Annotated in this window: 45 protein-coding genes, 1 tRNA gene and 1 pseudogene; 20 read left to right on the forward strand and 27 right to left on the reverse strand. The window is 75.8% G+C overall.

The genetic code is table 11. The features are described from left to right. A partial coding sequence (locus tag AB6N24_RS07160) for a bifunctional 3'-5' exonuclease/DNA polymerase (protein WP_412868727.1) occupies positions 1-1,314 on the reverse strand: 1,314 nt, incomplete at its 3' end. 258 nt (positions 1,315-1,572) lie between these two features. On the opposite strand from AB6N24_RS07160, the gene AB6N24_RS07165 reads away from it, so the two are divergent. Further along, complete coding sequence (locus tag AB6N24_RS07165; protein WP_412868728.1) at positions 1,573-2,910, forward strand: phytase; 1,338 nt, start codon at positions 1,573-1,575, stop codon at positions 2,908-2,910. Positions 2,911-2,954: 44 nt separating this feature from the next. On the opposite strand, the gene AB6N24_RS07170 is transcribed toward AB6N24_RS07165, so the two are convergent. Beyond that, a complete protein-coding gene (locus AB6N24_RS07170) occupies positions 2,955-3,836 on the reverse strand; it encodes a nucleotidyltransferase domain-containing protein (protein ID WP_412868729.1) in 882 nt (293 codons plus the stop codon). Between the two features lie 115 nt (positions 3,837-3,951). Further along, positions 3,952-5,454, reverse strand: coding sequence for a peptidoglycan-binding protein (locus tag AB6N24_RS07175; protein WP_412868730.1), 1,503 nt, complete (start codon positions 5,452-5,454; stop codon positions 3,952-3,954). A gap of 185 nt (positions 5,455-5,639) precedes the next feature. Here AB6N24_RS07175 and AB6N24_RS07180 point away from each other — a divergent pair, with 185 nt between their 5' ends. Together AB6N24_RS07180 and AB6N24_RS07185 are read left to right on the forward strand one after the other, a co-directional pair. Continuing rightward, on the forward strand, positions 5,640-5,999 hold the full coding sequence (locus tag AB6N24_RS07180) for a hypothetical protein (protein WP_412868731.1): 360 nt from the start codon (positions 5,640-5,642) through the stop codon (positions 5,997-5,999). A gap of 33 nt (positions 6,000-6,032) precedes the next feature. Then, a complete protein-coding gene (locus AB6N24_RS07185; protein ID WP_412868732.1) occupies positions 6,033-6,383 on the forward strand; it encodes a VOC family protein in 351 nt (116 codons plus the stop codon). Positions 6,384-6,393: 10 nt separating this feature from the next. Here AB6N24_RS07185 and AB6N24_RS07190 read toward each other — a convergent pair whose 3' ends face one another. The 5 genes from AB6N24_RS07190 to dcd all read right to left on the reverse strand — a co-directional run bounded on the left by AB6N24_RS07190 (position 6,394) and on the right by dcd (position 11,444). Further along, positions 6,394-6,993: an NADPH-dependent FMN reductase gene (locus AB6N24_RS07190; RefSeq protein WP_412868733.1), complete on the reverse strand. Its 600-nt coding sequence runs from the start codon at positions 6,991-6,993 to the stop codon at positions 6,394-6,396. A gap of 145 nt (positions 6,994-7,138) precedes the next feature. Next, positions 7,139-8,284, reverse strand: coding sequence for an epoxide hydrolase family protein (locus tag AB6N24_RS07195; protein WP_412868734.1), 1,146 nt, complete (start codon positions 8,282-8,284; stop codon positions 7,139-7,141). 381 nt (positions 8,285-8,665) lie between these two features. After that, on the reverse strand, positions 8,666-9,649 hold the full coding sequence (locus tag AB6N24_RS07200) for an aminoglycoside phosphotransferase family protein (RefSeq protein ID WP_412868735.1): 984 nt from the start codon (positions 9,647-9,649) through the stop codon (positions 8,666-8,668). Positions 9,650-9,736: 87 nt separating this feature from the next. Next, the gene (locus AB6N24_RS07205) at positions 9,737-10,867 is read right to left on the reverse strand and encodes a hypothetical protein (RefSeq protein ID WP_412868736.1); all 1,131 of its coding nucleotides are present in this window, start codon (positions 10,865-10,867) and stop codon (positions 9,737-9,739) included. A gap of 1 nt (position 10,868) precedes the next feature. Further along, the gene (gene dcd / locus AB6N24_RS07210) at positions 10,869-11,444 is read right to left on the reverse strand and encodes a dCTP deaminase (RefSeq protein WP_034624712.1); all 576 of its coding nucleotides are present in this window, start codon (positions 11,442-11,444) and stop codon (positions 10,869-10,871) included. A gap of 282 nt (positions 11,445-11,726) precedes the next feature. Here dcd and AB6N24_RS07215 point away from each other — a divergent pair, with 282 nt between their 5' ends. The 5 genes from AB6N24_RS07215 to AB6N24_RS07235 all read left to right on the forward strand — a co-directional run bounded on the left by AB6N24_RS07215 (position 11,727) and on the right by AB6N24_RS07235 (position 19,194). Then, positions 11,727-14,207, forward strand: a complete 2,481-nt coding sequence (locus AB6N24_RS07215; RefSeq protein WP_412868737.1) for a glycoside hydrolase family 94 protein — start codon at positions 11,727-11,729, stop codon at positions 14,205-14,207. A gap of 44 nt (positions 14,208-14,251) precedes the next feature. Further along, complete coding sequence (locus AB6N24_RS07220; RefSeq protein WP_412868738.1) at positions 14,252-16,651, forward strand: glycoside hydrolase family 94 protein; 2,400 nt, start codon at positions 14,252-14,254, stop codon at positions 16,649-16,651. Between the two features lie 89 nt (positions 16,652-16,740). Then, positions 16,741-17,910 (forward strand): aldose epimerase family protein, encoded by a 1,170-nt coding sequence (locus AB6N24_RS07225; protein ID WP_412868739.1) that lies wholly within the window; start codon positions 16,741-16,743, stop codon positions 17,908-17,910. 129 nt (positions 17,911-18,039) lie between these two features. After that, positions 18,040-18,113 (forward strand) — tRNA-Gly (locus AB6N24_RS07230). Positions 18,114-18,492: 379 nt separating this feature from the next. Continuing rightward, a complete protein-coding gene (locus AB6N24_RS07235; protein ID WP_412868768.1) occupies positions 18,493-19,194 on the forward strand; it encodes a DUF6011 domain-containing protein in 702 nt (233 codons plus the stop codon). Between the two features lie 198 nt (positions 19,195-19,392). Here the strand turns inward: AB6N24_RS07235 and AB6N24_RS07240 are convergent, their stop codons facing one another. Further along, entirely contained in the window at positions 19,393-20,559 is a 1,167-nt protein-coding gene (locus tag AB6N24_RS07240; protein ID WP_412868740.1) for a hypothetical protein, read from the reverse strand. A gap of 837 nt (positions 20,560-21,396) precedes the next feature. Here AB6N24_RS07240 and AB6N24_RS07245 point away from each other — a divergent pair. Together AB6N24_RS07245 and AB6N24_RS07250 are read left to right on the forward strand one after the other, a co-directional pair. After that, on the forward strand, positions 21,397-23,013 hold the full coding sequence (locus AB6N24_RS07245; RefSeq protein ID WP_412868741.1) for a TROVE domain-containing protein: 1,617 nt from the start codon (positions 21,397-21,399) through the stop codon (positions 23,011-23,013). Continuing rightward, the gene (locus AB6N24_RS07250; protein WP_412868742.1) at positions 23,003-23,302 is read left to right on the forward strand and encodes a hypothetical protein; all 300 of its coding nucleotides are present in this window, start codon (positions 23,003-23,005) and stop codon (positions 23,300-23,302) included. The genes AB6N24_RS07245 and AB6N24_RS07250 overlap by 11 nt, the downstream gene beginning before the upstream one ends. A 39-nt stretch (positions 23,303-23,341) precedes the next feature. On the opposite strand, the gene AB6N24_RS07255 is transcribed toward AB6N24_RS07250, so the two are convergent. Both AB6N24_RS07255 and AB6N24_RS07260 read right to left on the reverse strand, forming a co-directional pair. Further along, entirely contained in the window at positions 23,342-24,382 is a 1,041-nt protein-coding gene (locus AB6N24_RS07255) for an NAD(P)-dependent alcohol dehydrogenase (protein WP_412868743.1), read from the reverse strand. 112 nt (positions 24,383-24,494) lie between these two features. After that, positions 24,495-25,388 (reverse strand): helix-turn-helix transcriptional regulator, encoded by an 894-nt coding sequence (locus AB6N24_RS07260; protein WP_412868744.1) that lies wholly within the window; start codon positions 25,386-25,388, stop codon positions 24,495-24,497. A gap of 78 nt (positions 25,389-25,466) precedes the next feature. Between AB6N24_RS07260 and AB6N24_RS07265 the strand changes: the two genes are divergently transcribed. Further along, complete coding sequence (locus tag AB6N24_RS07265; RefSeq protein WP_412868745.1) at positions 25,467-26,753, forward strand: hypothetical protein; 1,287 nt, start codon at positions 25,467-25,469, stop codon at positions 26,751-26,753. A 28-nt stretch (positions 26,754-26,781) separates the two neighbouring features. Here AB6N24_RS07265 and AB6N24_RS07270 read toward each other — a convergent pair whose 3' ends face one another. From AB6N24_RS07270 to AB6N24_RS07285, 4 genes are all read right to left on the reverse strand, one after another. Then, positions 26,782-27,906 (reverse strand): trypsin-like serine peptidase, encoded by a 1,125-nt coding sequence (locus AB6N24_RS07270; protein WP_412868746.1) that lies wholly within the window; start codon positions 27,904-27,906, stop codon positions 26,782-26,784. Continuing rightward, complete coding sequence (locus AB6N24_RS07275; RefSeq protein ID WP_412868747.1) at positions 27,903-29,015, reverse strand: hypothetical protein; 1,113 nt, start codon at positions 29,013-29,015, stop codon at positions 27,903-27,905. The genes AB6N24_RS07270 and AB6N24_RS07275 overlap by 4 nt, the downstream gene beginning before the upstream one ends. Positions 29,016-29,113: 98 nt before the next feature. Further along, complete coding sequence (locus AB6N24_RS07280) at positions 29,114-30,286, reverse strand: aminotransferase class I/II-fold pyridoxal phosphate-dependent enzyme (protein WP_412868748.1); 1,173 nt, start codon at positions 30,284-30,286, stop codon at positions 29,114-29,116. Positions 30,287-30,597: 311 nt separating this feature from the next. Beyond that, entirely contained in the window at positions 30,598-31,050 is a 453-nt protein-coding gene (locus tag AB6N24_RS07285) for a hemerythrin domain-containing protein (RefSeq protein WP_412868749.1), read from the reverse strand. 341 nt (positions 31,051-31,391) lie between these two features. Here AB6N24_RS07285 and AB6N24_RS07290 point away from each other — a divergent pair, with 341 nt between their 5' ends. Beyond that, on the forward strand, positions 31,392-31,811 hold the full coding sequence (locus tag AB6N24_RS07290; protein WP_412868750.1) for a hypothetical protein: 420 nt from the start codon (positions 31,392-31,394) through the stop codon (positions 31,809-31,811). Between the two features lie 102 nt (positions 31,812-31,913). Here the strand turns inward: AB6N24_RS07290 and AB6N24_RS07295 are convergent, their stop codons facing one another. Together AB6N24_RS07295 and AB6N24_RS07300 are read right to left on the reverse strand one after the other, a co-directional pair. Further along, positions 31,914-32,948, reverse strand: coding sequence for a hypothetical protein (locus tag AB6N24_RS07295; RefSeq protein ID WP_412868751.1), 1,035 nt, complete (start codon positions 32,946-32,948; stop codon positions 31,914-31,916). Then, positions 32,945-33,526: a SigE family RNA polymerase sigma factor gene (locus tag AB6N24_RS07300; RefSeq protein WP_412868752.1), complete on the reverse strand. Its 582-nt coding sequence runs from the start codon at positions 33,524-33,526 to the stop codon at positions 32,945-32,947. Before AB6N24_RS07300 ends, AB6N24_RS07295 begins: the two co-directional genes overlap by 4 nt. 263 nt (positions 33,527-33,789) lie before the next feature. Here AB6N24_RS07300 and AB6N24_RS07305 point away from each other — a divergent pair, with 263 nt between their 5' ends. Then, positions 33,790-37,716, forward strand: coding sequence for a Pls/PosA family non-ribosomal peptide synthetase (locus tag AB6N24_RS07305; protein ID WP_412868753.1), 3,927 nt, complete (start codon positions 33,790-33,792; stop codon positions 37,714-37,716). Further along, complete coding sequence (locus AB6N24_RS07310) at positions 37,713-39,149, forward strand: M1 family metallopeptidase (protein ID WP_412868754.1); 1,437 nt, start codon at positions 37,713-37,715, stop codon at positions 39,147-39,149. The genes AB6N24_RS07305 and AB6N24_RS07310 overlap by 4 nt, the downstream gene beginning before the upstream one ends. On the opposite strand, the gene AB6N24_RS07315 is transcribed toward AB6N24_RS07310, so the two are convergent. Next, positions 39,110-39,838, reverse strand: a complete 729-nt coding sequence (locus AB6N24_RS07315; protein WP_412868755.1) for a 4'-phosphopantetheinyl transferase family protein — start codon at positions 39,836-39,838, stop codon at positions 39,110-39,112. The genes AB6N24_RS07310 and AB6N24_RS07315 overlap by 40 nt on opposite strands. A 184-nt stretch (positions 39,839-40,022) precedes the next feature. On the opposite strand from AB6N24_RS07315, the gene AB6N24_RS07320 reads away from it, so the two are divergent. Continuing rightward, positions 40,023-41,030, forward strand: coding sequence for an SDR family NAD(P)-dependent oxidoreductase (locus AB6N24_RS07320; protein ID WP_412868756.1), 1,008 nt, complete (start codon positions 40,023-40,025; stop codon positions 41,028-41,030). 34 nt (positions 41,031-41,064) lie between these two features. On the opposite strand, the gene AB6N24_RS07325 is transcribed toward AB6N24_RS07320, so the two are convergent. Further along, positions 41,065-42,663 carry a phytoene desaturase family protein gene (locus tag AB6N24_RS07325; RefSeq protein ID WP_412868757.1) on the reverse strand — a complete coding sequence of 533 codons (1,599 nt, stop codon included), beginning with the start codon at positions 42,661-42,663 and terminating at the stop codon, positions 41,065-41,067. 107 nt (positions 42,664-42,770) lie between these two features. On the opposite strand from AB6N24_RS07325, the gene AB6N24_RS07330 reads away from it, so the two are divergent. Together AB6N24_RS07330 and AB6N24_RS07335 are read left to right on the forward strand one after the other, a co-directional pair. After that, complete coding sequence (locus AB6N24_RS07330) at positions 42,771-43,328, forward strand: DUF4240 domain-containing protein (RefSeq protein ID WP_412868758.1); 558 nt, start codon at positions 42,771-42,773, stop codon at positions 43,326-43,328. Positions 43,329-43,395: 67 nt separating this feature from the next. Then, complete coding sequence (locus AB6N24_RS07335) at positions 43,396-43,629, forward strand: DUF6480 family protein (protein WP_258725508.1); 234 nt, start codon at positions 43,396-43,398, stop codon at positions 43,627-43,629. Between the two features lie 82 nt (positions 43,630-43,711). On the opposite strand, the gene AB6N24_RS07340 is transcribed toward AB6N24_RS07335, so the two are convergent. Then, complete coding sequence (locus AB6N24_RS07340; RefSeq protein WP_412868759.1) at positions 43,712-44,710, reverse strand: phosphotransferase enzyme family protein; 999 nt, start codon at positions 44,708-44,710, stop codon at positions 43,712-43,714. Positions 44,711-44,839: 129 nt separating this feature from the next. On the opposite strand from AB6N24_RS07340, the gene AB6N24_RS07345 reads away from it, so the two are divergent. Continuing rightward, positions 44,840-45,253: a hypothetical protein gene (locus AB6N24_RS07345; protein ID WP_412868760.1), complete on the forward strand. Its 414-nt coding sequence runs from the start codon at positions 44,840-44,842 to the stop codon at positions 45,251-45,253. A 148-nt stretch (positions 45,254-45,401) separates the two neighbouring features. Here the strand turns inward: AB6N24_RS07345 and AB6N24_RS07350 are convergent, their stop codons facing one another. From AB6N24_RS07350 to AB6N24_RS07365, 4 genes are all read right to left on the reverse strand, one after another. After that, a complete protein-coding gene (locus AB6N24_RS07350) occupies positions 45,402-46,079 on the reverse strand; it encodes a UdgX family uracil-DNA binding protein (RefSeq protein WP_412868761.1) in 678 nt (225 codons plus the stop codon). Continuing rightward, positions 46,076-46,375 carry a hypothetical protein gene (locus AB6N24_RS07355; protein ID WP_183296238.1) on the reverse strand — a complete coding sequence of 100 codons (300 nt, stop codon included), beginning with the start codon at positions 46,373-46,375 and terminating at the stop codon, positions 46,076-46,078. Before AB6N24_RS07355 ends, AB6N24_RS07350 begins: the two co-directional genes overlap by 4 nt. 98 nt (positions 46,376-46,473) lie before the next feature. Further along, positions 46,474-47,037 (reverse strand): dihydrofolate reductase family protein, encoded by a 564-nt coding sequence (locus tag AB6N24_RS07360; RefSeq protein ID WP_412868762.1) that lies wholly within the window; start codon positions 47,035-47,037, stop codon positions 46,474-46,476. Beyond that, complete coding sequence (locus tag AB6N24_RS07365; protein WP_412868763.1) at positions 47,034-47,582, reverse strand: TetR/AcrR family transcriptional regulator; 549 nt, start codon at positions 47,580-47,582, stop codon at positions 47,034-47,036. Before AB6N24_RS07365 ends, AB6N24_RS07360 begins: the two co-directional genes overlap by 4 nt. A gap of 259 nt (positions 47,583-47,841) precedes the next feature. On the opposite strand from AB6N24_RS07365, the gene AB6N24_RS07370 reads away from it, so the two are divergent. Both AB6N24_RS07370 and AB6N24_RS07375 read left to right on the forward strand, forming a co-directional pair. After that, positions 47,842-50,646 (forward strand): circularly permuted type 2 ATP-grasp protein, encoded by a 2,805-nt coding sequence (locus AB6N24_RS07370; protein ID WP_412868764.1) that lies wholly within the window; start codon positions 47,842-47,844, stop codon positions 50,644-50,646. Beyond that, a complete protein-coding gene (locus AB6N24_RS07375; protein ID WP_412868765.1) occupies positions 50,643-51,698 on the forward strand; it encodes a transglutaminase family protein in 1,056 nt (351 codons plus the stop codon). The genes AB6N24_RS07370 and AB6N24_RS07375 overlap by 4 nt, the downstream gene beginning before the upstream one ends. A gap of 191 nt (positions 51,699-51,889) precedes the next feature. Here AB6N24_RS07375 and AB6N24_RS07380 read toward each other — a convergent pair whose 3' ends face one another. The 3 genes and pseudogenes from AB6N24_RS07380 to AB6N24_RS07390 form a co-directional block, all read right to left on the reverse strand. After that, positions 51,890-52,840 carry a hypothetical protein gene (locus tag AB6N24_RS07380; protein WP_412868766.1) on the reverse strand — a complete coding sequence of 317 codons (951 nt, stop codon included), beginning with the start codon at positions 52,838-52,840 and terminating at the stop codon, positions 51,890-51,892. 293 nt (positions 52,841-53,133) lie between these two features. Continuing rightward, the gene (locus AB6N24_RS07385; protein ID WP_412868767.1) at positions 53,134-53,658 is read right to left on the reverse strand and encodes a DinB family protein; all 525 of its coding nucleotides are present in this window, start codon (positions 53,656-53,658) and stop codon (positions 53,134-53,136) included. 646 nt (positions 53,659-54,304) lie between these two features. After that, positions 54,305-54,955 (reverse strand): annotated as a pseudogene (locus AB6N24_RS07390) (transcriptional regulator); the annotation flags it as partial.

Below are 54,955 nucleotides of genomic sequence, written 5' to 3' on the forward strand. Positions count from 1 at the left end.
CTGCCGGGCGGCGTCGGGCCGCGGCGACGAGCGCCCGAGCCACGTCGAGACCACCTCGCCCCGCTCGCCGGCGCGCGCCGCCGCCTCGACGAGCCCGACAGCCCGGGGGTAGGCCCGCGTGAGCTGCGGCATCACGACCGCGCTCGCCCCGGTCGTCGCGCCGTAGATCGCGCCGAGCATCGCGTACTTCGCCTGCTGCCGGGTCTCGACGATGCCCGCGTCGACGATGCCCTGGTACAGATCCGCCTGGCGCCCGGCCGCGGCCATCGCCGCGTCGCCCGACATCGCCGCGAGCACGCGCGGCTCGAGCTGCGCGGCGTCCGCGACGACGAGCCGCCACCCCGGGTCGGCCCGGACCGCACCGCGGATCACCGCGGGCAGCTGCAGCGCACCGCCGCCGCTCGTCGCCCAGCGCCCGGTCACGACGCCGCCCGGCACGTAGTCGGGCCGGAACCGCCCGTCGTGCACCCACGCCTCCATCCACGCCCAGCCGTTCGCCGACAGCAGGCGCGCGAGCTTCTTGTACTCGAGCAGCGGGGCCGTCACCGGGTGGTCGAGCGCCCGGATTTCGTACGTGCGGGTCGAGGTCACGTCGAGCCCCGCGAGCCGCAGCCCGCGCAGCAGGTCCGGCTGCGAGTCGAGGTTGAGGGACGGCTGGCCCAGCAGCGCCCGGACCTCGTCCGCGAGCGCCTCGAGCCGCGCGGGCCGCCCACCGCCGCGCGGCCGCTCGCCGAGCAGCCGGGTCAGCAGCGCGTCGTGCTCGGCGACGTCCCACGGCATGCCGTCGTGCCGCATCTCCGCGGCGATGAGCGCGCCCGTCGACTCCGCGGCGAGCAGCAGGCGCAGCCGGCCCGGCTCGTCGGCGCCCGCGACCGCGGCGAGCTGGCGGCGCAGCTCGTCGAGCACGTCGAGCGGGGCCTCCTCGTGCTGACGTGGGTCGTCGAACAGGCTCACCTCGACCGCGCGCGGGGCGTCGGCGCTCGCCGGCGGCAGTCCGTCCCAGCGCCCGGGTGGGGCGAGCGCGAGCTCGGAGCCCGCGCTGAGCGCGCTGCCCCGCAGGATCGCGTGGCACAGACGCAGGTCGTGGCAGCGCTCGACGCGGACGCCGGCGTCGAGCAGCGGCGGGTAGCGGCGCGACGTGTCGTCCCACACCCAGCGCGGCGGCTCGGGGGCGCGCTCGCGGTCACGGGCGCCGGCGGGCAGCTCGGCCGTCGCGACCCGGGCCCGCGCCCCGGGCTCGCCGTCGGCCGTGACGTCCTGCAGCACGACGGAGTCCCGGCGCACCGGGTCGTCGGTCAGCAGCACGAAGGACACGGTCCATTCTCGCGGCCCCCGCCCACACCACTGCAGCGCCACCCGCCCGCGCCGGCGACGCCACCCGCCCGCACGGCCGCGCCACCCGCCCGTGCAGCCGGCACGACCCGCGCGGAACGCGGGACGTCCGGTGACGCGCGGCACCGTCGCCGGACGCCCGTCCACCGGCACCCCGGCGACGAGTCGTCCGCCCAGGTTCGCGTCCCGGACGGCCGCGGGCCACGCGCGCGCCACCGGCGTCGTCCAGCCTGGCGGACCATGCGCCTCCCCCTCGTGGCCCTCACCGCGGCCGCCCTCGTCCTGACGTCCGCCACCACGGCACCCGCCGCCCCCGACGCGAGCGGCAGCCGCCCGTCGGCACCGGGGTCCGACGAGCCCCGCGTCGTCCGGGCGACGACCGAGACCCCGGCCCTGTTCGACGACGAGGCCGGCGGCGAGGCCGACGCGGACGACCCGGCGATCTGGGTCGACCCGCGCGACGCGGCGGCGAGCCTCGTGATCGCGACCGCCAAGACGGGCGGCCTGCGCGTCTACGACCTCGCCGGCCGCGAGCTCCAGGCGGTCGCCGCACCGCCCGCGCCCGGACCCGACGCCGCGCCGGGGCGGTTCAACAACGTCGACGTCGTGCTCGGCGTGAAGCTCGACGGGCGCAAGGTCGACGTCGCGGTCGTCACCGACCGGGGCCGCGACCGCCTCCGGTTCTACGCGATCGACCCGAAGGCCGTCGCCGCGGGCCGGGAGCCGCTGCGCGACGTCACCGCGGCCGACGCGCCGCTGCTGTTCTCCGCCGACGAGGCCGCCGTCGACGAGCAGGCGACCGGCTACGGCCTCGCCACGTACTCCGACGACGGTCGCCACTACGCCGTCGTCAGCCGGCGCAGCACGAGCGACCTCGGGCTCGTCCAGCTCCACTCCTCGCGGGGCCGCCTGGGCTACGCGGTCGAGGACACGCTCACGCTGCCGTCGACGTTCACGCTGCCCGACGCGACGTCGTGGAGCCCGTGCGTCGAGCCCGGCGAGGGCCCGCAGGTCGAGGGCATGGTCGTCGACCCCGCCGCGCGCGTCCTGTACGCCGCGCAGGAGGACGTCGGGCTGTGGGCGCTGCGGCTCGACGTGGACCGCGAGGAGTTCCGCACGGGCCCGCGTGACCAGCGGCTCGTCGAGACGGTCGCGGAGTTCGGCGTGCCGGCGACGTTCGACGCCGCGACCGAGGAGTGCGTCGTCGGCGACGAGGACCCCGGGTTCGGGGGTCGCATCCGTGCGGACGTCGAGGGCGTGACGCTCTACCCGACGGGCCGGCGCGACGGGTACCTGCTCGTCTCGAGCCAGGGCGACAACCGGTTCTACGCGTACGACCGCCGCACGACCGAGCCCGTCGGGAGCTTCGTCGTCGGGGACGGCCCGGCGGTCGACGGCGCGGAGCACTCCGACGGCGCCGCCGCGGTGAGCACCCCGCTGCCCGGCTACCCGCAGGGCCTGCTCGTGGTGCACGACGGCGAGAACGGCCCCGACGAGGTCGGCGCCGACGGCGAGGTCCGCCCGAACGCGAACTTCAAGTACGTCGACTGGCGCGCGCTGGGGCTCCAGGGCCGCTGACGTGCGTGACGGCGGGCGCACCTCCGTGCGAGGTGCGCCCGCCGTCAGGCCGCGCCGACCGCCGCGGTGCCCGCCGGGGTGCCCGCTGCCGCGCCAGCCGGGCCGGGCCGCCGTGACCCGTACGTCCGCACGGCGTCCCGGAAGAACGCCGCGGCGTCCTCCCGCGCGGCCGCGACGGCCGCCGGTGAGCGCCGCACCGACATCCAGTCCTCGTGCCGCAGCTCGCGCTCGACGAGCGTGCGGATCGGTGCCGGGACCTCCCCGACGCCGAGCTCGCGCGTCGTCGCCTTGAGCGCCACGAGGTCCTCGACCGCGCGGACCGTCGGCGCCGCGAGCGGCGCCTGCGCGACGAGGTCCTGCAGGCGCATCGGCGGGACGGCGGACGTCGGGTGCTCACGCAGCCACAGCACCGCGAGCGCCGGACGCAGCGCGTAGAACAGCTTCTTCAGCGGCATCCGCCCGGCGTCGGTCAGGAACTTCGCCCACTGCGTCTGCCCGAGGTGCGCGTAGTGCGTCGCGACCCGCGCCCGGTCCGCGACGCGGTCGGCGAGCGCGAGCAGGTCGCGGCGGAACACCGCGTCGCCGCGGTAGACGAGCGGCGAGCCCGCCCACTCCGGCACGGTCGCGTTGCCGCGCACGAGCAGCTGCACGGCCTTGCGCAGGTCCCACCCGTTGACGTCGAGCACGCCGTCGGGAGCGGACTCCAGCACGTCGCGCACGTCCCACGGGCTCAGGTAGTCCTCGCCGCGGCGGACGTAGACGAACCGGCAGTCGTAGTCGCTGTCGGGCGAGGGGAAGCCCCAGGCGCGGCTGCCGCTCTCGATCGCGAGCGGGATCGCGACGCCGTGCCGCTCGACCATGTCGTCGAGCAGCGCGTCGACGCGCGCGACGGCGTCGGGGGCGAAGGTGTCGGGGAGCTGGCGCACGCGGCGACGGTAGCGGCGGCACCACCCGGGGAGCCCGGGATTTTCGTGGCCGCCCGGGACGCACGCAGCCGCCCCCGCCGGCGACGGCGAGGACGGCTGCGGGGTGCGGGTCAGGTCAGCGTGCGACCATCGCCGCCCAGGTCAGACGGCCGACGATGCCGTCGGCGACCAGGCCGTGCGACCGCTGCCACGCCCGGACGGCGGCCTGCGTGCGGGGGCCGAAGCGCCCGTCCGGGTTCGCGCCGACGATCCGCTGGATCACCGAGACGGACGAGCCGACCGCGCCGCGCGAGATGCCGCGGGCGATCTGCGCCGCGGGGATCGACGTCGCAGTCACCGGGGCAGAGGCGGACTTGCCGTTGGCGGCGTCGACGATCGCGGCCCACGTGAGCGGGCCGACGATGCCGTCGGGCACGAGGCCGTGCGCCCGCTGGAACGCGATGACCGCGGCGCGGGTGGCGGCGCCGAAGCGACCGTCCGCCTCGACGCCGACGACGCGCTGGATGATCGCGACCGACTCGCCGACCGCACCGCGGCGCAGCCCGGCGCGGACGACCGACGCCGGGATGGCGTCCGGGGACAGCACCGGCGCGGCGGGGGCGGCGACGGGCGCGGCCGGGGCGGCCGGGGCGCCGACGGCGACGACGTCCCAGGCATAGTCGAGCGCGCTCCAGCCGGCACCGCGCTCGACGACGACGCGGATCGTGTGGCGGCCCACCGACAGGCCGGTGACCTCGAAGGTGTTGCCCTCGACCATGACCGGCGACGCCGACTGGGCCTCGGGGTGCAGGTCGACGACGTACCCGAGCGCGTAGTCGCCCTCGTCGACGTTCACCGTGAACCGCGCGGTGGTCGACGTGGTCGACGCGGCGGGCGTCGCGGCCCAGGAGATCTGGGGCTTGGGGGCGTCGACGGCTTCGAGCGACAGCGTGCCCTCGTTGGACTCCTGCAGCTCCTCGACACCCTCGGTCCGGGCGTACGCGACGTAGTGCAGGGTGCCCGTGCCGCCCTCCCACGCCGAGAGGGTCAGGATGTTCGTCTCGGGGTCGAAGCCGACCTGGATGTCGCCCGCGGGGCCGTAGACGTCGATGGACTCGAGCGCGCCGGTGCCCAGGGTCACGAGCTCGGCGAGGTCGATCGTGAGCGGCTCGCCGGCCGTGAAGGTGAGCTTCTTGTCCTGGACGGACGGGGGCACGACCTCGACGCCGTCGGGGTCGTCCTCGTCGGCCGGGGTGCCCTCGTCGGCCGGCGTGCCCTCGTCAGCCGGGGTCCCCTCGTCGGCCGGGGTCCCCTCGTCAGCCGGAGTCCCCTCGTCGGACGGAGTCCCCTCGTCGACCGGGGTCCCCTCGTCGGACGGGGTCCCCTCGTCGACCGGGGTCCCCTCGTCGACCGGGGCCGCGTCCTCGACCGGGGCCGCGTCCTCGACCGGTGCCTCCTCCTCGGCGGGCGCGTCGACCGGAGCCTGCTCCTCGACCGGGGTCTCGGGACCGGCGGACGCCTCGACGCCGGTCTCGACGGGACCCTCGGGGGTCGCGGCGGCAGCGCCGACGCTCCCCGCGGTCAGGACGGTGGCGATGACTCCGGCAGCGACGAGACGCCGCGCCCGGGGAGCAGACATGCGTGCAGACATTCGACGAGCGCCTTCCGTAGCGGGCCGTCCTCGAACGGGACGGCCTCGACCCCCTATCGGCCGCCGCGACCAGGACTTTCGGCCCTGGCGGGCAGCAGTCTGGACACCCGTCCGGAACGCCCGGGGCCGGCTCCCGGTGGAGCGCGACGCGGCCCCGTCCTAGCCTCGGGAAGATGACGAAGCCGATCCGCCGCACCGCTCACGTCGCGCTCGACCACACGCTCGGCGCGACCCTGCTCGCCGCGCCGCACCTGCTCGGGCTCAGCACCCGGGCCCGGGTCTTCTTCGGCGCGTTCGGCGCCGTCACCGTCGCCGTCAACGCCCTCACCGACAGCCCGCTCGCGGTGCGCCGGCTCCTGTCGTTCCGCACGCACCGGGCGATCGACCTCGCCGCGGACCCGCTGTACCTCGCGCTCCCGCTCCTGACCGGCATCGCGAAGGAGCCGCGGGCCCGCGCGCTGTGGCTCGGCTCGGCCGCGGTGCTCGGGGCTGCGGTCGCGCTCACCGACTGGGACGCGCCCGCCGACAGCTGACGGCCCGCCCGCCGCGCTGGCTACGCTCGCCGGATGATCGGACGCGTCGACGAGGTCGTCATCGACTGTGCGGACCCGGGCCTGCTCGGGCGGTTCTGGGCGGACGTGCTGGGCGGTGAGCACCGCGTGCGCGACGACGACTGGCACACCCTGCGCTCCCCCGGCTCGCCCGACCTCGCCTTCCAGCGCGTCCCCGAGGGCAAGGCGGTGAAGAACCGCCTGCACCTCGACGTCCTGGTCGAGGACATCGAGGCCGCGACCGCGCAGGCCGAGGCGCTCGGCGCGGTGCGGCAGGGCGACGTGCACCACGACGTCGCGGGCTCGTTCCAGGTGCTGCTGGACCCCGAGGGCAACGAGTGGTGCGTGGTCCGCTCGAACGCGTGAGGCCCGCGTGTCAGTGGGAGGCGACCGGGTTCGGGTCGCCGATGTGGCCGGGTGCGTTGGCCGCGAGGACGCGCTCGACGAACGCCGCGTACTCCTCGATGTAGTGCCGCAGGAACTGCGCGGTCTCCTCGTCGCGGACCTCGCCGTCGGGGCCGTACACCTCGGGGTCGTACATGACGTACGCCTCGGGCGAGTTGAGCTGGGGGGCGTCGAGGAAGCTCAGCACGCTGCGCATCGACGACTGCATGACCGCCGTCCCGACGCGCCCCGGGGACGCCCCGATGATGCCAGTCGGCTTGCGCGCGAACGAGTTGGTGCCCCACGGGCGCGAGCCCCAGTCGATCGCGTTCTTCAGCGCCCCCGGGATCGAGCGGTTGTACTCCGGCGACACGAACAGGATCCCGTCGCACGCCTCGATCGCCTCCTTGAGGGCCCGGCCCGCGGGCGGGAAGTCCTCGTCGAAGTCGGGGCTGTAGAGCGGCAGGTCGCCGATCGGGATCTCGGTGAAGGTGAGCGTGTCGGGGGCGAGCGCAACGAGCGCCCGCGCGAGGGTGCGGTTGATGGAGTCCTTCGCGAGGCTCCCCACGAAGTAGCCGATGCGGTGCGTCATGACGTCTGGCCTCCCTGCCGACGGCCAGGGCAGCGGCCGTCCCCGAGCGTGCGCTGACGTCCTCATCGTCGCACCGGCCGCGCGACCCGGCCCGGCCGGCCCCGCGGACCCGGGCGGTGCAGCAGCCGGGTCCGCGAGCGCGTGCTCAGCGCAGCCCGGCGAAGAACGCCCGCACGTCGTCCACCAGCAGGTCGGGCGCCTCCATCGCCGCGAAGTGCCCGCCACGGTCCAGCTCGGTCCACCGCACGACGTGGTTCTGCTGCTCCGCGATCGGCCGCAGCGTGAGGTCGCCCGGGAACAGCGCGACCGCCGTCGGCACCCCGGAGCTCGGGAGCGCCGCGCCCCAGCTCTCCGACTCGCGGTACAGCCGGGCCGACGAGCCGATCGTCCCGGTGAACCAGTAGACGCTCACGTCGGTGAGCAGGGCGTCCCGGTCGACGGCCTCGTCGGGCCGCTCGATGCCGGGGTTCGTGTAGGTCGCGAACACGTCGACGAGCCAGGCGAGCAGCCCCGCGGGCGAGTCGGTCAGCGCCGGGGCGAGGGTCTGCGGGCGCGTGCTCTGGATCGCCGCGTAGCCGCCGTGCGCCTCCCAGCCGCCGAGCGCCGCGAGCCGCGCCTGGTCGCCCTCGGACCAGCCGCTGGCGTCGACGTCCCAGCCTGGCAGCGTCATGAGGGCGTTCACGTGCACCCCGATGACGTTCTCGGTCGCGATCCGGCCGACCTGCGGCCCGACGACCGAGCCGACGTCGCCGCCCTGCGTGCCGTACCGGTCGTAGCCGAGCCGACGCATGAGCTCGGCGACGACCTCGGCGTACCGGTCGGTCGAGCCCCTCCCCGCGGCGGGGGTCGGCCCGGAGAACCCGAAGCCGGGCAGCGACGGGATCACGAGGTGGAACGCGTCGGCCGGGTCGCCGCCGTGCGCGCGCGGGTCGCTGAGCGGGCCGATCACGTCGAGGAACTCCACGACGGACCCGGGCCAGCCGTGCACGAGGACGAGCGGCAGCGCGTCGGGCTCGGGCGACCGCACGTGCAGGAAGTGCACGCGCTGACCGTCGATGTCCGTCACGTGCTGGGGGTGGGCGTTGAGCCGGGTCTCGTGCTCGCGCCAGTCGTACGCGGTCCGCCAGTGCTCGGCGAGCTCGCGCACGTAGCCGGTGGGGACCCCGTACGTCCAGCCCACGTCGGGCAGCTCGTGGGGCCAGCGGGTGCGCGCGAGGCGCTCGTGCAGGTCGTCGAGGTCGGCCTGCGGCACGTCGATGCGGAACGGGCGGATGCTCTCGTCGGTGCTCATGGTTCGACGCTAGGGACGGCAGCGGCCACCTCCTGACCGCTTCTCCGACGCTGCCCGGAGGTGCGGTCCGGGAGGCTGTGCACGGTCCGGGCAGCGCACGGTCGAGGCAGCGCACGGTCACGGCGAGCAGCGCGGGGACCTGCTGCGGCGGGCGCGGTGGGCTCGGGGCCGGCGCGGCGTCCCGCCCCGGACGAGCACCGGCCCCGTGCGGCTCGGGGCTGCACGGGGCCGGCGGTGCGCGCCCGGCCGAGGGGGGACCGGTCGGTGCGCGAGAACTGTCCTCCGCACGCTACCTCGCGCGGTACCCGACGACGAGGGGACGGAAGGGCAGGTCGCCGAGCGCGTCGCCGGGCACGGCCACCCCGACGACGGTCCCTCGGGTCAGCCGGACGCCGCGTGCTCCGCGAGGACCTCGTCGAGCACCGCCCGGGTCACCGCCGCCGCGGCGGGGTTCGTCCGGAGCTCGTCGACGTAGACGATCAGCGCCTTCCACAGCGCCCACCCTCGCCCGCGCGCCCACGTGCCGTCGTCGACGCCGAGCCGGTCGCGGTACGCGTCACGGCTCTCGCCGGAGAACAGCGTCCAGGCGATCGCCAGGTCGCACGCGGGGTCCCCCACCCCGGACGTCCCGAAGTCGATCACGGCGGCGAGCGCCCCGTCGCGCACGAGGAGGTTGCCGACCGCGACGTCGCCGTGGAACCAGACGGGCGGGCCGTCCCACTGCGCGCGCAGCGCCGTCTCCCACACCTGTGTCGCGAGGTCGCCGGGCACCCGGTCGCCCAGCACCGCGATCGCGTGCCGCGTCTCGTCGTCGTAGACGCGCAGCGGCCCGCCGCGGAACCAGCAGTGCCGGCCGGGAGCAGGTCCGCCGGTCGCGTCGACCTGCCGCAGCGCGACGAGGAACGCCGCGAGGTCCCGCGCGAACCGCGTCAGGTCGCGGACGGTGCCGGGGCCGGCGCGCTCGCCCTCGATCCACCCGTACACGGACCAGGGGAACCGGAAGGTGGCGTCGGGCTCACCCTGCGCGAGCGGGACGGGGACCGGCAGCGGGAGCCGTGGGGCGAGCACCGGCAGCCACCGGTGCTCCTTCGCGACCGCCTCCGCGTAGCCCTCGGCGGTCGGCAGGCGCACCGTCATGCGGTCGCCGAGCCGGAACGTCTGGTTGTCCCAGCCGCCGACCTCGACGGGCCGCACGGGGAGGTCGGCCCACTGCGGCAGCTGGCGCGCGACCAGGCCCCGCACCACGTCCGCGTCGACGAGGCGGCGCTCGCTCAGGGGCACGGCGTCGCCGCCGTCACCCCCGCTCCGGGCCACGGCGACGGGCGCGCCGACGGCGGCGCTCTCGGGCTCGGTGGGTGCGCTCACGCCGTCCACGCTCGCGCGCGCCCGCCGGCAGCGCCAACGGATTTCGGGGTGCGGCGTCGGTCGCGGACCCGGGCGCCGTCGCTCCGCTCAGAGGTCCGCGGGGTTCACCAGGAACTCGGCCGCGTCGGCGATCTCCCCGCCCACGGCCGCGTGCAGCGCCCGCGTCACGGCCTGGACCTGCGGCACCGCCCGTCCGCGCGCGACGCGGTGCTCGAACGACGGGCGCTCGAGCTCGAGCTCCTCGATGTCGGTCGGCTCCCACCGCACGCGGTACGCGACGGCGCCGGCCTTCGCCCACGGGAGCTCGCGCAGCAGGGGCGGCAGGACCTCCTCGCCGTGCACCTCGATCGCGAGCAGCCCGTCGACACCCAGGTCCACCAGCGCGCCGTACCCGGTCTGCGGCGGCGGCTCGGCGAGCATCGCGCGGTCGTACGCCTCGGCCTCGGCGTGCAGGCGCCGGCGCAGGTCCTCGTCCTCGATCCCGTGGCGCTCGAGCGCGTCGCGCAGCCCGGCACCGCCCCGCTCGGGGACGCCGAGCGCCGCGAGCCCGGGGCGGGCGTGGCGTCCGGCGTCGGGCGCGGGGCCCTCCCACGGCACGCCGTCCATCGCGAGCCGGGCCCGTGGCAGGACCTGCTGGACGACGGCCAGCGTCTCCTCGGGCTCGAGCCACCCGCGGGTGTAGACGGTCAGGTCGATCGCGGCGTCGATGTCGGGCGTGAGCACGGTGCCGCGCTCCCCGGTCCGCACCGACCCGCCGAGGCGCCGCGCGACGGCCACGAGCCAGAGCAGCACGCGCTCCTCCTCGCGGACCGGCACCGCGTCGGGGAACGCGCGCTTGAGGCCGTCGCGGTCGCCGCCGGGGTACGGGCGCTCGCCGCGCTCCCGCGGGCACGCGGCGTCGTAGACCACGGCCGTCGCCGCGGGCAGCCCGAGGCTCAGCGCCTCGCCGGCCTCGACGGCGTACGGGCCCGTCAACGTCGAGAGCCGCGAGACGCGCAGCACGCCGGGCGTCGCACCGGCTCCTCGTGGGCCGCGCGCACCGGCCGCCCGCTGCGGGACACCCGGCCGGGTCTCCCACCGTGCGGCCGGGAACCGGGAGACCGCGAGGACCTCGACCTCGTCGGGCCCGATGCCCGCGGGCAGCGCGAGCAGGTGCCGCGTCCGCAGCCCGGGGTCGTCGAGCGGCAGGCGCGGGAGCGCCGGGTCCACGCCGGCCACGTCAGACGTCCGTGCGGTGGAAGCTCTGCCAGGACCGCGACGCCGTCGGGCCCCGCTGGCCCTGGTAGCGCGAGCCGTAGCGCTCGGAGCCGTACGGGAACTCCGACGCCGAGGACAGCCGGAAGAAGCACAGCTGGCCGATCTTCATGCCGGGCCACAGCAGGATCGGCAGGGTCGCGACGTTGGAGAGCTCGAGCGTCACGTGACCCGAGAAGCCGGGGTCGATGAACCCGGCGGTGGAGTGCGTGAGCAGCCCGAGCCGGCCGAGCGAGGACTTGCCCTCGAGGCGGGCCGCGACGTCGTCGGGCAGCGTGACGGCCTCGTACGTCGAGCCGAGCACGAACTCCCCGGGGTGCAGCACGAACGGCTCGGAGCCCTCGACCTCGACGAGGCGCGTGAGGTCCGGCTGGTCGGCCGCGGGGTCGATGAACGGGTACTTGTGGTTGTCGAAGAGCCGGAAGAATCGGTCGAGCCGCACGTCGATGCTCGACGGCTGGATCATCGCGGGCTCGTACGGGTCGAGCACGACCCGGCCGGACTCGAGCTCGGCGCGGATGTCACGATCGGAGAGCAGCACGGGGCAACGGTAACGGTCACCCGGGCGTGCACGCCGGGACCGACCACCGTCCGGCGGTCACCCGCGGGCGAGGACCGCCGGACGAGCGTCCAGCAGCCCGCGGACGTCACCCGGGAACGCGCTCGCCCGGCCGTTCCCCCGCGCAGGGGCTGCGGCTATGCTTCCTCCCGTGAGGTCGCATGGGAGCGCTCTCGCACCGACGTCACACCGGTCCCGACCCGCCGCGAAGCCGCGGCGAGCACCCGGGAGCGGCGCGACACCCAGCACCCGAGAGGCGCACGCATGCGTTACGGCCACTTCGACGACGAGTCCCGTGAGTACGTCATCACGACCCCCCACACGCCTTACCCGTGGATCAACTACCTCGGGTCGGAGCAGTTCTTCTCGCTCCTGTCGCACCAGTCGGGCGGGTACTCGTTCTACCGCGACGCCAAGATGCGGCGCCTGACGCGCTACCGCTACAACAACATCCCGACCGACGCGGGCGGGCGCTACTTCTACGTCAACGACGGCGGCGACGTCTGGACCCCGTCGTGGATGCCGGTCAAGGCCGAGCTCGACCACTTCGAGGCGCGCCACGGCCTCGGCTACTCGACGATCACCGGCGAGCGGAACGGCCTGTCCGTCCAGACGCTGTTCTTCGTCCCGCTCGGCGAGAACGCCGAGGTGCAGAAGGTCACGCTGACCAACACCTCCGCCGCCGCGAAGACCGTCTCCCTCTTCTCGTTCGTCGAGTTCTGCCTGTGGAACGCCCAGGACGACCAGACGAATTACCAGCGCAACCTGTCGATCGGCGAGGTCGAGGTCGAGGCCGACGGCCCGACCGGCACCGCGATCTACCACAAGACCGAGTACCGCGAGCGCCGCGACCACTACGCCGTCTACGGCGTGAACGCCCGGGCCACGGGCTTCGACACGGACCGCGACACGTTCGTCGGCGCGTACAACGGGCTCGGCGAGGCGGCCGTGCCGTTCGCCGGGAAGTCCGAGAACTCGGTCGCCTCCGGCTGGTACCCGATCGGCTCGCACTCGCTCGAGGTCACGCTCGAGCCGGGCGCCTCGACGTCGTACACGTTCGTGCTCGGGTACCTCGAGAACCCGCAGGACGAGAAGTGGGCCGACGACGACCTGCAGGTCGTCAACAAGAAGGGCGCCCACGAGCTCCTCGCCCGGTTCGCGACCGAGGAGCAGACCGACGCCGCGTTCGAGGCGCTCCGCGCGCACTGGACGACGCTGCTGTCCGGCTACTCGGTGTCCAGCACCGACGAGAAGCTCGACCGCATGGTCAACGTGTGGAACCAGTACCAGTGCATGGTCACGTTCAACATGTCCCGCTCGGCGTCGTACTTCGAGACCGGGATCGGCCGCGGGATGGGCTTCCGCGACTCCAACCAGGACCTCCTCGGGTTCGTGCACCTCATCCCCGAGCGCGCCCGCGAGCGCATCCTCGACATCGCCGCGACGCAGTTCCCCGACGGCTCGGCGTACCACCAGTACCAGCCGCTCACGAAGCGCGGGAACAACGACATCGGCTCGGGCTTCAACGACGACCCGCTGTGGCTCATCGCCGGCGTGGCCGCGTACATCAAGGAGTCGGGCGACTTCTCGATCCTCGACGAGCAGGTCCCGTTCGACAACGACGAGTCGCTCGCCGAGCCGCTGTTCGAGCACCTGACGCGCTCGTTCCGGTTCACGGTGAACAACAAGGGCCCGCACGGCCTGCCGCTCATCGGGCGCGCCGACTGGAACGACTGCCTCAACCTCAACTGCTTCTCGACCGAGCCCGGCGAGTCGTTCCAGACGACCGAGAACCAGGCGGGCGGCGTCGCGGAGTCCGTGTTCATCGCCGCGCAGTTCGTCCTCTACGGCGCCGAGTACGCCGAGCTCGCCGAGCGCCGGGGCCTGACCGACGTCGCCGCCGAGGCGCGTGCCGCGGTCGAGGAGATGCGAGCCGCGGTCCTGTCCCACGGGTGGGACGGCGACTGGTTCCTGCGGGCCTACGACTTCTACGGCAACAAGATCGGCACCGACGAGAAGCCCGAGGGCAAGATCTGGATCGAGCCGCAGGGCTTCGCCGTCATGGCGGGCATCGGCGTCGAGGGCTCGGACCCGACCACGCCCGAGGCGCAGGGCAGCCCCGCGATCAAGGCCCTCGACTCGGTCAACGAGCACCTCGCGACCGACCACGGCATGGTCCTGCAGCACCCCGCGTACACGAGCTACCAGATCGAGCTCGGCGAGGTCTCCACGTACCCGCCCGGGTACAAGGAGAACGGCGGGATCTTCTGCCACAACAACCCGTGGGTCATCATCGGCGAGACGGTCGTGGGCCGCGGCGCGCAGGCGTTCGACTACTACAAGCGGATCACGCCGGCGTACCGCGAGGACATCTCCGACGTGCACAAGCTCGAGCCGTACGTGTACGCGCAGATGATCGCGGGCAAGGAGGCCGTGCGGCACGGTGAGGCCAAGAACTCGTGGCTCACCGGCACCGCCGCGTGGAACTTCGTCGCGGTGAGCCAGTACCTGCTCGGGGTCCGCCCCGGCTACGACGGGCTCGTCGTCGACCCGCAGATCGGCCCCGAGGTCCCGGAGTTCACCGTGACCCGCTCGGCGCGCGGCGCGACGTACGAGATCCACGTGACGAACTCCGGCACCCCCGGTGCCCGCGGCACGCTCGTCGTGGACGGCACCCCCGTCGACGGCAACACCGTCCCCTACGCCCCGGCCGGGTCGACCGTCCGGGTCGAGGTCACCGTCTGACCCCCCGGGGTCACCGGACGGTGCCGTAGGAGGACACTGCGACGATGCGGTACGGCTACTTCGACGACGACGCGCGCGAGTACGTCCTCACGCGCCCCGACACGCCGCGGTCCTGGAGCAACTACCTGGGATCGCGGCTCTACGGGGGCATCGTCACGCAGAACGCGGGCGGCTTCTCGTTCTTCCGGTCGGGAGGGACGGGCCGCCTGCTGCGGATGCGCTTCAACGGCGTGCCGCAGGACGAGCCGGGCCGGTTCGTCTACCTGCGGGACGACGCCGACGGGGCCTTCTGGTCCGCGTCGTGGCAGCCGGTCGGGACGCCGCTCGAGGGGCCGGACCCGTACGTCGCACGCGTGCGCCACGGGCTCGGGTACTCGGTGTTCGAGTCCGACCACCGCGGGATCCGCACCGAGATGACGACGTTCGTGCCGCAGGGCCAGGCGTTCGAGCACTGGTCCGTCGAGGTCACGAACACGGGGACGACGCCGCGCACGATCTCGCTGTTCTCGTACGCCGAGCTGGCGAACGAGTGGAGCCACCAGCAGGACCTGCTGAACCTCCAGTACAGCCAGTACGTCGTGCGCGCGTCGTACTCCGACGGCTTCATCCACCGCCTGAACTCGACGCGCGACGTGTTCAGCGAGTGCTGGTTCACGGTCACGGGCGCCGACGTCGTGTCGTTCGACACCGACCGCGACCTGTTCCTGGGCCCGTACCGGACGCCGCGCGACCCGGTCGCGGTCGAGCGGGGCACGTGCTCGGGCAGCGAGACGGTCGGGGACAACGCGTGCGCGTCGCTGCACGTGCGCGTCGAGCTCGCGCCGGGCGAGACCCGTCAGGTCGTCTACACGCTCGGCGTCGGTTCGCCCGACGCCGAGTGGGGTGACGGCACGGTGACGGTGCGGCCCGGGCGCGAGTCGGTCGCGGAGTTCGCGACGCCCGAGCGGATCTCGACGGAGCTCGCCGCGATCCGCGCCGAGTGGGCGGGGCACCTGGCTCCCCTGCAGGTGAGCACGCCGGACCCGCAGCTCGACTCGATGGTCAACGTCTGGCACGCCTACCAGACGCACATGACGTTCAGCTGGTCGCGCGGGGTGTCGCTCATCGAGACCGGCGGCCGCGACGGCCTCGGCTACCGCGACACCGCGCAGGACATCCTCTCGGTCGTCCACTCGATCCCCGAGGCCGCCCGCGAGCGCCTCGACCTGCTGCTCACCGGCCAGACGGCCGAGGGCGGCGCGCTGCCGCTCATCAAGCCGCTCACCCACACGCCCGGCAAGGAGCCGACGCCGGCGCTCGAGGACTACCGCAGCGACGACGCCCTGTGGCTCCCGCTCTCGGTCGCGGCGCTCGTCGACGAGACCGGCGACGCGTCCTACCTCGACACCGTGCTCCCCTACGCCGACGCCGGCGAGGACACGGTGCTCGGGCACCTGGTGCAGGCGCTGCGGTTCTCGCTGGAGCACCGCGGCGCGCACGGCCTGGTCCAGGGCCTCGACGCCGACTGGAACGACTGCATCCAGTTCGGCACCGAGGGCGAGTCGATGTTCTCGACGTTCCTGCTGGCCAACGGCCTGCGCCAGGTCGGCGAGCTCGCCTCGCTGCTCGAGCGCACCGAGGTCGTCGCGTGGTGCGCCGAGCAGCTCGAGCTCCTGCTCGAGGACGCCGAGAAGGCGTGGGACGGCGGCTGGTACATCCGCGGGATCTCCGCCGTCGGCGCCCCGCTCGGCACCGCGACCGCCGACGAGGGCCGCATCTACCTCGAGCCCAACGTCTGGGCCGTGATCTCGGGGGTCGCGAACCCGGGCCGCGCGCGCCAGGCGATGGACTCGGTGCACGAGCACCTCGCGTCGGAGCACGGCATCGCGCTGTGCGACCCGCCGCACACCAAGCCCATCGAGGGCATCGGCCTGTCGCTGCTCGTCTTCCCGCCCGGGCACAAGGAGAACGGCGGCATCTTCTGCCACGCGAACTCCTGGGCCGTCGTCGCCGAGGCGATGCTCGGCCGCGGCGACCGGGCGTACGAGTACTACCGGGCGTACCTGCCGGCCCGGTACGAGGACGACGCCGAGACGCACCAGGTCGAGCCGTACGTCTACAGCCAGTTCACGCACGGTCCCGCGTCGCCGCGGTTCGGGCAGTCCCGCAACCCCTGGCTCACCGGCACCGCGAGCTGGACGTACGTGGCCGTGACGCAGCACCTGCTCGGCGTCCGGCCGACCGCCGCGGGCCTGCGCGTCGACCCGTCGATCCCGTCCGCGTGGGACGGCTTCGAGGTCCGGCGCCGGTTCCGCGGCCGTGACGTGACCGTCCGGGTCACCAACCCCGACCACGTGTGCAGCGGCGTCGCCCGGCTCACGGTCGACGGGACCGCGGTCGAGGGCGACGTGGCACCCGAGTGCCTGCTGCAGGACGGGTCGGTCGTCGACGTGGTGCTCGGGTGAGCGTCACGGCTGATCGGGCGTCCGCCCGGGTGCAGGGCAGTGCGGCGACGGGAACCGTCCCGTCGCCGACGACGAGTCGGGGGGCCGGCATGACGACCGAGACGAGCACGCGCACGCCGGGGACGGCGACGCAGGACCCGACGACGACCAGGGCCGGCCGGCCGAGCCTGCTCGCCGAGCTGACGAGCCCCGACCCCGGCCTCGACCCTGCCGCGACGACCACCGAGGCGCTCCCCGCGGACCCGCGGGTGCTCACGCTGCGCTCGGACGTCTGGGAGCTCGGCGTGCTGCCGGGCACGGGCGGGTCGCTCGCGTTCGGACGCGTTCGGGTCGACGGGCAGTGGCTCGACCTGCTGCGCCCCGCGCGCCCGACCGTGTGGGGCAACCCCGAGAAGTGCGCGAGCTTCCCGCTCGTGCCCTGGTCGAACCGGGTCCGCGACGGGGTCCTGCGCTTCCGCGGCCGGACGTGGACGCTCGCGCACAACGCCGCCGACGGCACCGCGATCCACGGGGCGGTCGCGTACTACACGTGGCGCGTCGTCGACCAGGCCGCGTCCCGGGTCGAGCTCGAGCTCGACACGACGGACCTCGTCGGCGTGAACTTCCCGTGGCGGTTCCGCTCGCGGCTCGTCTACGAGCTCGACGGCGCCACGCTGCGGGTCACGACCACGGTCGAGAACGTCGACCGTGAGGCCTTCCCCGCGGGGTTCGGGCACCACCCGTACTTCCAGCGCCGGCTCACGCCCGCCGCGAGCACGGCGCCCGTCGTCGCGCGCGAGGAGCTCGTCGACGCGGACGCGGTGACGGTCGACGGCGGGGCGACCCTGGCGACGGCCGGCGTACCGGCTCCCGCGCTCGACGCCGTGCTGCACGTGCCGTACGAGCGCGGGTACGCCCTCGCCGCGGGGATGGCGTCCGGCCCCGCCGGCGAGGTCCCGCCGCGCGCCGACTACCGCGAGCCGCGTCCCGTCGGCAACGCCTTCGTCGACGACGTGCTGACCGACCGCCGCCCGGGCGCCCCGGTGACGTGGACGTACCCGGACCGGGGCGTCGGCGTGCGCCTCGACGCCGACGACGTCTACAGCCACCTCGTCGTGTACGTCCCGCGGCGCCGCGCCTACTTCGCGGTCGAGCCCGTCACGCACGTCAACGCCGGCGTCGAGCTGTTCGAGGACGGGGTCCCGGGCACGGGCGTGTTCGTGCTGGAGCCGGGCGAGTCGCGCACGGGGTCGTTCACGTTGACGGTCGAGCGGACGTGACGCCGTCCGGCACCGGCGGCGCACCGCGACCGCGTCCGCGGACCGGGGATTCGACGGAACCGGCTGCGTCGGTATGATGGTGCGCGCGCTGGCGCAGGGGCCTCCTCGGAGGGCTCGATCCAGCGCAGTGCGGGTGTAGTTCAGTGGTAGAACTTCAGCTTCCCAAGCTGATAGCGCGAGTTCGATTCTCGTCACCCGCTCCACCAGAAGGCCAGGTCAGGAGTCATCCGACCTGGCCTTCTTGCTGTCCGGTGCTCGCGCAGCCGGACGTCGAGCCGGCCCCACCCGTACAGACGACAACGACGCCTTCGCTTCCGCGCATCCCGACGTGAGCCCGCAGCTCCCGGCGCCTACATCGCCGGCTACGGCGCGCCCCAGCCGGCGCCGAGTCAGCCCTGAGGCGCGGACGTGCTACCTCCGCCACAGGTGACGATCGGGGCCTCGGAGGCGTCCCGACGGGGGACACCCAGCGTCGCGGACTGGGCTGATCGAGCGACGTCGCCGCGTCGTCGGCTTTCGCGTGCGCGATGCTTCCGACACGCGGCGTTCATGCGCCCTCGCGCACGAGACGAAGCGGTGAAGATGAACGAGCCTGTCCGACTGCAGTTCGTCCTGCCGTCGCTCCGTGCGATCTCGGCGCACCCGGTGCGGGTCGTCGGCACGTTCCTCGTCCTCAGCCTGCTCACTGCGGCCCTCGTCCCCGATGCGTGGCAGCTCGTGGAGTGGCTGCGCGCCTTCACGGTCGTCGGGACCTCCACCGTGCTGGTCTCCGCCGGAGCTGTGCGCGCAGCCAACCGGCTCCCGCGCCGCCCACCCGCGCCTCGGCGCAGAACCGCACGGCTGCGCTCGCCAGGCCGGCGCCCTCCGACGCACCTGCCGCTGCTCGTGAACCGGTGCGTGGTGTGCGGCCGGCGACTGACGGACTACACGAGCCAGCGGACAGGCGTCGGCCCCGACTGCCGTGCGCGCTACGGTCCTCAGCCTCAGTTTCGGCCGAACCCCGCCTTCCGTGAGTGGGAGCGCCGACGAGCGGCCCTTCAGCGTGAGCAGGAGGCTGAACAACGCGAGCACGACATGGCGTACTCCCGCGCCCAGGCTGAGCACGAGATCCGTGTGCGCGCATGGGAGGCCGAGATGGCGACACCGAGGAACCAGGCCCGGGCAGAAGTGCGCACAGTCGCGCGCCGCACCATCGGGGTCGATCTCGGCGTGGTGCTCTCCGCGGTCCTGTCGGAGCTCGTCGTCGCAGCGGTGACGCAGTCGGACGTGCCGTTCCTCGGTTGAGGGCGACGTCGTGCGTCCTGGAGACCGTGCCCTGCTTCGACGTCCTTGGGGACGTGGACGTCGACGACGCCGCCCGCCTGCCGCCTGAGCGCTGGTACGGGCCGGTCGTTCCGCGCACGTCCGCGATGTTCCGCCCCGCCGAGCGCTGACGGTCTCGGCGCGCCTGACGGCGTCGTCAGCGAGCCGCGCACCGACGACCTACGGCTTCGCCAGCTTCTGCTCGAGCGCCGTCGACACAAGACCCTCCACCCGGAAGGCGTCCGCCTCGCTCTCGAGGCTCCGGTAGGCCTCGTTGAGCACATCGCGCGTGTCGCCGGCCGCCACACGGACGTCGTCCGCCGCCGTCGGCGCCGGCTTCTTCGCCTGCGCGGCCTTCCAAGCGCGCAGGAGCGCCGTGATCTCCGTGTCGACCGCCTGCAGGCGCGTGTGAAGGTCCTTCTGGGCGGGTGTCAGGTTGTTCGCCACCGCCAGCCGCGCCAGGGTGGGCGTCAGGGTCGTCGACTGCCAGGTGTCGAGCGTCGTGACGTGCCGCTTGCCGTCGGACAGCCGCGAGCCGGGCTCGGCCAGCGTGCCGAGACCCGCGACAAGCTTCCGGTGGGCCATCAGCAGCGTCAGGAGCTGGTTGTTCGGGCCGTACATGACGTCGTGCATGCGTGCCGCGTGCGCTCTCTGGTCGGCGTCGAGCGGGGCGGCGTACTTGGTCGATCTGACGGCCTGGACGGTCTTCTTGAGGATGCCCGTAGCCGCGACCACCTGGTCGACGGTCTGGTTCTGCGCGAGCAGGTTCCGGATGATCACGACGTCCTGGTCGGCGTGCCGCGCCTCGTGGTACAGCGTCCCGGCTACGGCCGTGACCTCCGCGTCGGTGAGGAGCTGGATCTTCTTCGGCGGCGACTTCTGCGAGCTGAACGCCGACGTGTTGACGAGGACCTGCCAGTCCTTCGAGCTGAACACACCGTCCGGGCCGTCGCCGCTCTCGCTGATCGTCCACCGGATCGGGGGCACGCCGGCGGCCGTGAGCTCTTTCGCGACGCGCCTCAGCAGGGCGTCGGCGAAGGCGCGCGGGGACATCGCCGGCTTCGTCTTGCGGAGCCGGGCGGCCTCCGCGACGTAGGCACCCTGGCTCTTCGGCGACTCCAGGCCGTAGGGCGCGCGTTGCACGGTCGGCGCGCCGGCGGCGCCGCGTGCCCCACCGAGGAGGAGCCGGCCGACGACGTGGTTGCCCGCGGTCCGCTGGAGCTCGGTGATCGACCCGGCGCGGGGGTGTCGCACCCCCGACGGCGCAGCGACGACCGGGCGACCCGCCCCGCGCACGGGGCGACGGTCGTCGGGCTCTCGTGCTGTGTCGATGCGGTGCTGTCGCACGATGGGACCTTCCGGCTGACCCTCTCGGGGAGCAGAGACGGCCGACCTCACCACGATACGTCGAGGCGGCCTCGCGCGAGGCGGGCGGAATGCGCTTGGACGCCGCGCGGCCGTCCTCGACACTTGTCCCGGCCCGGGCGGGCCGACGGTCGTCGGTCATCTGGTTCCGGAGGTCGAGGGTTCGAGTCCCTCCGACGCTGCGGCGTCGTGGCTCAGTGGTAGAGCACCGGACTCCGGTGGTCGCACACCGGTCTCCGGCGACCACCACCACGCCCGCCCGGGCCGCCAGCCCTCGGCGACCAGCCCTCCCCGACGACTGTCGTCCCGCGGCGGACCAGACCGACGCGACGTCCCGGTCGCGACCGGCCCGAGGATATTCGCTGGTCACGTGCTGTGTAGACCCCTACCGTCGTGCACGACAACAGAACACGGGAAGGTTCGGGTGGGCCGGAGACAGTCGGTTACCACTCCTAATGGCCAGGTTGCGGGTTCGAGTCCCGTCGCCACCCCTCGCGGTGGCGTAGCTCAATCGGCAGAGCAGGACTCCGGCGTCCTCACACGCCCACCCGAACCTCCCGACGAGCGGGCCGAACGGTCCTCGGTTACCTGGTAGACGGCAGTACGGGTTCGACTCCCGGCCCCTCGGGGCACTGCCCGGCGGCGCGAGCCGCCGTTCCGGGGGCCACCCCCACGCCCGCTCACCCACCACGACGACGGTGGCGGGCCGGAGCGGTTCGGTTACCTCCCTGTCACGGATGACCCCGGTGCTCCGGGGTCACACCCGGCCCGCGCACCACGCCCGCCACCGCCGTCGACCACCGAGAAGAGGAACCACCCATGGACGTCCTGCGCACGCTCGGCCTGCGGCGCACGCCGCAGAGCGAGCGCGCCGACCCCCGCCAGGTGCCCAACAGCGCCGGCGGCCACACCTTCGTGCTCGACGACGCCGCGCGCCTGCGCCGCTTCCTGACGCTCGGCGTGGACGGCGGCTCGTACTACGCCGCTCCGCGCGAGCTCGCCCGCGAGAACGCCGAGGTCGTCGGCCGGATGGCCCGCGAGGACCCGGAGACGCTCGTGCGGACGATCGTCGACGTGTCGACGCGCGGCGCCGCCCCGAAGCAGAACGCGGCGCTGTTCGCGCTCGCGTACGCGGCGTCGGTGCCCGAGTCGGCGCAGCTCGCGCTCGCCGCGCTGCCGCAGGTCGCGCGCACGGGGACGCACCTGTTCCTGTTCGCGGGCTACGTCGAGTCGTTCCGTGGGTGGGGCCGGGGTCTGCGGCGTGCGGTGGGGGGCTGGTACACGGCGAAGGACGTCGATGCCCTGGCCTACCAGGTCGTCAAGTACCGGCAGCGTGAGGGCTGGTCGCACCGCGACCTGCTGCGCCTGGCGCACCCGCAGGCGGTCACGCCGGAGCTGCGGGCGACGTTCGAGTGGGTCGTGCGGGGCACGGTGGGCGACGCGACGCCTGCGCTCGTCGAGGGGTTCGTCGCGGCGCAGTCGGCCACGGACGCCGCCGCCTGGGCCGCGCTGGTCCGCCGGCACCGGCTCTCGTGGGAGATGCTGCCCGACGCCGCGCTCGGCGAGACGGCGGTGTGGGACGCGCTGCTCGACGTGGGCGTGCCCCAGACGGCGCTGCTGCGTCAGCTCCCGCGCCTGACCCGGCTCGGGATGCTGCCGGACCTCGGCGGGCGCACCGGCGAGGTCGTCGCGCAGCTCGTCGACCCGGACCGGCTGCGGTCGGCGCGGGTGCACCCCGTCAACGTGCTCGTGGCGCAGCGGACGTACGCGTCCGGTCGCTCGGCGCGCGGTGCCGGGGCGTGGACGCCGACGCGGCAGGTCGTCGACGCGCTCGACACCGCGTTCTACCGCGCCTTCGGTGCGGTCGAGCCGTCGGGCACGCGGACGCTGCTCGCGGTCGACGTGTCGGGGTCGATGGGCGTGCCGATCTCGGGGATGCCGGTCACGGCCCGTGAGGCGTCGGCCGCGCTCGCGCTCGTGCAGCTCGCGACGGAGCCGTCGGCCACGGCCGTCGGCTTCACCACGGCGGACGGGGGCGTCGCGGGGTGGGGTGGCCAGGACTGGCACCGCAGCACCCTGCGGCCGCTCGCGATCTCGCCGCGGCAGCGCCTCGACGACGCCCTGCGCGTGGTCGACGCGATGCCGATGTCGGGCACCGACTGCGCGCTGCCGATGGTCTGGGCGCGCGAGCAGGGGCTCGAGGTCGACACGTTCGTCGTCTACACCGACAACGAGACGTGGGCGGGGAAGGTGCACCCGCACCAGGCGCTCGCCGAGTACCGGCGCGCGTCGGGCATCGCGGCGAAGCTCGTGGTCGTCGGGATGACGGCCACCGAGTTCACGATCGCGGACCCGAGCGACCCGGGGATGCTCGACGTCGTCGGGTTCGACGGCGCCGTGCCCTCGCTCATCACGGAGTTCGCGCGTGGGCTCTGAGGGTCCGCACCCGCCCGGCAGGGCGGCCAGGGGCGGCACCGGCGACGGTGCCGCCCCTCGGCGCGCCCGGCCGACGGGCACCTCGGACGCGCGGGCCGGCCGTGCGCGCGAGCTGCATCGCAAGGCCGCCGAGGCCGACGAGGTCGCCGCCCGGTACCGCGCCGAGCGCGACCGGCTGATCCTCCAGCTCCGCGCCGAGGACCCCGAGCGCTGGACCTACACCGCGATCGCCGCCGCCCTGGGCTGCAGCCGCGAGCTCGTCGCGCTCATCGCGCGACGCGCGCGGTGACTCCGGTCAGCGGCGTCGCGGCGTCGACCACGCGCCGGATCAGGCCAGCGTCGCCGTGTCGATCACGAAGCGGTAGCGCACGTCCGACGCGAGGACCCGCTCGTACGCCTCGTTGATCTGGTCGGCCGAGATGAGCTCGATGTCGGCGCCCAGGCCGTGCTCGGCGCAGAAGTCGAGCATCTCCTGGGTCTGGCGGATGCCGCCGATCATCGACCCGGCGTACGAGCGCCGGTTCGTCAGGAGCGAGAACACGTTGACGCTCATCGGCTCGGCGGGGGCGCCGACGTTGACGAGGGTCCCGTCGACCGCGAGCAGCCCCAGGTAGGCGTTGACGTCGATGCGCGCGCTGACGGTGTTGACGATGAGGTCGAACTCCCCCGCGAGGTCCTCGAACGTGGCGGCGTCGCTCGTGGCGTAGTAGCGGTCGGCGCCGAGGCGCACCCCGTCCTCCTGCTTCTTGAGCGACTGGGACAGCACCGTGACCTCCGCGCCCATGGCGTGCGCGAGCTTGACGGCCATGTGCCCGAGCCCGCCCAGGCCGACGACGGCGACCTTCTTGCCCGGGCCCGCACCCCAGTGGCGGAGCGGGGAGTACGTGGTGATGCCCGCGCACAGGAGCGGCGCGGCAGCGGCGAGGTCGATGCCCTTCGGCACGCTCAGCACGTAGCCGGCGTCCACGACGACGTGCGTCGAGTAGCCGCCCTGGGTCACCGTGCCGTCCCGGTCGGTCGCGCCGTACGTGCCGACCATGCCCTCCAGGCAGTACTGCTCCTCGCCCTTGCGGCAGTTCACGCACGCGCCGCACGAGTTGACCATGCAACCGACACCGACGCGGTCGCCGACCTTGTGGCGGGTCACGTCCGACCCGACCTCGGCGACGATCCCGACGATCTCGTGGCCGGGGACCAGCGGGTACTGCTGCGGGCCCCAGTCGCCGCGCACGGTGTGGATGTCGGAGTGGCAGATGCCGGCGTACGCGACCTCGATGAGGACGTCGTTCGCTCCGACGGCGCGGCGCTCGATGGTGGTGGGCTCGAGCGGCTCGGAGGCGGCCGAGGCGGCGTAGGCGTGCACGCGCATGGGTGTGTCCTTCGGTTCGGGTGGGGTTCGGGACGAGTCTCCATGACATCCCGGCGACCGGCCCGGCGGGAGTCCCTGCCGTGGGGTGTACTGCGAGGGCGCCCCAGGCGGCTCAGGTCTCCTGGCGCGCGTCGAGCCCGAGGCTCTCGAGCTGCTCGGTGCGCCCCCACGAGGCGAGCAGGCGCAGGCGCTCGGCCGACGCGGACCCCGGCTCGGCCGTGTAGACGAGCAGGACGTGCCCCGGCTCCGCCGTGATGGCGAGCTCCTCGTACGCGAGCACGAGCGGGCCCACCACCGGGTGGGTGAAGTGCTTGGTGCCCGAGCCGTGCGTCCGCACGTCGTGCGCCGCCCACAGCCGCCGGAACGTCTCGCTGCGGGTCGACAGCTCGCCGACGAGGTCCTGCAGGCCGCGGTCGTGCGGGTCCCGACCGGCCTCCGAGCGCATGACCCCGACGCACATCTGCGCGAACCGGTCCCAGTCCGGGTAGAACTCGCGCGACGCGGGGTCGAGGAACTGGAACCGCGCGAGGTTGGGGGTGCGCCCGCCGTCCCCGATCACCGGGGAGTAGAACGCCCGCCCGAGCGCGTTGGTCGCGAGCAGGTCCTGCCGGGGGTTGCGGACGAACGCGACGCCGTCGGTAATCGCGTCGAGCGCCCACTGCAGGCTCGTGCGCGTGCCGGCCTGCCTGGCGGGGCGGCGACGCGGCCGCCCCGACGTCGGGATCCCGTCGGCCGTCCGGGCGAGGTCGAGCAGGTGCGCGCGCTCGGTGTCGTCGAGCTGGAGGGCGCGGGCGACCGCGTCGAGCACCGACGCCGACGCGCCGGCGATCGCACCCCGTTCGAGCTTCGCGTAGTACTCGACGCTCACGCCCGCGAGCGCGGCGACCTCGGTGCGCCGCAGCCCGGCGACCCGCCGGTTCCCGCCGCCCACGATGCCCGCCTGCTCGGGCGTCACCTTGGCGCGGCGCGAGACGAGGAACTCGCGGACCTCGGATCGGTTGTCCATCCCGTCAGGCTAGGTCGGGCCCGGCGGCGGAGGGAGACCCTGCGGGTACACCTCAGGCCGTTCCCCTAGCCTCGTGCGGTGGACGACGACCGGGCGCTCGCCCTGCTGACCCGGGTGTACGCGCCCGAGAACCGCATGTTCCGGGAGGGCCGGCACGAGGTCCGCGTCCCGGCGACGGTCGACGCGGCCGACCTCCACGAGCTTGCGGCCCGCGGCCTCGCCCCGAGCACGTTCGTCACGCTCACGCACGACGCGGCGGTCACCGAGCTGCGGGCCCGCGCCCGCGAGGTCGACGAGCGCGCGGCGGCAGACGCGTTCGTCGCAAGCCTCGGCTCGGCACCCGTGCGCTGGAGGTCGCTCCTGCCCGCGACGGTGCTCGGCTCGACGCTCCCCGACCACGCGTTCGACGGCCGCCCCGACCGGACGTGCGACGTCTGCTTCGTCGACCCCGAGGTCACGGTCGACACCACCGACGCGTGGCGGAGCCGGCGCACGAGCGGCTCGCCGCTGCCGGGGGACGTCGTCGCGTACGTGCTCGCGCTGCGGGAGGCGCCGGCCCCGTGGCCCGCTCCGACGCCGCACGACGTGTGGACGCTGCACGAGGTGCTCCGCACGCTGCGCGAGCTGCCGCCCGGGACGCGACCCGGCGCGGCGGCGAAGGCCGTGCACCGGGAACGGCTCCTGCCCGGCCGGCCGCAGCACGCGGTCACGTCTCTGCTCGAGGACCTCGCGCTGCTCGGCGTGCTCCAGACTCCCGAGCACCCCGGCCTCCTGACCCGGTTCACGACGGCCCGAGAGCGCGACCGCCGCCCCTCGGTGCGCGTCGAGGTGTCCGCGCCGCTCGGGTTCTGGACCGCCGAGCACGGTGTCGACGCGGGCGTCGTCGAGCGGCTGTTCGGTCACCTCCCGGTGCCGTCGACCCGGCCCGCGGAGGCCCCGGCCGCGCCGCCGCCGGTCCGGGCGCCGCGCACCGCCCGGACCCAGCCGCTCGCCCCGCACCTGCGCGGCGACCCGGCGGCGGGCGACGTGTACGCCGTCGGCTGTCGCGAGGACGCCTGGGTGCTCGCCTACTGCCACGGCGTCGAGGAGCACGGCGGGCGGCGCTACGGGCGGGTCGAGTACCTCGACGGGGTGTTCGACGCGCAACCCGGCGCCGAGGTGATCGCCGGGCGGGGCTTCCGGGGGCGCCCCGACGGCCGGTGGCAGCAGCTCACGTCGCAGCTCTCGACGACCCCGCGGGTGCGCCGGATCGCACGCGACGTCCCCGTGCCGCCCGACGACCGGCCCGCCCCGACGAGCACCCCGTTCGGCACCGGGCCCTCGCTGCGGCACATGGCCGGCTGGTGCTTCCCGGAGCTGCGCTAGGCCGCGGGCGCGTGGACCCTCCGGCGCTCTACCCGGGCGGGACGTGCAGGTCGCTCCACGGGACGGCGGCCACCGCGTGCGCCCAGTTCGTGTGCTCGTGGTGGCCGCCGACGTGCACCGCCACGGGAAGTCGACGACCGTCGAGCGCCACCACGGGTGAGCCGGAGCTGCCACCGATCGTGCTGGCGTCGTGCTCGAGGATCCAGCCTCGCGGGTCGTGGGGGACCTGACCGGGAGCCGTCGTGACCGTTCCGAGGGCGATCCGCTTCACCCCCGACCTCCCCCCGAAGACGCACGCGTACGCCGCCGGCGTCGTCGAGAGCGGCCCGCCCGGGTAGCCGACGACGAAGACGCGCTGCGGCGGCTCGACCTGCGCCCGGTCGAGGTCGAGCCCGAGCGGCTCGGGACTTTCCGCCGCACCCGGGCGGAAGCGCAGCACCGCGACGTCGAGGCCGTCGAAGTTGAGCGAACGTGCGACGGGGTGCTGGTGAGCGGCGTCCCCGGGCGTCCCGACCGCCACGACCTCCGTCACTGCCACCTCGTGGTGCGCGCCGCCGGCAGCGACCTCCCCCGTGAGGTCCACCGTGATGCCGTCGGGGAGCGGACCGGGACCCGGTGCGGACGCCCCGCCTCCCGGGCCGCGCAGCTGGCGCAGCACGTGCAGGTTCGTCACGAGGAGGCCGTCCCCGATCACCCAGGCCGTGCCCACGTGCTCGGCACCGGCGGAGCCGATCCGCCCCGTGCCGGCGCACGCGTGCCGCACGGCGCCCTCGGCCGCCTCGAGCTCCACCCGCCACGCGGCGAGCGCCGGCTGGTCGAGGTCCACGAACCCGTCCTGGACGAAGCCGACGGGCCGCGAGCCGTCGGCGTGGACCACCGCGGTGACGCCGGAGGCGAGGGCGGCGGTGAACGACGCGGCCGGGCCCTCGGCGAGCACGCGCCGCATCGCCTCGTCGGCGTCCCCGAGCACCCGGGCGACCGTCTCCGGCGGCGCAGCCTGCCCCACCGCACGGTCGACGTACTCGATCTCGGCGCGCAGCAGCTCGAGCTTGTCGAGGCGGAGCGCGTCGTCGCGCCCCTGCCCGACGGCCCCTGCCCAGCCGTCGAGCAGCACCGCCGCCGGCGCCCGGCCGAGGTCGTCCGCGGGTGTCACCCGATCGTCACCCGCTGCCCGAGCTCCCCGTCGGCGACCGCCCGTCCGGAGCCGACGCCGGCGGCCAGGATCCGCTCGGCGTCGCTGCGCACCAGCGCCCACGGCACGTTCACGGTCGACACGACGCGGAACCGGTCCTTGCCGACCTTCTCGTCCACGACCTGGTTCGTCGTCGCGGTCGGGCTCTGGACGAGCAGGACGTAGGTGGCCGACGTGTCGTGCAGCCGTTGCCGGGCACGCGCGCTCGTCCACAGCGACCGTGCCGCTCCCGACGGGACAGCCATGACCGTGCCGACGAACGTCTCGATCCGCTTCACCAGCTCGGCCGCGAGCGCGGTACGCGGGTCCGGCTCGGCGTCGGCCTGCACCGGGACGGCGGCCGTCTCCCGGAGCTGCCCGCAGGCCGTGAGCAGGGCGTCCAGCCGGACGTCGAGCGGGCCTCGCTCGAGCACGCGGAACGTGTCGTGCACGACGACCCGGTCCGTGCTCGTCGCGAGCGCCCCCGCGAGCGTCGTGCCGGCGACCGCCGCCGAGGGCGCCGTGGCCGACGTGGTGACCGTGTGGGACGTGGCGAACAGCGAGAGGACGTGCGGGAGCACGGCCGCGGCGAGCCCGATGGCGGCGATCGACTCGCCGCCGGCCTCCGGCGGGCTGAGGAGACCGTCGGCAGCGGACTGGAGCTCGGCGAGGGCGACGTCGACCTGGCCGTGCACCGCGTCGGAGGCGACGAGGTCGAGCTCCGTGGTGACGAGCACGGGCCCCGCGCCGACGCTGGGCCCCACGGCTTCGACGATCGCTGTGCACGCCCGGTCCAGCGCTGACGCGAGCAGCTCCGACTCGTACATCGCGCTGGTCCCGGAGACGGTCGTCGTGCCCCGCTCGACCCCGCTGAGGTCGGGCACGAGGCTCGCGTAGCGCCCGGCTGCCGCGGCCACCGAGTCACGCTCGGCGGCGAGCAGCTTCTGGCGACGCTCGGCCTCGCGCAGCTGCTGTGCGGACCGGCTGAGGTACTCCGTCGCCTCGGCCTCCGCCTTCCGCGCCTCCGCCTCGGCCTTGCGGGCCTCGGCCGCCTCCTTGGACCCGGCAGTTCCGGTGCTCTCGGTGCTCACGGCCGCTCCCCCTCGCGCCTGCACTGCGGGACGACGTCATCGTGGCGGGCACGCTCCGCGCGCGACAAGGAGCTCGCACGAAGGGGCGGCACGACCGTTCAGCGTGCCGGGGCACCGACCTCACGCAGCACCGGCAGCGCCCGCTCGAGCATCTCCGACGTCGCCGTCAGGCTGATCCGGAAGTGCCGCGGCCGCCCGAACACCGTGCCCGGCAGGACGTAGACCCCGCGCTCGGCCAGCGCCGCGGTGAACGCGACCGCGTCGCCTCCGGGTGCCTCGCCCCACAGGTAGAACGTGCCCTCGGGGACCGTCAGCGTGTACCCCGCCTCCCCGAGCGCCGCGACGGCCCGGTCCCGCCGCGCCTGCAGAGCCGGGACGTCGATCGACACCGTCTCCAGGGCCGGGGCTGCGTACTGCATGAGCGCGTCGGGGAACCCCCAGCCGAGCGCGAGCTGCAGCGGCAGGATCGCGTCGCGCAGCTCGTCGCGCACCGCGTCCGGGATCAGCGGGGACAGCGCGAGGTAGCCCAGGCGCTGGCCCGGCGCGAGCAGCACCTTCCCGTAGGAGTAGTCGACGAGCGTCCACGGGTAGAGCTCTGCTGGGCTCGTGAAGGCGATGCCGTCGAACCGGATGCGCCGGTAGGGCTCGTCGGACAGCAGCCAGATCCGCCGGCCGTGGCGTGCCGAGGCCTCGTCGAGCACCGTCGCGAGCTCCGCGAGGCGCTCGCGCGCGTAGACCCGGCCGGTCGGGTTGGCCGGGGAGTTCACGACGACGATCCGGGTGCGCGGGGTGATCGCACGCGCGACCGCCTCCACGTCCAGGTCGAACGTGCCCTCGGCGAGGGAGGCCCGCACGGGGACCATGTCGGCGGCGCGCAGCATCGGGGCGTAGAACCAGCCGGGCTCCGGGACCACGACCTCGTCGCCCACGTCGGCGACCAGCCGGAACGCCAGGGCGATCGCCCCGAAGGCGCCCTGGGTCATCGTGATGTCGGCCGCGGCGAAGTCGAGCCCGAGCTCGGCGCGCAGGCCCGCGGCGACCGCCTCCTGCGCCGGTGCGAGGCTCGTCTTGTAGGCGAACCAGTCCTCGGCGCGCGGCTCGAGGTTCGCGCGGATCGCGTCGACCAGCGCCGGCAGCGGCATCTCGTGCGGGTCGCCGAACGACAGGTCGACGACGTCCGGGCGGCCGTCCATCGCCCGCAGCGACACGAAGAACGACGTCACGGGCTCGATCGCGTCGCCCGCCGCCCGGGCCCGGTCCGACAGCTCCATCTCGACGCCCCTCCTCACCCGGTGGGCCGCGCGCTCGCGGTCCCGACCATGATCGGCCGCGACCGGTGCCGCGTCACCGGAACGGGAGGCCGGGCGCCGGGCGCCGCCCCAAGGGGAGGCGCCCCCTGCGGCGTCGGGTCAGCCGACCGGGACGCGCAGCCCGAGCAGCGCCTCCGTCTCGTGCCACACCCGCGCCCCGAGCGTCGGGTCGCCGGAGCGGGGGTGCGGCCGGCCGAGGACCCCCGGCCCCGGTCGCGTCCGCCTCGGGCGCTCCGCGCACGCCGTAGCCGGGCTCTGCGTCGCCGTCCCGGTCAGCCGAGCGGCCCGAACACCTCCCCGGGGGACACCGAGTCGTCGAGCACCCCGTCGAGCACGTCGAGCAGCCGGCGCTCCTCGTACCGGAAGTGCGTCGTCATGACCGCCTCGACGCCGTCGAGGTGCCGCAGCTTCTCGTCGGTGCTCGCGTCGAGCCGGATCGCCTCCGTCAGGCCGCCGAGCAGGTGCTCGATCATGTGGTGGTCTTGGACGAGCTGCGCGACGACGGGCGCGAGCTCGGGCTGCTGCTGCGTCAGGCGCGGGAACAGCGCGGTGTCCTCGCTGCGGTGGTGGCCGCTCAGCGCGGCGCAGAACCCCCAGCAGTAGAGCAGCGGGTCGGTCGCCGGCCGGTCCGGCGTGCCGGCGTCCTCGAGCTGCTCGCGGGCGAGGTCGAGCGCCTCGCGCAGGCGCGCGTGCACCTGGCGCATCTCCGTGGCCCACGCGCGCACCCGGGTGCCGTCGGGGTGCGGAGCGGGTCCGGTGGTGGGCCGCGGCGGTGCGGGGGCCGGTCGGGGGCTCGGGCTCGGGTGCGGACGGGGCGTCGGCCGGGGTCGTGGCCCCGCCTGCGGTCGGGTGCCCGGGTCGGCGGGCGCGGGGAGGTCGGTGGGGTCGTGCGCGAGGTCGGCGATGGCGGGAGCCACCCTTCGAGGTCGGCGCCTCCATGCCTGACGCAGACCGCCACCGGCACGCGACGCTGCGGACGACCCTAGCGGGACCCCTGTGTCCGCGGGCACCCCCGGCGCGCGGCCGCCGTCGACCCGCGCCGCGTCGACCGCCGTACCGTTCCTCCGTGACCCGAGCCGACGACCCGTCCGACCTCGCGCGTCTGCACGGCCAGGTCCTCCTCGGGGTCTCCCGGCTCGCGTGGCACGAGGCCGGTGAGACGCCGGACCCGACGGTCGGCCCGCTGCACCTGGAGCTCGCGCAGGACCGTGGGCTCCTCGTCGACACCCGAGGCGACTGGACGGTCGGCTGGTCGTGGACGGGAGCCGGTGGCGCGTGGGTGGCGCCGTACCGCTACGACATCGACGGCAGCCGGTGGGTGCTGCGCGACGCGTCCGCCGAGCCGGCCTTCCGCGCGTTCGTCGGCTCGCGCGTGGTCGGCGTCGGCCTGCTGCGGGACGCCGCCGGCCAGCTCGTCGGGCTCGACGTCACCTTCCGCTCCGGGCGGCTCCGGGCAGCGATGCGGGCAGGGGACCTCGTCGTCTGACCGACGACACCGCGCGGCCGGACGGGTGCGCTGCGGGCAGGTGCACTCCGGGCGGCCCCAGGCGCGTGAGCCGGGGCGCGACGGCTCCGCGCCCCGGCGACCTCACGGCTTCGCGACCTCCACCCCTGCCTCCTCGAGGTACGCCCGGGCCTTCGCCAGCGCCGCCTGCTGGACGGGCCGCAGCGCCTCCAGGTACGGGCGCGCCCGCTCGATGTAGGCGAGCTGCGCGGCCGCGTCGAGCCCGGCGAGGCGCCCGACCACGTCCAGCTGTTCCTTGCACGCGACGTCCAGGAGCCCCACGCGCACCTGCTCGTCGAGCGGGGCGTCGAGCACGCCGGTCGGCACCATCACGCCGTCGTCGACCGGGGGCGTCGCCACGCCCTGCTCCGCGAGGCACGCCGCCCACTCGGCCACGACGGCCCGGCCCTCGTCGGTCCGCAGCGCCGACGTCCAGCCCTCCGGGGCGAGCGACTCGAAGTCGCTCGGGTCGTACGACAGCCCCTGGTCGAGCGCCGCCGCGAAGCAGGCCCGCGACGCCGGGAAGAACTCCTCGGGCGGCGGGGAGCCGTTGCCGCCGGCCCCCTGCTCGTCGAACGTCTCGACGAGGTCCTGGTACCCGCGGGCCTCGACGTCGGCCCGCACCCAGACGCCGTAGTCCCGGAACCCGGGCCGCACGGGCGGCAGGCCGGTGGACGACGACGAGTACTCGCCGTACCCGGCGGCCTCCAGGCAGCGGTGCGCGGAGTGGAGCTGCGCCGCCAGGAGGATCGCCTCCTCCGACTCGTCGATCAGCCAGTCGTCGAGCGGGAGCCGGACCGTGCCCGCGTCCAGGTCGATGATCACCGCGTCCGCGGGCGCGGCGCTCGCCGACGAGCCCGGCGTCGGGCTCGGCGCGGGGACCGTCGTCCCCCCGGGCGTCGGCCCCGCGGGCAGTGCCGCCTCCCCCGGCCCGGGCAGCGCCGAGACGCCCAGGGCCACCGCGAGCACGAGCACGAGGGTCCCGACCGTGACCCCGCCGGCCCGGGCGAGGCGGTGGCGCCGGGCCGAGGCGAGCACGGCCCGGTGGTCGACGGCGACCCGGGGAGCCGTCGCGGCGACGTCCCGCAGGTGCCGGGTGAACGCGTCGTCGGTGCTCATCGCTGCTCCTCGAGGTGTCCGGGCTCCGTGGCCTCGCCGAGCAGCACGCGGAGCTGCCCGAGCCCGCGCGCCGCCGTGGACTTCACGGTGCCGACCGAGATGTTCAGGTCGTCGGCGACCTCACGCTCCGAGAGGTCCATGAGGTAGCGCAGGACGACGACGCGGCGGCGCTGCGGGCTGAGCCGGGCCAGCGCTCGCACGAGGGCGTCACGCTCGGCGTGCACGTGCGCCGCCGCGTCGCGCCCGTGGCCGACGACCCGGCCGGGCAGCTCGTCGGGTGGCAGCAGGACCTCGCCGCGGTGCTTGCGCCACGTGTCGATGCGCAGGTTCGTCAGCACCCGGCGCGCGTACGCGAGCGGGTCGCCGCTCCGGGCCCGCGGCCAGGCGACGTAGGTGCGGACGAGCGCGTGCTGGACGAGCTCCTCGGCGCGGTGCACGTCTCCGCACAGCAGCCAGGCCATCCGCCCGAGCAGCGGCTCCGCCTCGACCATGAACGCGGTGAACTCCGCGTCCCGGCCGGCGCGTGGCGCGTCGGCCACCGCGCGCACCGCGGCGACCTCACCTGCGTGCGCGTCCACCGCGCCCCCTGTCCTCGACATCGACACCGGCATGCGAGGAACACGGACCGGGTGCCCGGGAGGTTGCTCGCCCGCCGCACATGATGCTGCCCGGGTAGGCGCGCGCCCCCCCTCCACGGGGCGCCGCGGCACCGCGCGTTCGCCGTCCCGTCGGGTCCCGTTCACCGGCGCTCGCTACGGTCGGACGGAGTGGGACGTCACGGTCGCGGCCCGCGCACGTCCGCACGCCCCCGTCGACCGCCCAGGCAGGAGCCGTCCCCGTCGTGAGCACCCCGCTGTCCTCGGCCGCGCGATCGCTCCGGGCCGGTGACCGCACCCCGACCCCCCGGACGCTCGTCGACGTGTTCGCGAGCACCGTCTCCCGGTTCCCCGACGCCCTCGCGATCGACGACGGCGACGAGGTGCTCACGTACCGCGCGCTCGCCCAGGCCGTCGAGGCGCGCGCGGCCCGGCTCGCCGCCGTCGGGGTGCGGCGCGGGGACCGGGTCGGCGTGCGCGCGGCGTCGGGCACGGTCGGGCTGTACGTGTCGGTGCTCGCGGTGCTGCACGCGGGCGCGGCGTACGTCCCGGTCGACGCGGACGACCCCGACGAGCGCGCGCACCGCGTCTTCACGGACGCGGGCGTGGTCGCGGTGCTCGGCGACGGCCCCGAGCCGCTGCGCCCCGACGGCACCCCGGCGAAGCGCGCGGGTGCCCGGCAGGCGGAGGCGCCCATGCTCGACGACGGCGCGTGGGTGATCTTCACCTCGGGGTCGACGGGCCGGCCCAAGGGCGTCGCGGTGAGCCACCGGAGCGCGGCGGCGTTCGTCGACGCGGAGGCCCGGCTGTTCCTGCGCGACGCGCCGATCGGCCCGGGCGACCGGGTGCTGGCCGGGCTGTCGGTCGCGTTCGACGCGTCGTGCGAGGAGATGTGGCTCGCGTGGCGGCACGGCGCGACGCTCGTCCCCGCGCCGCGCGCGCTCGTGCGGGCCGGGTCCGAGCTCGGGCCGTGGCTGGTCGACCGGGACATCACCGTGGTGTCGACCGTGCCCACGCTCGCGGGGCTGTGGCCTGCCGACGCGCTCGCGGCGGTGCGCCTGCTGATCTTCGGCGGCGAGGCGGTGCCGCCCGAGCTCGCGGCGCGGCTGTGGGCGCCCGGCCGCGAGCTGTGGAACACGTACGGCCCGACGGAGGCGACGGTCGTCGCGTGCGCCGCGCTGCTGCTGCCCGACGAGCCGGTGCGGATCGGGCTGCCGCTCGACGGCTGGGACCTGGCCGTCGTCGACGCCGAGGGCCGCGACGTGCCCGCGGGCGGGACCGGGGAGCTCGTCATCGGCGGTGTCGGCGTCGCGCGGTACCTCGACCCGGAGCTCGACGCGGTCCGGTTCGGCCCGCACGAGGGGCTGGGCTGGGACCGCGCGTACCGGACCGGCGACCTCGTCGTCGCCGACCCCGAGGGGCTGCTGTTCGTGGGCCGCGCCGACGACCAGGTCAAGGTCAACGGCCACCGCATCGAGCTCGCCGAGGTCGACACCGCGCTCCTGGCGCTGCCCGGTGTTGCGGGGGCCGCGGCCGCGGTCCGGCGCTCGACCGCCGGCGGCACGGTGCTCGTCGGGTACCTCGCCCCGCAGGACGGCGAGCGCCTCGACCTGCACGACCTGCTGCGCCGCCTCCGCGAGACGCTGCCGGGCTCTATGGTCCCGCTGCTCGCGGTCGTCGAGCACATCCCGACGCGCACGTCCGGCAAGGTCGACCGCGACGCGCTCCCCTGGCCGCTCGCGGACGCCGGGGACGACGACGCCGCGCCGCTCGACGGGCTCGCCGGGTGGGTCGGCGAGCAGTGGGCCGCCGTGGTGGGGGTCCGCCCGCAGCACGAGGACGACGACTTCTTCGCGCACGGCGGGAGCTCGCTGACCGCCGCGCAGCTCGTGTCCGCGCTGCGCGCCCGCTACCCCGAGGTCACCGTCGCGGAGGTCTACGACCACCCGAGCGTCGGCGGGCTCGCGGAGCACCTCGCCACGACGTGGCCGTCGGGCGACGACGGTCCCGGGGCGTCGGGCGGCGCGGCCCCCGCCCGGACGCGCACCGTCGCCCCCGTGCCCGTCGCGAGCCAGGTGGTCCAGCTCCTCGCGCTGCTGCCCCTGCGCGGCCTCGTCGCGCTGCGGTGGCTCACGGTCGTCGCCACGGTCGGCACGGTGCTGCACACGATGTGGGGCGTCGCGTGGGCGCTCGCGGTGCCGTGGTGGTGGCTCGCCGCGGGCTGGCTGCTCACGGTGAGCCCGCTCGGGCGGCTCGGGGTGTGCGCGCTCGGCGCCCGGCTGCTGCTCGCGGGCGTGCGCCCGGGCTCGTACCCGCGCGGCGGCCACGTGCACCTGCGGCTGTGGGCGGCCGAGCGGCTCGTCGACGGCTTCGGGGCGGTGACGCCCGCGAGCGCACCCTGGATCTCGCTCTACGCCCGTGCGCTGGGCGCGGACGTCGGCCGCGACGTCGACCTGCACTCGGTGCCGCCGGTCACCGGCTTCCTGACCCTCGGCCACGGCTGCGCGATCGAGCCCGAGGTCGACCTGTCCGGGCACTGGGTCGACGGCGACGTGCTGCACGTGGGGCGCATCCGCGTCGGGCCCGGCGCGACCGTCGGGGCGCGCAGCGTCCTGCTCCCGGGGGCACGCGTCCGCGGGGGCACCGACGTCGCCGCGGGGTCCGCGGTGCACGGCACGACGGGCTCGGACGAGTTCTGGTCCGGCTCGCCGGCGGTCCGCCAGCACGAGGCGCGGCACCCGTGGCCGACGACCCGGCCCCCCGCGTCCCGCGCCGGCTGGACCGCGGTGTTCGCCGTCACCGGGACGGCCGTCAGCGCGCTCCCGTCGCTCGCCGCGCTGCCCGCGCTCGCCGTCCTCGGCGCCGCGCTGGCCACGACGCCGTCGCTCGGCGCCGCCGTCGGGCCCGCGCTCGCGTGGACGCTCGTCGCCGTCCCGCTCGCCTACCTGACGTACGCGCTCCTGGTGCTCGTGGGGGTCCGCCTGCTGGCCCGCGGGCTGCGCGAGGGCTGCCATCCCGTCCGGTCCGGCGCCGGGGTGCGCGCGTGGGCGGTCTCCCGGCTCATGGACGCGGCCCGCACGGCGCTGTTCCCGCTCTACTCGTCGCTGCTCACCCCGGCGTGGCTGCGGCTGCTCGGCGCGCGGGTCGGGCGCGAGACCGAGATCTCCACGGTCGTCGGGCTGCCCTCGATGATGCAGGTCAAGGACGGTGCCTTCCTCGCGGACGACACGATGGTCGCCCCCTACGAGCTCGGCGGGGGCTGGCTGCGCGTCGCGACCGCCAAGGTCGGCCGGCGTGCGTTCCTCGGCAACTCCGGCATGACGGCGCCGGGCCGCACCGTCCCGAAGAACGGGCTCGTCGCGGTCCTCTCGGCGACGCCGAGCCGCACGCGCGCCGGGTCGAGCTACCTCGGCAGCCCGCCGGTCCTCCTGGCCCGTGCGGCCGCGGTCGACGACGGCGAGCGCACCTACACGTCGACCCCGGCGCTGCGCCGGGCGCGCGGGGCGGTCGAGGTGTGCCGCGTCGTCCCGCTGCTGGTCCTCGGGCTGCTCTGGGTCGGTGCGGGGCTCGCGCTCCAGGCGATCGCCGCTGCGGGCGGCTGGCTGCTCGCGGCCGCGTCGGGCGGCGTGGTCCTGCTCGCCGTCGGGGTGGTCGGCGCCGCCGTCACGGTCGCCGCCAAGTGGGCGCTCGCCGGGCGGTTCCGGGACGCCGAGCACCCGCTGTGGAGCGCGCCGGTGTGGCGCGGGGAGCTCGCGGACACCTTCACGGAGGTCGTCGCCGCGCCCCTGCTCGCCGACCCGGTCACGGGTAGTGTCGCGCTGGTGTGGTGGCTGAGGAGCATGGGCGCGCGCATCGGCCGCGGCGTCTGGTGCGAGACGTACTGGCTGCCCGAGGCCGACCTCGTCCGGCTCGGCGACGGCGCGACCGTCGGCCCCGGCTGCGTCGTGCAGACCCACCTCTTCCACGACCGGGTCATGAGCCTCGACACCGTGACGCTGCGCGACGGCGCGACGCTCGGCCCGCACGGCGTGGTCCTCCCGGCGGCGCTGCTCGACGAGGGCGCGACCGTCGGACCCGCGTCGCTCGTGCTCCGCGGCGAGACGGTCCCGGCCGGCTCGCGCTGGGTCGGCAACCCGATCGGGCCGTGGCGCGCGCCCGTCGGGGCCTCGTGAGAGCGGCGACACCGGCCACCGGGGACCCGTACGCCTATGGGCACGGCTCGCGGGCGTTCCACGTCGAGCACTACGACCTCGAGCTCGACTACCGCGTGCGCACCAACCGGCTCGCCGGGGTCGCGCGGCTCCGGGTCCGGACGCTCGAGCCGCTGCACGAGCTCGCCCTCGACCTCGGGCCGCTCGCGGTCCAGCAGGTGCTGGTCACGAACGCCGCGCCGGCCCGGTACCGGCACCGGGCGGGCCGCCTCGTGGTGCGCCTCGTGGCCGAGGCCCCGGCGGACACCGTGCTCGACGTCCTGGTCCGGTACGCCGGGACCCCGCGGCCCGTCCGCAGCCCGTGGGGTGAGGTCGGCTGGGAGGAGCTCGAGGACGGCGTCCTCGTGGCGAGCCAGCCCACCGGCGCGCCGTCGTGGTTCCCGTGCAACGACCGGCCCGACGACAAGGCCACCTACCGGACGTCGATGACCGTCGAGAACCCGTACCGCCCGCACGCGCACGGCACGCTCGTGCGCCGCACCGGCCGGTCCGGGGCGGCGACCTGGGTGTTCGAGGAGACCCGCCCGACGCCGCCGTACCTCGCGACCGTGCAGATCGGCCGGTACTCGGTCGTCGAGCTCGCGTCGGAGCCGGTGCCGCAGCAGGCCCTCGTCCCGCCGCGCCTCGCCGCGGCCGCGCGGACCCGGCTGGCCCACCACGGCGACATCGTGCGGCTGTTCACCCGGCTCTTCGGCCCCTACCCGTTCGCCACCTACACGCTCGTGGTGACCGACGACGCGCTCGAGATCCCCGTCGAGGCGCAGGGCATGGCGGTGTTCGGCTCGAACCACCTCGGCGGCCTCGGCGCGGACCCGGCGGCGGGCGACGAGGGCCAGCGCCTCGTGCCGCACGAGCTCGCGCACCAGTGGTTCGGGAACTCCGTCTCGGTGGCCGGGTGGCGGCACATCTGGCTCAACGAGGGCTTCGCCTGCTACGCCGAGTGGCTGTGGTCGCAGGAGTCCGGCGGCCCGTCCGCGGACACCCTGGCCCGCCGGCACCACGCCCGGCTCGCCGCGCTGCCGCAGGACCTCGTCCTGGCCGACCCCGGGCCGGCGACGATCTTCGACGACCGCGTCTACAAGCGCGGGGCCGTGACGCTGCACGCGCTGCGGCTCGTGCTCGGCGACGCGACGTTCTGGGACCTGGTCCGTGCCTGGACCGCCCGGCACGCCGGTGGCAGCGCGAGCACCGACGACTTCCGCGCGCTCGCTGCGGAGCACGCCCGGCGCCGCGGCGGCGACCCGCTCGCCGCCTCGGTGGCCGGCCTCCTCGCCGCGTGGCTCGACGCGCCCGCGCTGCCCGACCTGCCGGCCGGGCCTCCCCCGGGCGCGCCGTCGCGCACGCGCCGCCTCGGTCAGCTCCTCAGGGCGTCGAGGACCGACCCGCCGTCCTGACACCGGACGACGAGGCCCGGCGCCGTGGGGTCCAGCACCGCGACCGCCCCGACCAGCCCGGGCTCCAGGTGGAGGTCGGCGAGGACGACACCGCCGGGGGCCACCGCGTCGACCCCCGGCGCGCCGGCGGGCGGCGGTCCGAGCGACCAGCCCGACGGGTCCACGGCGAGCCCGGTGCCGAGGGCCTTGAGCGCCGCCTCCTTGCGGACCCAGGTGCGGGCCAGCGCCGCCTCCGCCGCGTCCGCCGGGAGCGCGCGGTGCCCGGCGAGCTCCTCCGGGGACAGGAGGACGCCCGCGACCGGGGCGGCCGACACCGCGGACGCCGACTCGACGTCGACCCCGACCGGGCCCGCGCCCGTCAGCGCGACCGCCACGAGCGGACCCGACCGCGTGAGGCTGACGTGCGGGGCGGCCCGGCCGCCGGGTGGTCCGACGACGCGGACCTGCCCGTGCGCGCCGCCGCACCGCACGCACCGCACCTGCAGCCCGACCGCCGCGGCGGAGCACCCGAGCCGCTGCGCGAGCACCGCCCGGAGCAGGACCCGCCCGAGCACGAACCGCTCGGCGGCCTGCGGCGGGAGGGCGCCGGCCCGCGCACGCTCGGCCTCGTCGAGCACCGCGGCCTGCGCCGGGGTCACGGCTGTGCCGGGCGTGGCCGTCCACACGTCCACGACCACCGGCTCCGCCACGCCCCGATCCTCGCAGGGCCGCGGGCCGCCGGCCGCCCCGGTCGCGCCCCACGGACCCCGGTGCGAGCATCGAACCGGACGGGCGACCCGCAGCCGGGCACCCGTCCCCGCACGCCAGGACCGCACGACCACCCCCGCCGCCGCGCGCACGAGCGCGGCCACCCCCGTCCCCGGAGGCGCACGCATGGCACGAGGCACCGCGAGCAGCAGGGTCGTCGTCGTCCTCGGCGCGTCGAGCGGCATCGGCCGGGCGACGGCCCACGCGCTCGCCCGGCGCGGGGACACCCTCGTGCTCGCGTCGCGGTCGGCCGACGCGCTCGCGGACGTCGAGCGTGAGTGCCTGGCCCTCGTGCCGGGCTCGAGGAGGCATCCGCACGAGGCCGCCGCGGGCGGGCCGCCGGTGCTCGTCGTCCCGACCGACGTGAGCGTGCGCGACTCCGTCGACCGGCTCTTCGAGCGCGCGGTCGAGCGGTACGGGCGGGTCGACGCCGTCGTGCACGCACCCGCGGTCGTCGGGTACGGGCGCTTCGAGGACATCCCCGCCGAGGTGTTCGACCAGGTCATCGCCGTGAACCTGCTCGGCACCGCCAACGTCGCGCGCGTCGCGCTGCGGCTGTTCCAGCGGCAGGGCGGCGGGCACCTCGTGCTCGTCGGCTCCCTGCTCGGCAAGATCGCGACGCCGTGGATGAGCCCGTACGTGACGAGCAAGTGGGCGGTGCACGGGCTCGCGCGCACGATCCAGGTCGAGGCCCGCGAGACCCCGGGCGTCGACGTCTCGCTCGTCAGCCCCGGCGGGGTCGACACGCCCATCTACGCGCAGGCCGCGAGCTACGTGCGCCGCGAGGGGCGTCCGCCGCCGCCCGTGGACCGGCCCGAGACCCTCGCGCGGGCGATCGTGAAGACGCTCGACAAGCCCGCACGCGAGCGCTCGGTCGGGCTCGCCAACGCGACGTGGACCGCGGGGTTCCGGTTCCTGCCCGGGGTCTACGACGTGCTCGTCGGACCCGGGATGTCGCGGCTCGGCCTGTCGACGACGGCTCGTGAGCCCGGTGCCGGGAACGTCTTCGCTCCCCTGCCCGACGGCGAGGACGTCACCGGGAAGTGGGGGCGGCACTGGCTGCGCGGGGTCGGCCTCGTGGCGGTCGCCGCCGGGGCCGTGGGCGTCCGGCGGGTGCTCGCCGCCCGGCACTGACACGCCCCGGGCCGGGCCGCCGCCGACCCGTCCGTCAGCGCTCGTGCAGCACGCGCGCCCACACCGTCCGCGTGAGCAGACGTCGCACCTTGCCGGTCCGGCTCGCCGCCCCGAGCGCCGCGCGGGCCGCGTTCCAGCCCGGCGCGCCGTGCACGCCGCCGCCCGGGTGCGCCGAGGCGCTCGCGAGGAACAGGCCGTCGACGGGCGTCTCGGGGCGCCCGAGGCCGGGGGTCGGGCGGAAGAAGAGCTGCTGGTGCACGGCGGACGTCCCGCCGTTGACCGCGCCCCCGACGAGGCTCTCGTTCGCGGCCTCCAGGTCGGCCGGGGACTGCACGTGCCGCGCGAGCACCGCGTCGCGGAACCCCGGGGCGACGCGCTCGACGGCGGCCTCGACGCGCTCGACCTCCGCGGCGACCTCGTCGGGCGTCCACCGCACGCCGTGCGGCACGTGCGTGTACGCCCACGCCGACTCGGTGCCCGCCGGGGAGCGTGTCGGGTCCGAGGTGGTCATCTGCCCGAACAGCAGGAACGGCCGCTCGGGGATGCGCCCGGTCGACAGGTCCGCGGCCATGTCGACGAACCCGTCGGAGTCGACCCCGAGGTGCACCGTGCCGGCGCCGCGCGCGCCCGGCGCGGTCCACGGGATCGGGCGGTCGACGGCCCAGTTGACCTTGAACGTCGGGTGGTCCCACTGGAAGCGGTCGAGGTCCCGGCGCATGCGGGGCGGCAGGTGGCGCAGCCCGACGAGGTCCCGGTAGAGCGCCGGCGCCGTGACGTCCGCGACGACGGCGTGCCGGGCCCGGACGACCGAGCCGTCGTGCGTGCGGACCCCGACGGCCCGGCCGCCCGAGACGTCGATGCTCGCGACCCGCTCCCCGGTCTCGATGTGGCCGCCGCCCGCGACGACCCGCGCCGCGAGCGCGTCCGCGAGCGCCCCGGCGCCGCCCTCGGGCACCGGGAAGCCGACGTCCTGGCCGAGCATCGCGAGCAGGTAGCCGAACACCCCGCTCCCCGCGGCGTCCGGCGGCACGTCGGAGTGCATCGCGTTGCCGGTGAGCAGCAGGCGCCCGCCCTCGCCGCGGAAGTGCTCGGACCCGAGCCGCCGCACGGGCAGCACCGCGAGCCGGGCGAGGTCGATTCCGCCGGCGACGCCGACCCGGCGCAGCAGCCGCGCGACCGAGACCACGGGCGGGAACGGCGTGAACAGCGCGTCGAGCAGCGGGTCCCGGATCGTGCGCCACGACTCGACCATGCGCAGCCACGCGTCGCCGTCCCCCGGCGCGAACTCCTCGAGCCCCGCGGCCGTGTCCTGCGCCCCGTGCCGCAGCACCGCGGCGCGGCCGTCGTCGAGCGCGTGCGCCAGGACGTCCGGCGCCTTGACCCAGCGCAGCCCGTGGTCCTCGAGGTGCAGGCCGCGGATCAGCGGGGACCCGGCCGCGAGCGGGTAGAAGGCGCTGAACAGGTCGGTCCGGAACCCGGGCGCCGTGACCTCGGCGGTCCGCACCGCCCCGCCCACGGAGTCCTGCGCCTCGAGCACGAGCACGTCCCACCCCGCGTCGACCAGGGCGTTCGCGGCCACGAGCCCGTTCGGCCCGGCCCCGATGACGACGGCGTCCACCGTGCGTGCGATCACGCGTCCTCCTGGGTGTCGTGGGTGCGTCCACGCTCGCACCCGGCCCGGGGCGGGGCAACCGGCCGGGTGTCTCGCGCGTGTCGGCGCGACCTGCCACGATGCGGCGCATGGACACCGAGGCGTACTGGCAGCTCGTCGACGAGGCACGCACGCGCGCGCGGAGGGGCACGGGCCCGGACGCGACGCCCGACGCCGACGACGTCGCGGACTCCCTGCGCGCCGTGCTCGTCGAGCGCGGGGTCGAGGTCGCGCGCGAGGCGGACGCCGCGTATGACGACCTCGTCGCGACCGTGCACGGCCCGCGGCTGTGGGGCGCGGCGTACCTGATCAACGGCGGCAGCTCGGACGACGGGTTCGACTACTTCCTCGGCTGGCTCGTCGCGCAGGGCCGCGAGGTGTTCGAGCGCGCGGCGCAGGACCCGGACTCGCTCGCGGACGTGGTCGACGAGGACACCGAGGCCGAGTGCGAGGACATGCTCGCCGCCGCCTGGGACGCGTACGAGGAGCTCACGGGCGAGGAGTTCCCCGAGGACGACGAGCCCGACGAGGACGCCGACGACGGGGCGGACGACGAGCCCGCCGACGAGCCCTTCTGGGACTTCGACGACGACGCCGAGATGCGCACCCGCTACCCGCGGCTCGCGGCGATGTTCCTGGAGGACTGAGCAGGACCGGAGGCGCGTCGACCCCGGCCCCGGTTGCAGCCCCCGGCCCCGCGGTTAGCGTGGACGGATGACTGCCAAGCCGACCGACCCGGACCCCGAGAACACGCCCGGCCTCGAACCCGGCGGCGGCGTGATGCCCGGCGACACCCCGCCCGGCGAGGCGAGCACGTCCGGCGTCTCGCACCAGGAGCCCGGGCTGCCGTCGGGTCGCAGCCAGAAGCTCGTCTACGGCGTGATCCTCGGGTTCGCGGCGCTCGTCGTCGTGATGCTCGTCGGTTACGCGGTCGGCATCGGCCGCTGAGGCGCGGCGCGGGTGAGCCCGGGGGCGCAGCCTCGGTCGGGGCGCACGGCGCGGCACCGGCGCGGCGGCAGGTGACCGTGGGTCACGCCGTCCGGGCGCCGAGCAGCTCGCTGCGGTGGCGGGCGGCGAGAGTCGCGAGATCGCGTCGGAGCTCCGGCAGCACCGCCTCGTCGAGCGGCTCGGCCCCCGTGAGCGCGGTCCGCACCTCGGCGAGGCCGACCGCGGCGTGCGCGCGCGCGAACAGCGGCAGCAGCGGCAGGTCCGCCTCGAGCGCGGGACGCACGCGCAGGTAGCCGTCGACGACGGCGTCGAGGAGCGGTGCCGTCCCCGGTCGTGGGCGGCCGCGCTCGACGAGGTCCCGCACGGCGTGCGCGAGGTCGGCGGCATACCAGGACCACGCGGCCTCGTCGTAGTCGAACGACGTCGGCACGTCGCCCTCCCAGGCGAGGTTGTCGAGCTCGAGGTCGCCGTGCACCAGGCCGTACCCTCCGCCGGCCCGCGGCAGCGCGGCGAGCTCCGCCCGGACGGCGCCCGCGGCCGCGACGGCCACCCGGTCGGTGCCCAGTGCCGTGACGGCGTGGTCCACCTGCTCGAGCAACGACGGGAGCCCCGCAGCGGCGGACGCGTCCGCCGCTGCGGCGTGCAGGGCGGCGAGGGCACTACCCCACGCGCGGGCGCGCTCCAGGGTCAGCCCGGCGAGGTCGACCGGCTCCCCGGGCGCAGCAGCCACGCAGGTCACGAGCATCGCGCCGAGCGCCGTGTCGACGGCCTCGACGAGCGCCCCGCGGGTCGAGGGCAGCGGCACGGCCGCACGCACGCCGCGCCCGGCCACGACGGTCGTCAGCTGGGCGATCGTCCGCACACGCTCCACGGACGTCCGCTCCGCGGGCGTGAGGCGCAGGTACGCACGGGCGGTGGTCGGGGTGCCGGGCAGGACGAACACGTGGCTCGCGCTCGACCGCCACCACCGCGCGGCCCGCGGCGGGTGACCCCACGCGGCGGCAGCGGTGTCGGCCACGGGCGAGCACCACTCCGCGTCGACCGTCTCGGACAGGGCGTGGATCTCGCGGAGCGGCAGCATCCCGGGCAGTGTGCCCGGCCGGGTGCACGCCCGACGACGGCATTTCCCCGCTGCTCCCTGCGCTGGCAGCCGGCGCCGACCTGCGCCAGGGTCGTCCCACGGGGACGGCACGGCAGGACGGGGTGCGGCATGAGCGAGGCCAGCTGGCCGGTGGTCGTCATCGGGGTGGTGCTCTCCGTCGTCGCGATCGGGACGCGGTGGCTGGTCCAACGGAGCGCCGAGCAGGACCGGGCGTGGCGGCCCGGTGAGGAGCCGCCGGGGCGGCGCGTCAGCGACATGACCGCCTTCGGGAAGGCGTGCCTCGGGGTCCTCGTCGTCGCGGTCGGCGGCATGGCGTTCACGCGGCACCTCGACACCGACGGCTTCTGGTGGTGCGGGCTCGCGGCCGTGGTGACCGGGGCCGCCGTGGGGCTCTCCGAGCGACGCCGCCTGCGCCGGCTCGGGCTGTCGCTCGTGCCGACCGAGGCCGAGCGGCGCGCGGCGCGGGCTCAGCGGGACGAGCGGGAGGCCGAGCAGCGGGGGACCGGGGCGGCGCACCCGTAGCCGTCGCGCCGCGAGAGTCGGACGATCCCGAGCGCGCTGCGCCATTCCTCAGGCACGAACGCGTCGCCGACGAGACGCGACCCGGCCCGGCCCGGCCCACCGAGCATCGGGCAGCCCCCAGGCCGGGCCCCCGGCGCCGGGCGGTCGCTCAGCGCGCCCCTGTGACCGCCTCGGCGGCGACCCGCAGGTCCGCCACGAGTGCGGCGAACGCCTCGTCCCACCCCTCGCGCCCGCGCAGCCGGAGCACGGCCGACGGGTGCGTCGTGACGAGCACGCGCGGTGGCGCGTCCGGCGGCCCGACGACGGGCACCGCGTCGAGCACGCGCCCCCGCACCCCGGACACCGCGACGTCCTCGCCGAGGACCGAGCGGGCCGCGGTCGCGCCGAGGCACACCACGACCTCGGGCCGGACGGCGGCGAGCTCGGCGGTCAGCCACGGCCGGCACGCGTCGACGTGCGGGACGCCCGGCTTCTTGTGCAGGCGACGGGTGCCGCGCTCGGGCACGGTGAACCGGAAGTGCTTGACCGCGTTCGTCACGTAGACGTCGGCCCGGTCGATGCCGGCGGCGGCGAGCGCGTCGTCGAGCACCCGGCCCGCGGGCCCGACGAACGGCTCGCCCGCGCGGTCCTCCTGGTCGCCGGGCTGCTCCCCGACGAGCACGAGCCGCGCCCGGGGCCCGCCGGCCGAGACGACGACCTGCGTGGCGTCGGCCCACAGCTCGCACCCACGGCAGCCCGGCGCCGCGTCGCGCAGCGCGTCGACGTCCGCGTCGGGCGGGACCCAGTGCTCGGCCCCGGGCCGCTCGGGCCCCTTCGCCGCGTTCACGGCCGCGGGTTCACGCGGGTCCAGGGGCGCTCGTCGCGACGCGCCCCCATGCCCGCCGCGCACCGCGGGCACACGCGCGCGACCTCGTCGGCGTCGCGCCCGGTCGCGGGCTGCACGTCCGCCCAGGTGACGTGGGAGAAGCGCCCGAGCGCGGAACGGTGCAGCGGGAGCCCGCACACGGTCTGGTTGGTCCCGCGCTCCCAGGCGTGCACCTCGCCCGCCGGCAGCCGGACGCCGTCGGGGTCGGTCCAGCTGCTCGACGCGGCCACGGCCGCGTTCTTGAGGGTCTTGGGCACCGGACCTCCTCGTGACGGTGCGACGCCGGTCCGCCGCTCCGTCCCAGGATGCGACGGCGGTCCCGGCCGCGCACGAGGACGCCCGCCGTGCGCCCCCGCTAGCGCCCGGTGACCGCGTAGGTGACGCGGACGAGGCCGTCCTCGGCCGTCGCGTGGCTCCCCTGGAGCGTGAGCAGGACGTCGTGGTCGAGCTCCCCGAAGAGTCGCGCCCCGCGCCCGAGCAGGACCGGCGCGATCGCGACCGTGAGCTCGTCGACGAGCCCCGCCGAGAGGAACGACTGCACGGTGCGCCCGCCGTCGACGTACACGCGGGTGGCGCCGAGCCCGGCCAGCAGCTCCCGGGTCTCGTCGAGCGACCGTGCGACGCGCACGCGGTCGTCGTCGGCGGAGAGCGTCGTGCTGAGGACGACGACGTCCTTGCCGCCGTAGGGCCACTCGTCGAAGCCGACGGCCGTCTCGTAGGTCGCGCGGCCCATCACGAGCGCGTCGATGCCCGGGTAGAACGTCTCCCACACGAGCGCCGGCCGGTCGGCGGCGCCGGCGACGTGCTCGCGCGGGGCGGGGTCGGTGAGCCAGGCGAGGTCGCCGTCGGGCTTGGCGATGTAGCCGTCGAGGCTGACGCCGATGAAGACGCAGCCGGTCCAGGCACGGTCGGTGGTCATGTCCAGGTCTCCAGGAGGGTGTCGAGGATGCGGTCGGGTGGGGTCGGCTCGAGCGAGACGGCCCGGCGGTACAGGGCCCCGTGCAGGGAGTCGAGCAGCGTGAGCGCCGCCGCGTGCACGTCGACCCGCGGGGCGAGCGGGACGGCGCCGAGGAGGAGCTCGAGGTAGCGCAGCTGCTTCTGCCAGCCCTCGCGGAGCAGCTCGGCGGAGGCCGGGGACCAGAGGTCGCCCATGAGCTCGCCCAGCGCGAAGACCGCCGCGGACGGCGAGGGGGCGTCGAAGTTCTCCTGGACGTAGGCGCGGAGCTCGTCGACCGGCCGGCCGCTGCCGCGGGGGCCGTCCGGCACGAGCGCGATCCAGCGACGCGCGAGCGCGAGCAGGAGCTGCTCCTTCGAGCCGAAGCGCCGGACGAGGCCCGCGGCGCTCATGCCGACGTGGGGTGCGACGTCCTGCAGGCCCCACGGCTTGTGCTCCGCGCGCTGGGACACCACGGCGTCGATCCGGTCGAGCAACTCCTCGTCGGAGACAGTCCTGGGGCGGTTCACGGAGTTAGTGAACCATGGTTCACTAACTCCGCGCCACCTCGGCTCGACCGGCCCGATGTCGCGGCGGCGACTCCGCGACAGCCCCGCGGACCCGTCCTCGCTCCTGGCCGCCGAGGCCCGGACCCGGCCCCCGGGGCGCCATGGGCACCTCCGGCGCGCTCGGCGGGTGACCCGACCCACCGTGCGCCGCGCGCCCGGGACATGATGGGGTAGCCCCTCGACCGTCGAGGCGCGCCCACGCACCGGGAGGCAGCAGCGCATGACCGACCTGCTGTCGTCCGTGCGCGCGCCCGCGCCCGGGTCGCCCGACCGGCCCGACGACGCCCGCAGCCCCGACTGGTCGTGGCTGCCCGACACCGCGGACGCCCCGACCGGGTCGGACCTCGCCCGGTACCGCGACGCGACGGACCGCCTGCTCGCCGACCACGGCGTGACCTACGGCGGCACTCCCCCGGTGCGCGCGGACGGCGGCACGGCGCCGGCACCCTCCGGGGAGCCCGACGCGGCCGACGCCGAGCCGCAGAGCTGGCGGCTCGACCCGGTCCCCGTGATCGTCGACGAGCAGGAGTGGTCGGCCCTCGACCGTGCGCTCGTGCAGCGCACCGAGCTCCTCGACGCCGTCCTGCAGGACGTCTACGGCCCCCGGCGGCTGCTGGGCGACGCGCTCCTGCCGCCCGAGCTCGTGCTCGCGCACCCCGGCTACCTGCGCGCGGTGCACGGGCTGCGCCTGCCCGGGCCGCACGAGCTCGTGCTCACCGCGACCGACGTCACGCGCGACGCGTCGGGCTCCTGGACCGTCGTCGCCGACCGGACGCAGGCGCCGTCGGGCGCCGGCTACGCGATGGAGGACCGCCGCGTCGTCGCCCAGGTGCTCGCAGGGGTCTACCGGCAGGCGTCGATCCAGCGCATCGGCCCGTTCTTCCACGCGCTGCGGCTCGCCCTCGCGCAGGTCGCGCCGCCCGGCACCGAGTCGCCCCGGATCGTGCTGCTCACCGCGGGGCCGCAGAGCGAGACCGCGTTCGACCAGGCGTACCTGTCCTCGATGCTCGGGCTCCCGCTCGTCGAGGGCAGCGACCTCGTCGTGCGGGAGGGGCGGGTCTGGATGCGCGGGCTCGACGAGCTCGAGCCGGTCGACGTGGTCCTGCGCCGCGTCGACGCCGACTTCTGCGACCCGCTCGAGCTGCGGTCCGACTCGCGGCTCGGCGTCCCCGGGCTCGTGCGCGCGCTCCGGGCGGGGACGGTCAGCGTGGTGAACCCGCTCGGCAGCTCGGTGCTCGAGAACCCCGCGCTGCACGCCTACCTGCCGCGGCTCGCGCGCACCGTGCTCGGCGCCGACCTCGCGCTGCAGGCCCCGGAGACGTTCTGGTGCGGTGACCCGGCCGCGCTCCGGCACGTCCTCGCGCACCTCGACGAGCTCGTGCTCGCCCCGACGTACCGCGGGCTGCGCTCGGGCGCCGTGCACGGCTGGACGCTGAGCGCGCGCGAGCGCGAGGAGCTCGGGGCGCGGATCGCCGCCGACCCGCTCTCGTGGGTCGGCCAGGAGCCCGTCGCGGGCGTCCCCGTGCCCGGGCGGGCCGCGGCCGACGCCCCGGGCCCGACGGCCGCGGTGCTCCGCACGTTCGCGGTCGCGCGGCGCGGCTCGTACCAGGTCATGAGCGGCGGGCTCGCGCGCGTCTTCCTCGACGACGCCGACGAGGACCCGGCCAGGGACGACGCCCGTCCGGGCACCCGCCCCGGCGCCGGCCCGCGCGCGTTCGCCAAGGACGTGTGGGTCCTGTCCTCCGAGCCCGACGCGGTGCGCGACCCCTGGGTGCACGCCGAGCAGCCCGCCCAGCGCGTCCTCACCGGCATCTCCCCGCGCACCGCGGAGAACATGTTCTGGATGGGCCGCTACGCCGAGCGGGCGGGCGACGAGGTGCGGGTGCTCCGCGCGGTCGTCGACCGCTGGGACGACTACCACCGCTCCCCGCGCTCGGCGGGCGGCCGCGCGCTCGCCGCGCTGCTCGCGGCCGTCGGTGCGGACGAGCCCGCGTCGTGGGGCACGGACGGGACGGGGACGGACCTGCGCGCGCTGCTGCTCGACCGCGCGCGGCCCGGGTCGGTCGCGAGCGCCGTCCGCCGGCTCGCGGAGGCGTCCGCCGCGGTCCGCGACCAGCTCTCGAACGACACGTGGCTCCCGCTCGCGAGCCTCGACCGGGCGCTGGCGGACGAGCGCCGGCTCGTCACGGCCCGCGACCGGCTCGACGACGCGCGCTCCGCCGGGACCGCCTCCGGCCGGCGCACCGGCCCGGCCGAGACGGTCGGGATGCGCCCCGTGCTCGACCGCCTGCTCGAGGCGCTGCTCGCGGTCGCCGGGATCGGCGCCGAGAGCATGGTGCGCGACCTCGGCTGGCGGTTCCTCGACGGCGGCCGGCGGCTCGAGCGGGCGCAGTTCCTCGTCGACACGCTCGCCGCGACGCTCACCACGCAGCGCTCCGAGGACGTCGACTCGCTTGTGCTCGAGTCGCTGCTCATCCAGCACGAGTCGGTCATCACGTACCGGCGCCGCAACCAGGCCGGCGCGACGGTCGCGACGGTGCTCGACCTGCTGCTGCTCGACCGCACGAACCCCCGCTCGCTCGGCTACCAGCTCGACCGGCTCCGCGAGGACCTCGCGGGCGTCCCGGTGCCGGTCGGCCCGGCGGGGCACGTCCGCTCCCCCGAGACGCGCGACCGCCTGCTGCAGGACCTCGCGGACCTGCTCACCGAGCTCGACACCGCGACGGTCGCGGCGGCCGTCTCCGAGGAGGGGCACCGCGACCGCCTGGCGGAGGTGCTCGACTCGATGCGCTGGCGCCTGCGCGCGGTCGGCGACGAGATCGCCCGCGTGCACTTCGTGCACCCGGCGCCGAGCCGGTCGCTCGACGACGCGTGGGGCGCGGAGAACGCGCACGCGGACGACGCGGACGGTGAGCCGGACGCGGGGGTGCGCGGCGGCGGGACCCGGTCCGGCGGCGCGGGGTCCGACGAGGCGCTGGAGGCGGGCGCACCGCGGCCGTCCGGCGACGCCGGGGAGGGCGCATGACCGCCACGGGCACGCCCGCGACCGGGCGCACCTACGACCTGGTGCACCGCACGACGTACGCCTACGACCACCCGGTGACCACGTCGTACGGCCGCACCGTCCTCACGCCGCGGGACCTGCCCGACCAGCAGTGCCACACCTCGACGCTCGACATCCAGCCCCCGCCCGCGGACACCGCCGCGCACGTCGACTACTTCGGGAACCGGTCGACGTACTTCGCGGTCACCGACGAGCACCGGCGGCTCGTCGTGACGTCGCGCTCGACCGTGACGGTCGCGCGCGAGGCGGCGACCGTCGCGGGGCTGCCCGTCGTCGCGTGGGAGGACGTCGCCGACGCCGTGCGGACCGGGCGCGGGCTCGACGGCGCCGCGCGGCCCGACGACGAGGTCTGGGACGGCGTGGTGCACGACGACGTCGCCGACCTCCCGGACGAGCCGGACGCGCCGGACGACCCCGTCGACCCGAGCGCCGCGGCGACCGACGGCATCGGGCTCGTGGCCCTGCGGGAGGCGCTGCTCCCGTCCCGGCACGTGGCGCTGACCGACGAGGTGCGGGCGTGGGCGGCGCCGTCGTTCACGCCCGGGCGCGGCGTCGCCGAGCTCCTCGCCGACCTCGCGCACCGCATCCGCACCGAGCTGACCTACCGCTCCGGCTCGACGACCGTCGGCACGACACAGGCCCAGCTCCTCGCGCAGCGCACCGGGGTGTGCCAGGACTTCGCGCACCTCATGGTCGCCGCGCTGCGCCTGCACGGGCTGCCCGCGCGGTACGCGAGCGGCTACCTCGAGACGATGCCGGCGCCCGGCCGGGAGAAGCTCCGCGGCGCCGACGCCTCGCACGCGTGGGTCTCCGCGTGGGTCCCGGGGGCCGGCTGGGTCGAGGTCGACCCCACCAACGACAAGTTCATCGACGACCGCTACGTCGTGCTCGGCTGGGGACGCGACTACGCCGACGTCCCGCCGCTGCGCGGGGTCATCTTCACCGAGGGGTCCGGGTCACGGCTCACGGTCTCCGTCGACCTGGTCCCGGCGGGCTCTCCTCCGCTCCCGTGACGCCGCGGACCCCGCGCGGGACCGCGCCCCGGGTCGTCCGGACGACCGCCGGGGGCCGTATCGGATCGGGCACCGCACGCTCAAGGGGCAAATCGGGTGGCTTGCGGTCCACAGTCTTGTCCACAGGCTGAGGAGCGCGATCACGCGTCGACCACAGCCCTGTGGACAACATCTGTGGACGACGCGCGGGGTCAGCGCGACGTGCTCGCTGCCCGGGCCGTGAGCTCCGCGTCGTCGACGAGGTACCCGTCGCTGTCGACCACCGCGCCGCCCGCCGCCCGCGCGAGCGCCGCCACCGCGCGGGCCACGTACGGCGCGATCCGCGCGCGGGCGATCGCGTGCAGCGGCGTCACCGAGTCGCCGCGGTACTCGGCCTCCTCGGGCGGCAGCCACGAGACCCGGTAGGCGAACGGCCCGTACTCGCGCCAGTCGAGCGCGGTCAGCACGACGGGCACCTCGCTGGACCGCGCGAAGCGCAGCCGCACCTCGCCGTCGTAGGAGTACGTCGCCACGAGCTCGTACGGGGCCGGCGCCGTCGCCGAGCCCGGGCCGTCGTCCCCGCGCGAGTCGCCCGGCTGCGGGGGCAGCCCGGCGCTCACGACGACCCGCGAGCCGCTCAGCAGGGGCCGCACGAGCGGGACGGCGGCCTCCGGGGCGAGCGCGACCGCCGACCACAGGGTCAGGTCCACGCTCGACCGCGGGTCCGGGACCACGGGGTGCGTGCGGTCGGCGGGCAGGATCGCGCCCGCCGAGCGCCGCGCGGCCGCGCTCATCCACGCGAGCACCCCGGGGTCCGTGACCGGCCGGGAGGGGTCGTCGCCCGGCACGACCGCGTACAGGTCGTAGCTCCGCGCAGGCAGCCCGAGCGCGTGCGCCGCGTCGGCGGCGAGCGGGTAGGGCCCCCGCGCGGACACCTCCCAGGTGAGCCGGAGCTCGCCCGGCTGCGGCTCGGGGTCGGCGACCATCCCGCGGAAGCGGGCGCCCGACATCGGCCGTGCGCGGGACCGCGCCTGCGACGCCGTGACGGGGGCGGTGAGCCAGTCCGCCTGCGCGAACCAGGCCGCCGCGAGGGTCAGCAGGTCGGTCGTGTCGGGGACGGCGAGGACGTGGTGGCCGTCCACAGCGAGCGGCAGCGTGCTCATGGCCGCGGACGGTAGCGGCCCCATGCTGCCGTCATGTTTCCCGCGAGTGAGAGGTCCGGCGGGTCCGGCCGGACTCGCCGCCGTTCTCACGCAGGTCTCACCGCACGGCCCGACCGGGGGCACCCGCTCGCTTGCACGGGGCCGCCTGTCCACAGGCTGCGTCCACAGGGAGGTCCACAGGGTGAGGCACAACCCGCATCCTGTGCACACGGGTGTGGATACAGCTTGTGGGCAGAAACGGACACGCGGCGCCGCACCCGTCCGGTGCGACGCCGCGTGCGTGAGCGACAGGGTCAGGCGTGCACGTCGTGCAGGTGGTGCACGACGTCGTGCAGGTAGTACGCACCGAGCGTCCGGGCGGTGAACGCCGACCCGTTCGAGCGCCGGCCGGGCCGCTCCCACGCGTCGTCGGGGACGCCCGCGAAGCGCTCCGCCGCCTCCTCCGCGGCCCGCGCGAGCTCGACGGCGACGACCGCCGGGTCCTGCAGGTCGTAGCGCTCCTCGACCGCGGTGGCGTCCTGGTCCCAGTCGGGGAACTGCGGGTCGTCCTCCTCGAGGATCAGCCGCAGCCGCTCACCGAAGATGCGGTGCACGTCCCGCGTGTGCGCGCCGTACTCGAGCACCGACCACGTCGACGCGTCGGGGCGCTCGCGGGCGTCGGTCCGTGCGAGGGCCTCGGTCCAGCGGGGGACGGACGCGCGCAGCGCCGCGGGGATCGCGGCCGGGTCGACGTCGGAGGCGAGGAAGCCGCACTCCGGGCACGCGCGGTCGAGGACCCAGGTCCAGTCCTTGGTGTCGGGCTCGAGGGGAGTCGTCATGCGACGCACGGTAGCGACCGGGCGCGCGCGGCCGCTCGTGCATCCGCGGGGTCGGCGCGCGGTGCGCGGACGTTGTCCGGATCTTGTCGCCGGGCGCGGGGCGGAGGGTCCCGGCGCGGGGCGGAGGGTCTCCGCGCGGGGCGGAGGGGTCTCGGCGCGGGGCGGACGGTCTCGGCGTGGTGCACGCCGCCAGGGCGCGGGCGGCGGATCCGTACCGGATCGCCCGGGGGAGGCCGGCGCCGTCGTCCACGGGCCGCGAGCACGAGATCGGGGCCGGTCGGCCGGCGGGACGGGACCGGCGCCGTCGTCCGCCGGGGTGGAGCCCCCCATGGCTCCACCCCGGCGCACGACCCCCTGCTCGGTCCCCCGTGCCAGGTCTGGCCTCCCGGGCTGGTCCGCACCACGCCCCTCCCGCGGTGCGACCCCTTCCGGGAGTGCGCTCACCGTAGGGAGCGCGACGTTGCAGGGGCGTTGCAGCCGTCCACACTGTGGGTGGGTCAGTCGCAGAGCTGTGGGTGGCTCGGTCGCAGCGCGGTGGACGGGTCGGTCGCAGAGCGGTGGGTGGCTCGGTCAGGAGCTGTGCACGGGTCGGTCGGGAGGCGGTACCCGCACGGTCCTCGGTGGCCGGGCGAGCCCGCCGGGCCGGTCAGCGCCCCGGGCGCCGCACGCCGTGCCCGAAGGACCGGCCGAGCCGCTCGAGCCGCCCGCGCGCCCGCACCCACGGCGGCGACCCGGTGGTGCACAACGACATGAGGTGCTGCCACGCGTGCCAGTCCTCGGTGCCCTCGTCGGTCGCGACCCAGCGCTCGACGGCGACGGCGTCGCTGCTCGCGAGGACCGCCGAGCGCAGCTCCGCGCACAGCTCGTCGCGCAGCTGCTCGACGCCCGGCGCCACCGACCGCGGCAGCACCGGCCCCGCGTACTGCGCGAGGGCACCCAGCAGGTCACCGCGGGCGAGCGCGCGCCGGACGTCGTGCACGTCGGTCGTCACCGGGGCGGCCAGCCGGTAGGGCCGCGACGGCCCGAGCAGCGGACCGACGACGCGGCGCAGGCGCGAGATCTCGGCGCGCACGGTCACGTCGCTCAGGTCGCCGGGGTGCAGCAGGACCGCGAGCTCGTCGACCGAGAGCCCGCGCGGGTGCGTCGCGAGCAGCAGGAGCATCTCGGCGTGCCGCAGGCTCAGCTGGTGCCCGCCGTCGGGCGCCCGGTGGCCGCCTCGCCCGGACGCCCGCTCGCCGGCCCCGTCGAGGCGCACGGCACCGCCCTCCGCGCCGGCCCCGAGCACGGTCGCCTCGAC

The sequence above is a fragment of the Cellulomonas jepli genome (assembly GCF_047229345.1).
In the GTDB taxonomy this organism is placed as follows: domain Bacteria; phylum Actinomycetota; class Actinomycetes; order Actinomycetales; family Cellulomonadaceae; genus Cellulomonas_A.

Excerpts from the sequence above, each read along its gene's own strand:
- AB6N24_RS07370 (WP_412868764.1), top strand. The coding sequence starts at position 47,842 with ATGACCGACCTGCTGTCGTCCGTGCGCGCGCCCGCGCCCGGGTCGCCC.
- AB6N24_RS07345 (WP_412868760.1), top strand. The coding sequence starts at position 44,840 with ATGAGCGAGGCCAGCTGGCCGGTGGTCGTCATCGGGGTGGTGCTCTCC.
- AB6N24_RS07255 (WP_412868743.1), bottom strand. The coding sequence starts at position 24,382 with ATGCGCGTGCACGCCTACGCCGCCTCGGCCGCCTCCGAGCCGCTCGAG.
- AB6N24_RS07235 (WP_412868768.1), top strand. The coding sequence starts at position 18,493 with ATGAACGAGCCTGTCCGACTGCAGTTCGTCCTGCCGTCGCTCCGTGCG.
- AB6N24_RS07330 (WP_412868758.1), top strand. The coding sequence starts at position 42,771 with ATGGACACCGAGGCGTACTGGCAGCTCGTCGACGAGGCACGCACGCGC.
- AB6N24_RS07320 (WP_412868756.1), top strand. The coding sequence starts at position 40,023 with ATGGCACGAGGCACCGCGAGCAGCAGGGTCGTCGTCGTCCTCGGCGCG.
- AB6N24_RS07225 (WP_412868739.1), top strand. The coding sequence starts at position 16,741 with ATGACGACCGAGACGAGCACGCGCACGCCGGGGACGGCGACGCAGGAC.
- AB6N24_RS07245 (WP_412868741.1), top strand. The coding sequence starts at position 21,397 with ATGGACGTCCTGCGCACGCTCGGCCTGCGGCGCACGCCGCAGAGCGAG.
- AB6N24_RS07385 (WP_412868767.1), bottom strand. The coding sequence starts at position 53,658 with ATGACGACTCCCCTCGAGCCCGACACCAAGGACTGGACCTGGGTCCTC.
- AB6N24_RS07260 (WP_412868744.1), bottom strand. The coding sequence starts at position 25,388 with ATGGACAACCGATCCGAGGTCCGCGAGTTCCTCGTCTCGCGCCGCGCC.
- AB6N24_RS07165 (WP_412868728.1), top strand. The coding sequence starts at position 1,573 with ATGCGCCTCCCCCTCGTGGCCCTCACCGCGGCCGCCCTCGTCCTGACG.
- AB6N24_RS07280 (WP_412868748.1), bottom strand. The coding sequence starts at position 30,286 with ATGGAGCTGTCGGACCGGGCCCGGGCGGCGGGCGACGCGATCGAGCCC.
- AB6N24_RS07360 (WP_412868762.1), bottom strand. The coding sequence starts at position 47,037 with ATGACCACCGACCGTGCCTGGACCGGCTGCGTCTTCATCGGCGTCAGC.
- AB6N24_RS07180 (WP_412868731.1), top strand. The coding sequence starts at position 5,640 with ATGACGAAGCCGATCCGCCGCACCGCTCACGTCGCGCTCGACCACACG.
- AB6N24_RS07215 (WP_412868737.1), top strand. The coding sequence starts at position 11,727 with ATGCGTTACGGCCACTTCGACGACGAGTCCCGTGAGTACGTCATCACG.
- AB6N24_RS07380 (WP_412868766.1), bottom strand. The coding sequence starts at position 52,840 with ATGAGCACGCTGCCGCTCGCTGTGGACGGCCACCACGTCCTCGCCGTC.
- AB6N24_RS07190 (WP_412868733.1), bottom strand. The coding sequence starts at position 6,993 with ATGACGCACCGCATCGGCTACTTCGTGGGGAGCCTCGCGAAGGACTCC.
- AB6N24_RS07220 (WP_412868738.1), top strand. The coding sequence starts at position 14,252 with ATGCGGTACGGCTACTTCGACGACGACGCGCGCGAGTACGTCCTCACG.
- AB6N24_RS07340 (WP_412868759.1), bottom strand. The coding sequence starts at position 44,710 with ATGCTGCCGCTCCGCGAGATCCACGCCCTGTCCGAGACGGTCGACGCG.
- AB6N24_RS07295 (WP_412868751.1), bottom strand. The coding sequence starts at position 32,948 with ATGAGCACCGACGACGCGTTCACCCGGCACCTGCGGGACGTCGCCGCG.
- AB6N24_RS07185 (WP_412868732.1), top strand. The coding sequence starts at position 6,033 with ATGATCGGACGCGTCGACGAGGTCGTCATCGACTGTGCGGACCCGGGC.
- AB6N24_RS07195 (WP_412868734.1), bottom strand. The coding sequence starts at position 8,284 with ATGAGCACCGACGAGAGCATCCGCCCGTTCCGCATCGACGTGCCGCAG.
- AB6N24_RS07175 (WP_412868730.1), bottom strand. The coding sequence starts at position 5,454 with ATGTCTGCTCCCCGGGCGCGGCGTCTCGTCGCTGCCGGAGTCATCGCC.
- AB6N24_RS07375 (WP_412868765.1), top strand. The coding sequence starts at position 50,643 with ATGACCGCCACGGGCACGCCCGCGACCGGGCGCACCTACGACCTGGTG.
- AB6N24_RS07335 (WP_258725508.1), top strand. The coding sequence starts at position 43,396 with ATGACTGCCAAGCCGACCGACCCGGACCCCGAGAACACGCCCGGCCTC.